This is a genomic window from Colwellia sp. MB02u-6, assembly GCF_014077095.1.
GTDB lineage: Bacteria > Pseudomonadota > Gammaproteobacteria > Enterobacterales > Alteromonadaceae > Cognaticolwellia.
In genome coordinates this window covers 288,357-346,027 of the sequence record NZ_JACGVG010000035.1, presented here as the reverse complement: position 1 = coordinate 346,027, position 57,671 = coordinate 288,357, and the positions used below count along the sequence as shown (strand labels likewise).

Genomic DNA, 57,671 nt, shown 5'->3' with positions numbered 1-57,671 from the left:
TGCTTCTGCCAATGCGGTTAAATGATCACTGACTTTGGTAATTGGTAAAATATCCGTAATATCCGCAGCGGCGATACGTAATTGTTTAGCTTGTTTAAACTCACGTAAGGTGATCATTTGCGCTTCTTGATCGTCTTCAGGTACCCGTAACATGGTTTCACGGAGTTCCGCGACATAAGAAGATAACAATGGTGGCTGATGAAATAGTTTAGGGTCAATCAGTTCATCAAGTAATATGGGGAATTTAGCAATGTGCTCTGCCACCCAACTACTGTTGCGACACAGATGAATTAATTGCTTTAACGCCCCTTCATTCTCAAATAATAATTCCAGATAGGCAGTACGTGTTGCCACAGTTTTTAGCACCCCTAATACTCGTGCTAATGTCTGATCGGTTAGTCTTAAATCAGCAAGGTGCCACAGCAAGGTTGGGATCAATTTATCTAGCACTTGGCGGCCACGGCTGCCCATGCTGCGTTTGATCATTTCGGCACGAAAATCTCTCAGCGCCTGCCATATAGTTTCACTGTGAGAAAACTCAACACCAGCTTTTGCCTCTAGCAATTGCGGAGACTGATCAATCCAAGCAATAGCCTCCTCATCGCTCCATTCACTATCCCAAAGGGTGGTCCAATATTGATCAAGCGCCTGACGATTTGGACTTTCCTCACCAATAAGTTCACCAAATTGTTGATGAACGCCCTGCATATGGGTAGCAAGCTGTGCCAGAAAAGATGGCCAGTTTGTACACTTTTCGTCAGCAAGAATGTTGACTAAGCGCTGCCGGTCTAATTCATTGTCAGGTAAAGTTTGAGTTTGTTGATCATTTAACGCTTGAATAATATTTTCAACCCGACGTAAAAATCGATAACTAGCCGTTAGCACTTTTGCACTCGGTGGTGTAAGCACATCGTGTGTTACCAATAAAGGCAGTACGGTGAGTAAGTTACGATGCTGTAAATCACTAACACGGCCACCTCGGATCATTTGAAAAACTTGCACAATAAATTCAACTTCGCGAATACCACCCGCGCCCAGCTTGATATTATTATCGAGTTGCTTGCGCCTAACCTCTTGGGCAATCATAGCTTTCATACGTCGCAGGCTGTCGATAACGCTAAAATCAATGTAGCGTCGATAAACAAAAGGTCGCAACATGTTAGACAATTGGTCATGATACTTACCTTCTCCAACCAAGCGCGCCTTTAACATTGCATAACGCTCCCAATCACGCCCTTGATCTTGATAATAATCTTCCATGGCATTAAACGATAAAACTAATGGCCCACTTTCTCCAAAGGGGCGTAAACGCATATCAACACGATAAACAAAACCATCAGCGGTATGTTGATTTAACGCGGTAATTAATTTTTGCCCTAAGCGAGTAAAAAATAATTGATTGTCGATACTTCGCCTAAGCCCTTGCGTTACTCCCGCTTCAGGGTAGACAAAAATTAAATCAATATCAGAAGAAAAGTTAAGCTCTTGACCACCTAATTTCCCCATGCCATATACCAGTAAATTTTGGGCTTCATTAGCACTGTTGACCGGTACACCCCATTTGCTTTCACAAAACTTTGTTAACCAAGCATTAGCCGCAATAATCAAACTATCAGCTAATGAAGACAGTCGTTTTAACGATTCATCAAGCGTTATATCCAACAAAAAATCACCAACAGCAATATGTACCATTTGCTTTAAACGAAACAATCGTAGGCACTTTTGCAGTTGTTCTTCTGTGGAGCATTTATTAAGACTGTCAGCGAGCATCACGCTATATTGCGGTGTTTCACTCGACAATAACTGCTCGCTATTAAAAAGCTCAGTGAGCAACTCGGGGGCTTGTATGGCACTACGCAAAATAAAATCACTTAACGCTAATGCCCTTTTAAACAGCGCTAAACGCTCTGGTGATAAACTATCGGTAACATTTGGATATTGTTGAGAAAACTCTAGCCAACTATCAGCTTGTTGGCTGGCAAGTAATGGCGAAAATGGCAAAGACGATGAATTAAACACGTTATCCTCGATAAAAGCTAAAATGAAAAAGAGCAAGGTAAGTAACAATAAGTAACAACCAATAACAAATTAATTTCACTGATATACTTAAAAAAATAGACATAATATGTCAGAAGTGATACTAATGAGCGATAACCATAGCATTTTTGAGGACACTATGGCAGGAATGCAGCCGCTAAAATCAATGATACTCTTGCTAACGTTATTGCTCTCCGCTTGTGGAGATCCAATGAAAGGGCAAATCACTCAACAAATCCCACTCACTGAACAACGTATTGAATTACTTGCTCAAGCACTTGCTAACGGGCAAGTTCGTAATGCTAATTTAATTACCCAATACGGGGAGAGATTACTACAAAGTAAGCCAGATTATAAACCCTTAATTGACGAGTTTTTAAAAGATACCGGCACAAAAGGCCCGATGTTTGTTGCCTTAGTTGACCGACTAAATACGGTAAAAAAACAACCACAAATGTTTGAGAGTTCTCAAGCTATTTATGGTGAGTTATTAAACCTTTATCAAGCAGCCGATCCCGTTCTATATTCTGATGCATTAAGCGATCCGCTTAATGTCTTGGCTGATATGTCTGATGGCACTTTACCGCGCGTTAATGCGATGTCAAAAGAGCAAAGCCTAGCAGCCAATAAAGCACAAGACTTTGGCACAGGTGAACAGCTTATTGGCAATCCGTCTTATGGTAACTGGACTACTGGTTCTAATGGTATGTCGTTTTGGGCTTGGTACGGTATGTACTCAATGATGGGTGATGTATTTGGCTCTCGCCGAACGAGTTATAATGATTGGGGCCGTAACCGAAATTATAGTTATTACAATGATTATGGCCGCAAGCGCTACAGTTCGCCAAATCAACTACGTAAACAAACTGATTTAGATACTCGCACCAAAAAATCATTTCAAAGCCGTGGCCAAAAATACACCAGTACTTACAGCAAAAATAGAACTGGCGCGTCAAGTATTTCTAGCCAGAGCAAAAGCGCACAAACCAGTGCCAATCGATTTGCTAGCAAAACAGCCAATAAAAGCACTTATGCGAGATCAAGCACAAGTGGAAAAAATGCTAGCTTTAGAAACAGTAAGAGTACAACGTCACGAAGTTTTAGACGTGGAAAGTAGGGATAAGTATGAATACATTTATTGAAATAACGGGTCTAAATATAGAGTTATTAATTTTCTTAGCTATCGATATAACGATTGCCATTATATTACTTTGCGCCATGCGCTTTATTAGTGGTTTATCTGCAAAAGTTAACTCTACCGACGAACTTGCCAAAGAAGATAACTTTGCCTTTGGTATCAGTGTTGCCGGTAGTGTTGCTGCCTTGGGTATCGTACTAACGGGTGCCATTACCGGTGAAAATGCCGAAAGTTATTTAATGGAAGTTGTTGGCATGGCAAGCTATGGCATTTTAGGTTTGATTTTAATTAAAGTAGGCCGGGTTTTTCATGACCGTTTTGCTTTAAACCAAATAGATAAAAATGCGCAAATTAAAGCCCATAATATATCAGTTGGTATTGTCGATGCTTCAGGTGCTATTGCCACCGCCATTATTATTCGCGCGGTATTACTGTGGGTTTACGGTTTAGATATCAATACCTTTATCGCTATTATCGCTGGCTTTATAGTCTCACAAGCCATGTTAGTGTTAGTTACCCGTATTAAAGAACGCCAGTACGCTAAAAACAATCAAAATAGCTGCATGCAAAATGCCTTTGCTGAAGGCCAAGTTGCTCTCGCCATTCGTTATGCTGGTCAAGTTATTAGCACGGCCCTAGCGGTAACAGCTGCCAGCCACTTTTTAACTTATAGTCCAGAGACCTTATTAGCTAATATAGTTGGCTGGTTTATCTTTGGTATGATTATGACCATATTAGTCGCTATTCTTACGTCTATTGCTAAACGCCTAGTGCTGATGGGTATCAACTTAGTTGAGGAAGTAGACCATCAACACAATATTGGTGTCGCCAGTGTTGAGATGGCGATTAGCATTTCAATTGCGCTTATTTTAACGGCGTTAATGTCATAGTTTTATCAAAATTTTGCTATTAAAATAACCAAGAGTAAATTATTACGCTTGGTTATTTTCCCCCTTTCATTAAACACTCATTTAACTCAAGCTAGGAATAACCATGACAAGCAGTAGAAATAGGCTATGGGATGATGTGCTCCTGATTTTAACTATGGCTGTTTTAGCGGGTTGTGGCCTGATATATGAATACCTATTGTCACATTACGCCGGTCGTGTACTTGGTGTTATGGAAAGTACTATTTACGCCATGATTGGCCTGATGATTGTCGCTATGGGTTTAGGTGCTTTTGCGGCACGAAAAATTCAATGTGCCTTTAATGGCTTTGTTTGGTTAGAGCTAATGATTGCTTTTCTGGGTAGTAGCTCAATACTCATTATTGGCGGACTGATCGCCATCACTCAGACTTTTCCTGACATATTAGGATCGATGTTTAACTTGCCCCCTGATGCTTACCCGCGAGGCGGTTTATTTAAACAACTGAGCTTTATTGCCTTTAATAGTCCCTATTTTTTCGGGCTAATTCTGGGCTTTTTTATTGGTATGGAAATACCCCTTATTGCACGCATACGCGAAGAAATACATCAAAAGCATCTTAAAAATAATCTTGGCACCATTTATGGTGCTGATTATATTGGTGCCGGTATTGGTGCCGGTATCTGGGTAATATTTCTCTTATCTATAGACATCAGCAAAGCGAGTGCATTAACTGCCGCTTTAAATCTAACTGCTGGCATTATATTTATCTTATATTATTGGCAAAAATTGACCTGGCGAAAAACCTTAATAACAGCTCATGGTATTTTATTAGTAATGATTATGGCAATTTACCAATTTGGTAATGGCTGGTTAAGTCAAATGAGTAATTTACTTTATCTTGACAAGGTTGTTTATAGTGACAAAACACGTTTTCAACAACTGACTTTTACCAAAAGAAATATGGGCCCTAGCGAAGGCAATATTATTAACTTTTATTTAAATGGCCGCTTACAGTTTTCATCCTCAGATGAGTTTATTTACCACAGTTATCTTGTTAGCCCAGTGTTAGCGGGCTCAGCACGCTATGAAAACATTCTAATTATTGGTGGCGGTGATGGCCTAGCATTAAGAGATGTTTTACAGTGGCAACCTAAAAAGGTCACCTTAGTGGATTTAGATAAGCAACTCATTGAATTATTTAAAAATCCACATGAGAAATTACCACTGAGGCTAGCTAATGCCATCGAAGATTTAAACGCGGCAAGTTTGCGCGATGAGCGTGTTGAAATTATTGCCGCTGATGCATTTATCGCTATCGACCAACTATTGCAAAGCCATCAAACCTTTGACGCCATTATTGTTGACCTACCCGACCCTAGCCATCCAGATTTGAATAAACTTTATTCAGTTCACTTTTATGCCAGATTAAAACAACTACTGGCGGGCGATGGCTTAATTGGCATTCAATCGGCCAGTCCTTATCATGCTAAAGACGCCTTTATTGCTATTGGTAAAACGGTGCAAGCTGCTGGATATTCAACTGTTCAGCAATATCATGACAACGTACCTAGTTTCGGCGAATGGGGTTGGACTATTGCCAGTAAAATGGGCGCAGCGCCTTTAACAAGATTAAAACGCTTACCTCAATTGCCTGTTGCTCACCATTGGCTAACCTTACCTATGGTCACTAATGCCTTTGAATTTTCTCGAGATTTTTATCAAGACAGTGAAACCGTACCGATTAATTATCTTGGCAGTCATGCAATTTATCAATTACATCAAAAAGCATGGCAAGATCAACAAGGCTTGAACAATGCTCATTTACAGTGAGCACATTGAATGCAGGTAAACTGCAACTACATTATTGATCATTTAGTTAGCACAAAAACGTTTAATATAGCTTAAGCTAACTTAAGATAAAATAAGAAAGATGAAATAAGCACTTGACATAATATGTCATGATGCTAAATTAAACCAATACGACATATTATGTCGTTAAGTAAAACAGTATCACTGATTTTACGCTACTTATTCGAGCATGAGGAATAACATGAATATTCATAAAATAGCTGACTACCTAAATACCTTGGCTGATGATTCAGATACTGGGATGGTGTTTGATTGCCAACCCATATCAGGTGAAGTCGATGTATTACAAATTTCGGTATTCGGCCGTGAAGAGTTACCTATTTTTGTGTCGGTAACGGATGATCAAATTCTTTGTATCACCTACCTCTGGGGTGAAGAAGAAGTTAAATTAAACAAGATAAATGAGATGCATGTCAGTATGTTAGAAATGAACATACCTATGCCATTATCTTCATTTTCGAAAATTGGTGATAAATATGTCATTTTTGGTGCGCTAGCGATTAGCTCAACATTTGATGATATCGAACACGAACTAGCGGTATTGAGCAATAATGCGCTAGAAATTATTGATGACATGAGTGATTACTTAATTTAAGCAACCACCTTAGGAGTATTATGATGAGTATTTTTAAAAAAATTATGACCGCTATTCGCGGTGGCGCAACTGAAGTCGGTGAAACCATTATTGACTCAAATGCCACACGTATTTTTGAACAAGAAATTCGTGACGCAGAAAATCACCTCACTAAAGCTAAACGTGACCTAACTGGTGTTATGGCACAACAAATGTCCTCTAGCCGTGACGTTGAGCGCATTAAGCGTGAAGTTACTGAGCATGAAGGTTATGCCGTTCAAGCCCTAGAAAAAGGTGACGACGAACTTGCTTTAGCGGTTGCTGAAAAGATATCAACACTTGAAAATGAACTCGCCACGCAGCAGCAATCGCTTGATAGCTTTCAAGGTAGTGCTGAACGCTTAAAAGAGTTAGTGAAAAAGAGTGAACGTCACGTAGCTGAATACAAACGTCAATTGTCTATGGTGAAAACCACAGAAAGTGTGCAAAAAGCAACCTCAGCAATTACCGATAACTTCTCATCAAGTAACTCTAAGCTATTAAGTGCCAAAGACTCATTAGAACGCATTAAAGCTAAGCAACAAAAATTTGATGATCGCATGAAAGCTGCTGAAGTACTTGAGTCAGAAAACTCAGATAACTCACTTGAAGCTAAGCTTAAAGAAGCCGGCATTGGCGCTAGTGACAACAACGCAAATTCAGTATTAGAGCGTTTAAAAGCTAAAAAGAAGTAACTCACAAGTTACTATCGCCGCTTTGTATCCATGATGCAAAGCGGCTTTTTAGTTTAATTAAATGCCAGTTTAGCCATTGATATTCGGAGCAAATAGTGAGCTTTTTTAAAAATATATTTAAGAAACCAACACCAGAACGTAAACTCAATAATGTTAAAGAACTCACCCTAGGTGACATCATTGTGCTATCAGACAGTTTTGGTTTGCCCGCAGCACTAAGAGCGCAAGAATTTCAAGTAACAGCCGTGAACAGCTATGAATTTGAAAATAAAACTCAAGCAGAATGGGTTTTGCAGGGTGGTGACAATACAGAGTTGTATTTAACTTTGGACGTTGATGATAAAACCTATCTAAAATTTTCCCTGAAAATATTGCATCAAGATGTTGAAACACTGTTTGATCTTGAGCAATTTGCTGAAGTTTTTGATGAGCCGGGTCAAGCGCAATTAGAGCGCATAGCTGACAGTAGTAACACGTCAGGCTGGAGCAGCGAAATATATCAACAAAGCAGTTATGCCCAAGTAGGTTACTTTCATCGCAAAGATTATCGAAAAGATGAACTCTCAGCTTACCAAGGCAAAGACAGTGGTGAGCAATTTGAGCTTTATTCGCTATTTGATGAAGATCAAGATAAAGGCATCGATATTGAAGTATGGCAAGACGGCGATACTGAAGTATTTTTAACCTTATTTAAACCCACCACCGATATTGTTGATATGTATCCAGGGAGTTAATTGTGTCACGAAAAATTCCTGACAAATGGCAATCATCCGTAAAAGCAGTCAAAGCAGTGCAAGTTGCTTTTGATATGGATGAGAAAATTCAACTCGCGATTAGAAAGCAAGCGTTAGAGGCTGGTATCAGCCCGTCAGAGCAAATTCGAGACATTCTTGGTTTACCGATAAATAAGCGCCCTAAACGTCCAAGATTAACCGTAAGCTTGTCAGCTGACGATTATGCCTTACTGGCTGAAAAATATGCGTTATCATCAGAGCAGCAACTTGAAATTAAGAAAAAATTAATGGATGACTTGATTAATTATGTCGATAATAGTCTTATTGACTAAAGCCGAGCTAAGCTTACCCCGATTAACTCGTTCATAAAAGCCCATAGATAATGTAAGAGATTAAAATGATAGTCGTTCAAAAAGCAATGGAAAAAACTAATTTATACCGTGTCGATGACTTCGGCATAAAAAATTACAACTATGGCTTTATTGGCATTGCATCTTTCCTATTATTTTTAACCTTAAACTTATCCTTGGGCTATATTACCTATCAAGCTGAATATGGGCTTGAAGCCTCAAACATAAAAAGCTATAGCGATGCTATTTGGCTAATGGTAATGTCTTCTACCACGATTGGTTTTGGTGACGTCTACCCCATCACTTTTATTGGTCGAGCGTCTGTTTTTATTATGTTTATACTCGGCGTAGGTATACTTGGTGCTATGGGGGCGATGTTTATCAACAAAATATTTGGTTTTGCCGATACCAACATTAAAAATAGAGAGTTGAGAATGCAAAACGCCCAAATTATTACTCAAAATACCGCCATTACTGAAAAGCTAACGCAATTAGAGGATAAACTTGAGTTATTAGCCAAAAAGCTTAGATAATTTACGCTGAGTTTAAGGTTAAAGCCTTTAAAAATCTCACTACCGCTATGACTTTCGCGTATCCACAGTTTAATCATCACCATAAAAAAGTTGATTAGACAAACGTTAAGCTAAAATAATAGCCATAAATATATGCTTAACCTTTGGCTGATAGATTAATTTGTCAACAGCTTCCCGCTTACCTACTCTCCACTTTATTTTTAGGGCTAATGCCCCTTAAACTTGATATCGAACATTATAGACTTAAAAAACTTAGCATCGCATAGTCCCTTGCCAGCTGCCACTCAAAAAAAACATGATTAAAAACACCTTTCACTAAACAATAAAACGACCATGATAATATTAATCCATTATTTTATAAGAGCTTATAAGCTTATACATCCTATTAATCATTACGTCGAAGTTTTATCTTAGACATGCTAATCAAGATTTTAACCATTAAATTAATTCGATAAAAAAATTTGATTAATAACCGCAAAATAATTCACTTTCCAATTTTAAATTATCGGCCCATTATCACTTTGAAAACACAAATATGATTTTTTATAAGGTAAAGAAATGAACATTGATACATATGCAGATACTGATACTGATACTGATATTGATGATGAGCCAAATTTTGATACGGGTAGTGCTAGTTTTGAAATTGACTCTGGCTCAACCAATAAAAAAGCAATTAAAAAAACAGCGAAACAAAATTATCAAATCAGACAAAGGTTAGATTCATTAAATGAAAAAAGATTTCTTGATAGAGAGCTTAATTCTTTAAGTGACTATTGGGACATGTAATGAAACATCAAGAGATTCAATATGAAAAAATTAATTTTAGCATTAACTGTACTGGCATTAACGTCAACTGCAGCATTTTGCCAAGAAGATGAAGCCGAATTAATGGCAGCCTCTTCAGAATATATCGTCAGCCTTTTAGCACAATGTAAAAATGATGCTGTAGAAGATGAAATTACCACATCAGAAATGAACAGTTACTTATTAAACTGTATCAATGATGAGCTAGAAGCCAGCTATTATATGGCGATTAAAGTTTTACCTGAAGAGAACTAAAATTTATAGTCATTAACGTTAAGTCACTCAAATTACTTAGGCCATTTAATATAGTGGATTGGTTAATTTGAGTGCGCTTATTTACTGATGGCATTACTTAATTAAGAACTTAACTAATAATTAAATGATTCACTTCAGCGCTCATTTAAACATACCCGGTTATTCTCCAATTTGGTAAAAATCTGCTCATTTAATGCAACTTAGAGCAATTTTATTAAATTATTGCTCGCTTGTGTGGGATAAAATACAGCACGCTTGCTGTGCTCTCAAGCAACTTGCCATACACCTCAATAGCCTTTGTTAATATCTGACTCATTAAAGTCAGAATAATATCGAATTAACTTTAAATACGTTGCTAAAATAGAGTGATTCAATTAAATTTACTAAGATACAATTGATCAGCACTAATTGTTGTTAACCTCATGAATAGGGACTAAATTAGCATGCTAGATAAAAATAATGTACTTATTAGAAATAATGTTAAATTAATTGGCCAAGGCAGTAACACCCTGTTTCTTGCACATGGATTTGGCTGCGATCAAAATATGTGGCGCTTTTTAACGCCAGAACTGTCCAAGCACTTCACTATTGTGTTGTTTGACTATGTTGGCTCAGGTGCTTCTGATATATCTCAATACAGTAAAAAACGTTACAGTGAACTTGAAGGATATGCTGAAGATATCATTGAGATCTGTGATGTTTTAGAGCTATCTGACGCCACTTTCATCGGCCACTCAGTCAGTTGTATGATTGGTGCGATTGTTGCTATTCAAAAACCTGCATTATTTTCTAAGCTAATAATGATTTGCCCTTCACCCTGTTATTTAAACCTTCCTCCTGAGTATTTTGGTGGTTTTGACAAAGAAGATCTAAAAGAATTACTTAACCTTATGGATAAAAACTATATCGGCTGGGCTAATTATTTGGCGCCATTAGTGATAGGCATAATTAATTCAGATAATCTTATTGGCGAGCTATCTAGCAGCTTTTGTTCTACCGATCATGTTATTGCCAGAAATTTTGCTGAAGTAACATTTTTCTCTGATAGTCGTTACCTTTTAAAAGATATTAAACAGCCATCATTAATTTTACAAAGTGAAAATGACGCACTGGCTGCAATCTCTATTGGTGAGTTCATGGCTCATGAAATGCCTGATAGTAACCTTAAAGTAATAGCCGCTGATGGCCATTGCCTACATATGACTCATCCTGAAGCTATTATGAATTCAATAATAGAATATGCGAAGTAATCAAGATGACAAAATATCACATTGAGAATAACAAGGTAGTAAATTACTCTCTTGATAGCTTTCCGTGTGGTGCTTTAGTTACTAATTCCGCAAGAGTTATTATCTATATCAATTCATACTTTACCAAGCAACTTTTGTGGAAGCCTAATGATCTTATTGGTAAAAGTGTGGATGTTCTCTTTACTCAATCCTCAAGAATATTTTATCAAAGTTATTTAATTCCTACACTTTTACAAGAAAAAATATGTGAGGAAATGCAGCTCATTATATTTCATTCAGATGGAAGACGTATTCCTATAACCGTGAATGCTAGTTTGAGTGCTAATGGTTGTATTTATTGGAGTTTATTCAATGCTTCTAAACGAGATAAACTCTATGAGGAGCTGATAAAAAACAGAGAGACACTTGAGATACAAGCTGAGACATTGAAATTACTGGCCTCAACTGATGAGTTAACCGGGTTATTAAATAGAAGAGAAATGAAATACCGGAGTGATTTAATGCTGGGACAAGCAATAAGATCTCATTACTCAGTAAGTTTATTAATGCTAGATGTCGATAATTTTAAAAAAATAAATGACACTATGGGCCATTTAGAAGGCGACCGAGTACTGAAAAAACTCGGGCAGTTATTAAAGAAGTTTGGCCGAAGAACAGATCTTATCTCTCGTTTTGGCGGAGAAGAGTTTTTGATCATGTTACCCGATACCAACAAAAGTGATACCTTATTACTATGCCTTAGACTACATAAGTTAATCGCTGAAATTAAAGTGGGCGACAGTTCGCTAACCGTAAGTATTGGCGTGAGTATTTGTGATGAGCAAATATCATTTATTGATTTATTTACTCAAGCAGATAATGCGGTATATAAAGCGAAAGCGCGGGGGAAAAATAGAACCGAAGTTTATCTGAACAATAGTTAAAGACATCAATGCTTGAGCTAAATATCAAATACCTGAGATCAATAATATAATAACAAGTATTTACAATACGCCACTGCCCTATCTAAACACTCGCTGCCTTTGTCACTTTTACGCAATAATAACCACCACAATGCACATGAGTTGTTACGCTGAGGTCTGAGTTATTTAAACCAAACTTTACCACCAATAAATTTATAAGCAGGTAAACCGCGGATCAAAGTATCTCGGGCAAAAGGTTTAGAGCATTTTGGGCAAAGACAAGGTTCAACCGTATAATCTTGGCTGATCCGTTCTTTAAAGCTTTTTACTAAGGCTCCTTTGCCACCCTTTCGGTATTTAAATAACAAGGTATTGCAGCCCATACAAAAAATATCTATGGTTTTTGTTGGGCCTTTTTTATTTGGTTTTGCCATAAATCATGTCAGCGTACTTAGTCATTTTTAGTCTGTAAATCACATGAATATCTTATGCTAATGTTTATATTGTAAACAATTAAAAGCATCTATCTCAACTTAATAAGCTAGTGAGTTCACCATAACAGAAATGAGCCTGTTTTATACCTGCGCCACATAATTACCTAATAGCCTTTTGTATCAAGCGACTTACAGATAAATAGCAGATGTCAAGTCAATGCCCTTTTATTCCGATCAATCAGCGTTAACTTAAGCTAGCTCAATTGAACCAGAGTACAAAAGTACAACCTTCGCTTTCTATCGTTAGCGGTTGGTAGGTTAACTCCAAAATAAATCCTCATTATTGGCACCTACCCTCAAGGCTAAATAACCTCAAATACTAAACCAAAACTGCGCAATGGCTTTTATCAGTAAGCGCTTGCTCATTAAGAAAATAAACGCTAGCGTAAAGTATTAATATTATTTTACCCTTTAATATAACTTTCCAACCTAGATAGCATTTTTATACTGGGTTATAGACAGGAATAAGACATGAATATCAGTAAAAGAACTTTTTTAAAAGCCAGTGGTGCAAGCATTGCCACCCTCTCTATTGCTGGACAAACCCTGACGTCATCTGCCCTTGCCGCTAGCGTAAGTAACCAACCTGATAACAAAGGTCAAAGGAAAGGCCAAAGAGCAGCACTTAAGTCGATTACAGGTACGGTGACCGGCATTAATCCAGCCGAGCGATTAGAGCGTATAGCCAAAGCACAAAAATTAATGCAACAACTTGAAATATCGGCCTTGATCCTTGAACCCGGCGCCGCAATGGATTATTTCTCAGGTATACAATGGCGGCGCAGTGAACGCTTAACGGCGGTTATTATCCCACGTGAAGGTAAAATTTCTGTTATTTGTCCTTTTTTTGAAGCGCCAAGTGTGCGCGAGATTTTAACGGTGGGTGATGACATTCGTGTTTGGCAAGAGCATGAAAGTCCATTCGTTTTAATTAAACAAATATTAACAGACTCAGGCTTAAATAAAGGCAAAGTTGCCTTTGAAAATTCAGTGCGTTATTTTGTTATGAGTGGCGTTATGGCGCAACTTTCTACTATGCAGCATGTCAGTGCCGAGCCAGTAACGCTGGGTTGTCGTATGTATAAAAGCCAACATGAGCTTGAGTTAATGCACAAAGCTAATGAAGTGACTTTACTTGCCTACGCTCATGTTTTCGCTCAGTTAAAAATAGGCATGAGCCAAAGCGATGTAAAATCATTAATGCACACAGCCCAAGGGCAATTAGGCGGCAAAGGCGCATGGAATATGGCGCTATTTAATCAAGCCAGTGCTTACCCGCATGGCACTAAACAAAAGCAAATACTAACTGAAGGTTCAGTGGTGTTAATGGATTGCGGCTGCAATGTTCATGGTTATCAATCTGATATCAGTCGTACTTTTGTTTTCGGTGAAGCAAGTAAGCGCCAGCGTGAGGTTTGGCAAACGGTGAGACAAGGTCAAGAAATTGCCTTTGAGCAAGCAAAAATTGGTACACAAGCAGGCTTAGTTGACGATGCCGTGCGTAAATTTTATCAAAGCAAAGGTTTTGGTCCTGGCTACAAATTGCCCGGATTGTCGCACAGAACTGGCCACGGTATCGGCATGGAAGGACATGAAAGTGTTAACTTTGTTCATGGCGAAACTGAACGTTTAAAACCAGGTATGTGTTTTTCTAATGAGCCAGGTATTTATATTCAAGGTGAATTTGGTGTGCGACTTGAAGACTGTATTTACCTGACCAAAAATGGTCCACAATGGTTTACTATGCCGCCAGCATCGTTGGACCATCCGATTGGAAAGTTAATTCAGCTGCAAACGCTTTAGCTTTTACTATACCAATATGGCTAGCAACAATGGCAATACATGGCTTTCACACGTTATCTTTGCAACCGACCTGTCGGTCGGTTAAACTAAGGCTATTATGTTGTAAGATATTTTAAGGTAAGCCCATGAGAGACCCAGAGCAAACCCGGCAAAAAATATTAGAAGTTAGCGCTGATGAAATTCACCGAAAGGGTTTCAACGCCACTAGCTTGTCTTGTATTTTAGCACGCTGTGAAATATCTAAAGGGGCGTTATATCATCATTTCGCCAATAAAATGGAACTGGGTTATGCGGTATTTGAGGAAGTTTATGCCCCCGCTTTTATTGCGCTTTGGCAACCGCCCGTAGAGGCTGAAGATCCCATTCAAGGCTTATCTGATTTTTTCAGTTCAATGTCTAAAGAGATGAGTTGTGATGAACTAGTCTGTGGATGCCCTTTAAACAACCTCTGTCAGGAAATGTCAGGTGTGGATGAAGGCTTTCGTATTCGCATACTGGCGATGCAACAACAATTAAACTTATTAATTGCTACGAACCTATCGCGGGTTAGCAGCCAGTTACAAACAGACCTTGATTTTAGCCAGGTCGCTTACTTTATTGTCTCAACCTTTCATGGCTCTTCAAGTTTAAGTAAAAGCTCATTAAACAAAGAGCTGTTCGACAAAGTCATCAAAGAGCTTTGCCGATACATGGGCCAATTAAAACGTTAAGGCTAAATTAACACCCCACTGAGTTAACACTTCTTAACACTTTATCTTCTATCTTAAGCCTAAACAGCATTTACATACCGCGCGGTCGGTATGTATAATAACTGCAATTAAAATCAACTATCCCTTACAAGGCTCATCATGAAAAAGCTCTTAATGCTGTTGGTGTTATTCACTATTTTTGTCCAAAACAGTATGGCAGCTGAGGCTACGCCATCAGTTTCTCCATATCAAGTTATCGCTGTAACAGGTAATAACCTATTTACTAAAATTGCGAGCAATCAAGATGCTTTGAAAAAATTTCCGGATCTAATGCGAGATATTGTTGAAGAAGAATTAATGCCATCAATTGATTATCAATATGCGGCGTTTAAAATTTTAGGTAAACATTTGCGACAAACAACATCAGAGCAAAGGATAAAGTTTATTACTGCCATGCGCGCTTATTTGGTTCGTACTTATGCCAACGCTCTAACACAATACAGTAATCAAAAAGTGTTATTTGAACCAGAAAGTCAACTAAGGGCGAATGTGAAATCAGCTTCTGTTGATGTCAAAATTATCGACACGGGCAAGCCTGATATAAATATTACCTTTCAAATGCGCAAAGACACCAAGTCGCAAGAATGGAAAGCCTACGATATGATTGTTGAAGGTATATCGTTAATTAGTAGCAAACAATCTGAAATTAATCGTAAAATATCAGATTTAGGTTTGGATCAAGTGACCTTAGAGCTTGCTTCAATCACCAGCTAACTTTGATAACTGATCCTATTAGCGCGAATAAAAAGCCAGCATCACCTTTAAGGTTACTGCTAGCTTTTTTGTTTATAACGCGCTAAATATTTACTCTAAAATAGAACTAATCGTCATTTCAGAGACTTTATTAGCTTCAATATCTGCTTGGGTAAAGCGCAAAGGTCTAAGTTGTGGTTGTTGTGAATAGAGCAAGGTTTGGTCTATGCTCTGATCGCTGCCATATTCATGAGATTGAGAGTAACTCAACAAACCTCTAGCAACTGGGCCATCATCGGTAAAGTTCACTACTGTCATCCAGCTGCTACCATAATTAATATGATAACCACCACCTTCAGCACTCAGAGTAGAATCGCTATTTTGTGCCAGGTAAACATGGCGAGGTAACAATGAACCGTCATTACCTGTGCGCGTATCAAAGACATTAAAGCCACCTTCTATATTGTGAGAGCCTGCCCAAGGTATTTTGAGACCTGAGGCGCTGCCATCAGCTAAACTGCGCTCAACAAACTGCACTAAACCTAATGTGGCATCTAATGCTAACCCCGCTGATTCAACATTAAGCTGAGCTTGGGCAAACTGTTCCAGTGTGGTGGCATTATTTATTAAACCACTAGGTGTGGTCAGCACATTATCTGCAGAAAAACTTTGTTGCCACTGCGGTTTTTTATCAAATAAAAAGGCAAACTCTCGAAATAAATGTGCCGCACTACTATTTTTATTAAAAGTACCATCCCAAAGCGCTAATGCCGCACAACCGTCACTGATATCAACGTTCTGTGTTTCAAGGCTAACCACTGTACTGCCTTGTGCTTGGCAAATGCTTAATAGCTCAGTCAGTATATTTTCAGCCAAATAGCTTCGATTACTCAACAAGGCTTGTTCGACCTCTGCCGGATTAAATAAACCATCACTGCCGGCACTATCTACCAATAACTTCTGTGCCAAGCGAGAACGTAGAGACTGTTGATTATCTACCGCACCATATAAAGGTGAAACACCTGTTATAGGCGCATTAATATTGGTAAGCCAATAGCTGTCATTTGAATTTTGCACAGAGTCGGTGCCAGAATATTGGGGTGCATTTTCATAGGGTACAGCGCGGTCAAAATCAAATGCGGATAAAAATCCCGGTAAAATAGTAAAGCCCGCGGCTTGCTTAGCACCAACAAGCAATGGATTTGTGGTCATTTCATTAATGGCGGTAGCGGTTAAATTGGGCACCGTTGAGTCATCAATATAGAAAACATTGCCGTCACTGTCTGCTGACATAGTATTGTTAAAAATCACCCCATCATAATCAACAAAGGCTTGTTTAAATTCAGCGATATTACCCGCTAAATTCATCGCTAACCAGTGGTCGATAATATCAACATTACCCAAGTTAGCATCTTTAATTGCAAAGGCATTACCACCAGGACCCCATGCAAAATCTCCTGGAACAACCACCATAGGGCCATGATGAGTTGAGTAAGTCATTTTCGCGAGTTTAATCGTTTGGCCTAGCCCCACAGCAACATCAATGGCGATTTCTTTACCTGTGATTAAACGGTTTACTCCGTCAATTACTTGCGACATTTGTGCAGGATCGCTTGGATTCAATGTCAACTGATAAACCACGAAGTGCTCAGCCGATGAAAAAGTATGGGTCCAAGCGACATTTTCATTAAAGCCAATATTTACTACCCCTGGCATGCCGGTAAGTGAACTACCCATGACATTCAAATGCTCAGGAATCGTGATATGGAATTGCCAAAAGCGTAAATTTCCCGTATGTGGAAAGTGCGGATTAGCTAACACCATACCTTTACCGTTTTCAGTTTTATCTTTACCTAAACCCCAACCGTTTGATCCCAAACCACCTAGGTTCTTTTTAGGGATTGTAACAACCGGATTTGAATTAACTTTATAGCGATTAACATCAGCACTTTGTGGGTAAGGTGCGAAACTTTCTCCTGGAGGAGCAGCTAAGAACATCGGCCCAAGAAAATTTGCAGCTCCTGGTAACAAAGCAATACCAAGTGTGTAAGTCAGCATATCAATATCACTAATCGGCTGTACCCAAGGCATGTTGGCACATGAGCCGTCAATATTAGCAACACCCGTATCCGCTAGGTATTTATTATAACCTTCTGCATAGCCTGACAATAAAGCTTGGCTATTGCTTGAAAGTGACTTTATATTTTGTGTTGCATGCGCTCTAATACCTAAAGTTAAAAAACCAAAGTCATTAATTAAATGTGCTGAGTCTCCTGAGGTAGGCACGATATCAGGGCCATAATACTTTGCGCGTTGTGAGTTATATTTTAGGATTTGATCGGCAAGCATACAGATATTATCTTTAGCGAACGCATAACCAACACCATACGACATGCTCTCTAAGTTGTCGGCGGTAATGTGCGGTACACCATAATCTGTCCAACGAATATTTGCTGATAATACGCCATCGCCATCAAATGAAGGTACAGGTGTAACAATAACTGGCGTCGTAATCAGCTTAGGTTTTTCAGGTTCTGGTGTGCCTACGTAGGTGTAATCACCGCCCCCACATGCTGATAATATTGAAAATAATCCTATGATTGACATAGGCTTTATTATATTTTTAGTTGAATAATTCAAAACAAACTCCTTTTTAGTTCTATTATTTTTATCATACGTAAACTATTCTTACCCTGTCATATTTGCACAATAAACAACCAACCTCAAACCCTTATTAGCGGAATCGCTGTAGTGAAATACTAAAAAATTCCTTTTTATTAATTTCAGCCAATAAGAAGTAAAAGCATATGGCATTCATTAAATTATGCTTCTAATGGTGATGATTTTTTGGCTATTAGCTTTAATGATCTATTATCGCTCGTCACCACTTAACAATATCGTTGAACCTTAAAATCTTGATTTTTATAATATAACTATTTACGACATAGGATTTTTGAATAACTTCTTACCTTCGGTTAATAAATGTTGCACCGCTGGATGTTTTACTTTTCGTTCAGGGGATATTAAGTAGTAATGCTCAATAATATCGTTAGTTCTCCCAATAATTTCAACATCAAACTGCTCGACAACATGATTTTCAATCATAGTGGGCGCACAAAAAATACCGTATCCCGCTTGGCCAAAATATTTAGTTAACACTGAATCATCAAACTCGCCAATTATCTTGGGTGAAATATCTAATTCATTAAACCAAGACAAGACATTTAAATGTTGATTTGAGCCTTCGCCAGCGGTAAAAAAAGGCCTTCCATCAAGTGACATTGGAAAGTCGCCTTTTAATGATTGCGCTAATTTTTTGTCAGCAAAAAAGCTTAAGCCACATTTACCTATCAAGTGACTATAGGCTTTTAATGGTGAACCTGTAGGCAGTGAAGTATCACTTAACACCGCGTCAAGTTTATTCATTGCAAGCTCTCCAAGTAAAACGTCTAAGCTAGTTTCTTTACACACCAACTTGATAGAATTGTCCATGGCATAGACAGATTTCAATAAATTAAATGAAAAAACTTTCGCGATAACATCAGTAACACCGATGGAAAAACGAAAAGAAAAGTCTGTTGAATGATTTTTTAATGAATGCAGCAGTTCATCGCCTAAACTAAATATCTCCTGGGTATAACTAAAAGAAATACGTCCCATGTCATTAAGGACCAAACGCTTACCTTTGCGTTCAAATAAGCTATAGCCTAATTGTTCTTCTAATAAATTGAGTTGAGCACTCAGAGTTTGTGGTGTGATATGCATAACCTTTGCCGCCTGAGCAATACTGCCATATGTTGCTATTGCATGAAAATACTGTAGGTGATGATAATTAAGCTTAGCCATATAACCTCTTTAATCTCCCTGTGACTGTTTAGCCTTCTAGCACTAAACCTTAGCAACTTTTTGTTGATAAAAACACAGCTACAATCGACTTTCATTGCTTTTAATTATTAGCTATAAATTGATTATACAAGTTTCATTCATTTGCGAGTCTACATTTCAGCTAGGGGAAATGACCAAATACAAGGCATATATTTTAATAACTCGTTGTTCAGGGCAATAGGCTCCTGCATGGTCTAATAAGCTGCATACATGCAGTAATAATAATTAAATCAATAACGCAGTAGTGGCTTGCTTTACCAGGTGAAATGAGCAGAAAATTAGTGACATTGGTGTGAGCTAGATAAAAGGAGGTTTCATGTCAGAAAATATTATTGTGCTACGTTGGAAACAGTTTATCCAAACTGATGCGAGTTCTGGCATTATTTTAGTCTTAGCCGCAGTACTGGCATTAATAATGGCCAACAGTTTTTTTAGTCAGAGTTACCATGAATTCCTTGAGTTCCCCGTTAGCATTACCTTAGGCACTTTTGCTATTAGTAAACCCTTAGTATTGTGGGTCAACGATGGTTTAATGGCGTTATTTTTCTTTGTTGTTGGTTTAGAAATTAAGCGTGAATTATTTTACGGTCAGTTGTCACGTCCTGATCAGGTGGTATTACCTGTTTTGGCCGCTATTGCCGGTATTATTTTCCCAGCATTAATCTATGTGGGTTTTAATTATCAAGATGCGGTTGCTATGAATGGTTGGGCGATTCCTTCCGCAACAGATATCGCTTTTGCCTTAGGCATTTTTATTTTATTTGGTAAATACTTACCACCTAGTTTAAAGCTGTTTCTATTATCTGTAGCTATTATTGACGATATTGGTGCCGTTATTATCATCGCCATATTTTACTCACAAGAGCTAGCAACCAACTCGCTTATTATCGCAGGTATAGGTTTAGTAACACTATTTATTTTTAATCGACTTAAACTTGAGAACAAGACGCCTTTTATCTTGCTGTCAATTATCGTTTGGGCTGCGGTGTTAAAATCAGGTGTACATGCCACTTTAGCCGGTTTTGCCGTTGCTTGGTTTATTCCTATCGCCCGTGAAAATTCACAGTCTATGTCATATCAAATTGAACATGGCTTACATCCATGGATAGCGTTTTTTGTGCTACCACTTTTTGCCTTTGCCAATGCGGGTGTGAGCTTAACAGGGGTTTCGGTTAATGAACTTTTCACACCAATATCCATAGGTATTATTGGTGGATTATTCATTGGTAAACAATTAGGTATATTCGCGGCTTGTGTTATTGCCGTGAAACTAAAACTATGTCGCTTGCCCAAAGACGCAACTTGGACACAATTATACGGCGTATGTTTACTTTGTGGCGTAGGCTTTACTATGAGTTTATTTATTGGCTCACTCGCCTTTGAAGAGCAGGGTTTGGCTTATCAAACCCAAGTAAAAGTTGGCGTGTTAGTTGGATCATTAATATCCGCCGTTGCTGGTGCTTGGTTAATAAGTCAATCTTCAAAAAAATTAATCGTAACTAAAGGACAAAAAAATGAAAAATTTAAAACTTCTAATACTTAATATGGCCACAATTGGGCTATTGGCTATGTCTACAGCAGTAAAGGCTGACTTTAAGTCTGACATTATCAGCTCTTGTAAGGCTTACCAACAAGGTGAGGAAAAAAGTGAAATAAATGCCTGTAAGCTATATATAGATGGCTTTATTGACTCGTCATTACTCACCGAAGATGGTGTGGTAAAACCCAAGGCAATGATTGAGCGTACAGCTCATCAACAAAGCGATTTTTTAAAGCGCGCTTATCGAACACGTGTGTTAACAACGTCTTCCATGTTGAGTAATGAAGATGCGCATCAATTTTGTATTCCACGTGAGTATGACAGAAGAGAAATTGCTTCATCGATTGCTAAATCTATGGATATTAGTCAATTAGCTCATAAGCAACTCAAACAGGTGTTATTTGAAACTCTGATTGCTGATTTTCCTTGCTAGCACTCTTGATATGCTTTAATCCAACAGCAAATCTTGTTTACAACACCTTGTTATGAACAAGATAAATTTCGATACTTTTCAAGGAGACATAAGTTAAGCTTGCTATCTATACTCCAAATGGTAGAAGGCTTTACGGACCACTTGAAGAACTTTGTCAAGTTGAAAAGTCTAAATTTGTCAACCATAGGTGAAAAAAACATGAGGTTGATAATACCTCACCCTTCGCTGAGAAATATTATCCATTGCAGCTTAAAGTAATCCATGATTATAGAGAGGCCATCAATCAACCTAAAATATGCGGCTTAATTCTTTATACCCATCAAGTTATGACGACTCACGTACAGGTAATAGCCGTCGACCCACCTTTATCAGCATGGGGTTAGTTGATACACCACAAGCCCAGCAATGATTAAACTATAAAATTAGCCCATTGCTTTACATGAGTTATCTTTAATTACTCCGATATAAATGCTCAAAATGTGGAATATTACTTTCCCAAATAGGTGTATTTTTACCAATATATTCTCGAACCGCATCAAAGAATAGTCGCGTTCTAACTGGCAAATCTCGATGAGGATATATCGCATAAATGGCGCTATAATCTGACAATTTTATATCTGTCAGCAGGGGGACTAACTGTCCATCAGCCACTTCATTGCCAACGGTCAACGCTGGCACCACCACAAATGCAGTGCCAGAAAGCGCTTTTAATAACAATACCTCGGCATCATTCGCTCGAAAGATACTTTTTATCGATTTTTCAATCTTATCGCCATGTTGATCAATGGTGCTAATACTCGTTACTCTTAGCGAATTACTGGTATAGCTTGCTGCCGGCAATAGTGAGAGTTCATCGATAGTTTTCGGCATGCCATAGGTCTGGATAAATTCGGGTGACGCCAAAATAATCATGCGGTTACGGGCCAGTTTTCGGGCAATCAAGGTCGAGTCTTTAGGTTCGCCAATACGAAAAGCCAAGTCAAAACCTTCTGCAACAATATCCATCACACGATCGTCTAAACGTAGCTCAACTTCAACTTGCGGAAAACGTTTTTGAAAATCATTGATCACAGGTTGTAAGTATCGCTTAGCTATGATGGTTGGCGAGGTGATTTTTAATACTCCTCGTGGTTCTTGATGATAATTTTCCGCCAACCTAACGGTTTGTCCCAGTAACTCACGCAGCTCCCGAGATTTTTTTATCATTTCAGCACCCGCAGCAGTCAGTGAAAAAGACCGGGTTGTTCTATTTAATAGCCTGACACCCAAATCATCTTCAAGTCGGCTAATTTGTTTTGAAATAACCGAGCGGTCAATGTTCCTGCTTTGCGCTGCGCTGGTAAATGAGCCCAATTCAACCACATCTAGCAACATTAATAACCGGCTTGTTGTATCCATTATTTATTCCGTACCACACACATTGGTGCAATTTTGGCACTAATGTATTTAAAAATCTATACTTTTTGTCCACACATTAGTTACGTATCATGCACGCCATTATCCTAGAGTATTATTTTGAGCAAAACGAGAATCATGATGAGTAAAAATATTTTTATTGCCGCTATCCTCACCCTCAGCTTAGCAATAACCGGCTGTGCAGAAGAGCCAGAGCAACAAAAAGCAGTACAATCTTTGCAAGCTATTGATGTTGCTGAGGTGTTGGTTAAACCTGTACAAAATTGGTATATATATACTAGCCGTTTAGAATCTCCCCAAGAAGTCGCTTTAATGCCACGAGTTTCAGGTGTTATTAACCACATCGCTTTTAAAGAAGGCGATGATGTAAAAGAAGGCGACTTATTATTTCAACTTGACGATCGCCCTTTTGCCGCCGTTGTTGCTAGTTTGGAGGCACAAATTCTCAGTGCAAAGGCCGCATTAGGTCAAGCGAAAAGTGAAGCCAAACGTGCAATACGCTTAACAGCACAAAAAGCTATCTCTGAAGAGCAAGCTGAATCTCGCACCTCGATTTTACACCAACGTGAAGCACAGCTAGCCGCATTGCAAGCACAACTCACTTCCGCAGAACTTGATTTAGCGTTTACCGCCATTCGCTCACCTATTAATGGTGTAATTTCACGCGCGAATATCACCCGTGGTAATAACGTACTTGCCGGCCAAAGTGTCCTCACGTCAATCGTATCTAATCATGAAATGTATGCTTATTTTGATATTGATGAACGCACTTGGAATCGTTCATTTGCTGATATCACTGCAGCAAGTAAACAACAAGTGGTGATGCAAAAAATCGGACAGAAACACTTTAGCCATGAGGGTTACATTAATTTTATTGATAATCGCATTAATCCATCAACGGGTACATTAAGAGTGCGCGCCATATTTGAAGGTAAACACAACCAAGTAAACGATCAATTACGTGCTGGATCTTTTGCCCGCATTAAGCTCGCAGCTAATGCCATCACTAAGCAAATTATTATACCTGAACGTGCCATAGGTACAGATTTGAAAAATCGTTTTGTGCTTACGGTAGATAAAAACAACGTTCTAGAATACAAATTAGTTGAAATTGGTGAACGTTACGGAAAGTTACGTGCAATTACCGCGGGTTTGAGCAAAGGGGATATTATCGCAGTTAACGGCCCAGCCCGTGTTGGACCTGGTATGCCAATCAAGCCGAGAACTGTTGCCATTGATACGACCGATATCGTATTTACCTTGTCTGCAATGGGCGATGTCAGCCTTATTGCTAAATATTAAGAGCTTTTGATGAATTTTTCTCACTTTTTTATTCAACGGCCTATCTTCGCGGCCGTATTGTCACTTATTATTTTGATCGGTGGCGGTATATCATTATTTCAATTACCAATCAGTGAATACCCTGAAGTTGTACCACCAACCGTTGTTGTCACCGCTAATTACCCTGGTGCTAACCCAACCGTTATTGCACAAACAGTAGCAACACCGCTTGAGCAAGAAATAAATGGTACTGAAAACATGTTGTATATGTTTTCTCAAGCTACTAGTGATGGTCGTATGACATTAACTGTTACTTTTGCCTTGGGTACCGATTTAGATCGCGCACAAGTACAAGTTCAAAACCGTGTTAACAGTGCTTTGCCACGTTTACCAGAAGAAGTACAACGCCTTGGCGTAGTGGCAGAAAAGTCATCACCTGATCTGACCATGGTGGTGCATCTTTATTCGCCCAAAAAAACGCATGATACGACTTATTTATCTAACTATGCTGATTTGTATGTTAAAGACGAAATTGCTCGCTTAGCCGGTGTCGGTGATGTGAAATTATTTGGCGGCGGTCAATATGCGATGCGAGTGTGGTTAAATCCAGATGCATTAGCTGCCCGTAAATTAACCGCAATGGATGTGATAAGCGCATTACGTTCGCAAAACCAACAAGTTGCCGCCGGTAGCTTAGGTGCACAACCCGCTGCTAACGATAGCCAATTTCAAATTCTACTCAATGTTAAAGGTCGTTTAAATAGTGTCGAAGAGTTTGACCAAGTCATTATTAAAGTGGGCGAGCAAGGTCAGTTGATCCGCCTTAAAGACGTTGCTCGCTTAGAGCTAGGTCAAAATAATTATGCCTTAAGAGCCCTGCTAGATGGTCAACCTGCACTGGCTATGCCTATTTTTCAACGCCCAGGTTCAAATGCCATTGAGTTATCCGATCAAGTACGCGCAACCATGGTACGGTTATCAGAGAAATTTCCTGCTGGGGTTGAGTATGACATTGTTTATGACCCCACCGTTTTTGTTCGTGACTCTATTGATGCGGTAATTACCACCTTATTAGAAGCTATTGCCCTGGTCGTGATTGTTGTGGTGGTATTTTTACAAACTTGGCGTGCCTCAATTATTCCATTAATTGCCGTCCCAGTATCATTAATCGGTACTTTTGCTGTTATGCAATGGCTAGGAATTTCAATCAATACCTTGTCTTTATTTGGTCTGGTATTAGCCATAGGTATCGTAGTTGACGATGCCATTGTGGTGGTAGAAAATGTTGAACGTAATATCGAGAAAGGTTTATCGCCTTTAGAAGCCACCCGCGTTGCCATGACTGAGGTTACTGGCCCTATTATTGCCATTGCCTTAGTATTATTAGCGGTATTTATTCCTACGGCCTTTATCTCTGGTTTATCGGGCCAGTTTTATAAACAATTTGCTTTAACGATTACTATTTCAACCGTGATTTCAGCCTTTAACTCACTGACATTATCGCCCGCATTAGCCGCGCTATTATTGAAATCGCATGACAGTAAACCCGACGCCTTAACACGCTTTTTAAATGCTATTTTTGGCCGCTGGTTGTTTAAACCTTTTAATCGCTTGTTTGACCGTGGCGCAAAAGGTTACCAAAAATTAGTGCAAAAGCTAATACGTATGAGCATAGTTGTGCTCGTCGCTTATGTCGCTTTATTAGGTGGCACAGTCACCTTATTTGATGCTGTACCTGGCGGCTTTATTCCTGCGCAAGATAAAAAATATTTAGTGGCTATCGCTCAATTACCCGATGCGGCGAGTCTTGATCGTACCCAAGATGTTGTACAAGAAATGGAAGCCATTGCCCATACCATTGATGGCGTTGCCCATACGGTAGCATTTCCTGGTTTATCAGTGAATGGTTTTACTAACAGCCCTAATAGCGCAATTGTTTTTGTCACCTTAGACGCTTTTGAAAAACGTCAAGATGTTAGCTTGTCGGCTATGGCTATTGCCGGACAACTTAATCAACGATTTAGCGTGATTGATGCGGCCTATGTTGCTGTATTTCCACCACCGCCTATTCAAGGCTTAGGGACAACCGGTGGTTTTAAACTGCAAATTGAAGACCGAGATAACAAAGGCTTTGAGGCGCTATTTAATAGCTTGCAAAAAGTCATTGTAAAAGCACAACAAGATCCTGCCCTCGTTGGCTTGTATTCAAGTTTTCGTATTCAAACACCACAAATGGATATTGATATTGACCGTGAACAAGCCTTGATACAAGGCATTGCATTAGATGAAGTATTCAACGCCTTGCAGATTTACTTAGGGTCAGTTTATGTCAATGATTTCAATTTATTTGGTCGTACTTATCAAGTTAAAGCACAAGCAGATGCTGAATTTCGCAAAGATCCTGAACAAATATTGAATCTAAAAGTACGTAATAACTTAGGTAATATGGTGCCACTAGGTTCAGTATTAATGGTTACACCGACCACAGGCCCTGATCGCGTAATGCATTACAATGGCTACCCAAGTGCCGAGCTCAATGGCAGTCCTGCGCCCGGTTATAGCTCGGATCAGGCTCAGCAAGCCATTGAGCTAATACTGGCCAATACGCTACCTCAAGGCATTGCTTATGAATGGACCGATGTGACCTTCCAGCAAATTATTGCTGGCAATACCATGGTATATATATTCCCCTTAGTCGTATTGTTAGTTTTTATGGTACTTGCTGCACAATATGAAAGCTTACGCTTACCTTTGGCTATTATTCTGATTGTGCCCATGACCATATTTTCAGCATTATTAGGGGTTTGGTATGTCGGTTCAGACAACAATATTTTCACTCAAATTGCCTTAATAGTGTTGGTCGCCTTAGCCTCGAAAAATGCGATTTTAATGGTGGAGTTTGCCAAAGATCAAAACCAACACGGCATGTCTCACCTTGACGCTATTATGGCCGCATGTCGTATGCGACTTAGGCCAATTTTAATGACCTCAATTGCTTTTACTGCAGGCGTAATACCCTTAGTATTAGCCACAGGTGCTGGGGCAGAAATGCGCCATGCCATGGGTAATGCGGTATTTTCTGGCATGGTAGGCGTTACTTTCTTTGGCCTATTGTTTACGCCAGTGTTTTATATTTTAGTGACTAAAGGCAGTAACGAGAAAAAAGTGCCGACATTAAAATAATATCAGCGCAGTATTATGCTGGCTAGAACCTTAAGGTAGCCTTTGAAACATCCTGGCGATTACGCACAAAGCAAGGTAGCTAAGAACACTGCGCTAAAGCGCATTATTCATCGGTTATCAATAGTTTTTGCCAGTAGCTGCCATAGAGCAAATAGGCCAAAGGCTTTACTTGGCGTTGTTAGATACACGACAGAATGCTTTAATAGTCCAAGAGAAAACTGTAGACGCAGTCATTGCGTCATTGCTGGCAAAAGTTAATTTCTATCATGGCTTTAATACTTGCTGGAGTGATGCTTTAACCCGCTTTTAATGATTGAGTTTACCTATGTTTGATACTGAATTTTCACCACAAAAAGATATTTCAAAAACAATGAAAGCCATTGTTTTACGCGAAGCTAGCGAAGAAATTCGCTTGGAGAATATTGAACTTAGTGTGCCTAAATGCAACGATAACGAACTCTTAATAAAAGTAGAATATGTTGGCCTGAATCCCTTAGATGCAGAATATGCCAAAACAGGGTTTTGTCATTGGCAGTACCCGCATATACTGGGTTTAGATGCGGTAGGCATAGTCGTTAAAGCGCCAAAAGGAGTTTATCCCAATATAGGCGCACGTGTTATGTGGCATGCCAGTATGGGCGCACAAGGCGCACTCAGTGAGTACGCCAAAGTAGCAAACTATGCGGTTTCTGTTGTACCTGAAAGCGTCAGTCCCGAACAAGCGGCCACACTGCCTTGTGCGGGTATGACAGCGTTAATTGCACTCGACCGATTACAACTTGTTGAGGGTGATACTTTATTGATTGAAGCGGGCGCAGGTGCCGTTGGTCAAATGGCGATTCAATTTGCTAAACAACGCGGCGTAGCTGTATTTACCACCGCAGCAAAACATAATCATAAATTAGTCAAATCGTTAGGGGCTGATGCAGTATTTGATTATCAGGATAAAAAACTTTGTGAGAAAATTCGCCATGAATTAGGTCCGCAAGGTTTTGACGCGGTATTTGACTCCATTGGCGATGATGTCACAGTGCGCAATATTGAATTAATGCGCTTTTGTGGTCGTATTGCATGTTTAAAACCATTACCGACCTTTGAGCAAGAGCTGCTATTTAGAAAGGCACCTAACATTAGTATTGTATCGCTTGCGGGTGCTTGGCTAGCTAATAGTTTGTGTGCGCAGCAACACATGAGTTTTATGAGTAACTTATTGCTTGATAGCGTAGCAAAAGGTGATTTAATCGTACCGAAAGTTAACCTAATTAAATTTAGCGCAGCGAATGTTTCTACCGCGCTAAAAAAACAGCTAGCCGGCGGTTTTACTGGTAAACAAGTAGTGAAACTTAATACTGCTTAAAGCTATTACTTAAAGGTATTGCTTAAAAATATTGCTAGTCTAGCTCAATACTTACCTAGCGTTAACTTAAGTTAGCTGTATCGGCATTAAGCGATTTAAAGTTAATTTTCCCTGTTTAAAAGAAAACGTTTAAAGTCAGTATCGAGTAGCGGTTTTGCGATATAATAGCCTTGCCCTAAATCACAGCCAATGTCTTTAAGCTTTTTATATTGCTCTGCTGTTTCAATACCTTCAGCTGTGGTTTTTATCTTTAACGCTTTAGCTAAATTAACCACGGCGTCTAATATCAGGACCTTACTGTTCACTTCATTTAAATCATCAACAAAGCTTTTATCTATTTTCAAATAATCTAAAGAAAATTGATGTAAATAACTCAGCGATGAAAAACCCGTACCAAAATCATCTAATGCTACTGGAATATTAAGACGTTTCAAAATATCTAAATGTTTATTCACGGCATCAACGTTAAGAATTAAACTTTCTTCAGTAATTTCTATGCATAATCGCTCGGTGATCTCTGCACATTCTAAATGCTGTGTTTGCATATAGTTAATGAAGTCTTGCGACGCAAAGCCTGATGTTGATACATTAACATTTAGCTTAAATTTTTCTGGCAGCCAGTCTGCCCAAAGCTTGAGGTTGTTCACCGCCAACTTCAGCATATAAAGATCAAGCTGTACTATTTGCCCTGATCTTTCTAAAATAGGAATAAAAACATCTGGAAACAACAGTCCTAATTTAGGGTGCTGCCATCGTACCAACACCTCAGCACTAATAACATCACCGGTATCAAAATCGATTAGCGGTTGATAATTGCTGATAAACTCAAAGTTTTTAACTGCATGATCGAAATCATACTCGACTTTAACATTAGTTGATTTATTTTGTTCTTCAAGCCCTTCAAAAACGACATACTGATTACGTCCTTTGAGCTTCGCTTGGTACATAGCATGATCAGCATCAATCAATAATTGATCAGCACTCTCACTCGCATCACTGTAAGTTGCGATACCAATACTGACACTACTACAAATATTCAAACCATCGATATTGAAAGCCCCTGATGTCGCCTCGATAATACCTTCAGTTATCCGACAAATGGTCTCATAATCAATCTTACCATCAAGCAGTATGGCAAATTCATCACCACCTAAACGTGCCAATGTATCTGTGCTCCTCAAGATCGCAGAAATCAAGTTTGCAATGTAAATCAGCAATTTATCACCAACATGGTGACCATAATTGTCGTTAACTTGCTTAAATCTATCTACATCAATAAATAGTATGGCTAAATTGTCTTGGCGATTATTCTGACAATGTAAAAACGCATGTTGAATTCTATCTTTAAAAAGCGATCTATTAGGTAAGTCTGTCAAAGGATCATGTAATGCTAAGAACTGAAGCTTCTGCTTAGCTGCCATTCTATCAATGGCATTATTGATATGTTTCGCGACAAAAGATAACAGTTGTTTATCTTTTTCTTGGAATAAAAAATCAGTATTATAACTTTGTACAACGACAATACCTTTATTATGACCACGACCAAAAGGCACGCCTAACCAAACTTTTGGTATGCTCCCTAGAATATAGAGTTCCTTGTTATCAAGCATTTTTTGAATATCTTTTTCATATAGTAGAAAAGGTTTATCTTTTGACAGGGCATAGCCTGTAATACTTAAATGTTCCGGATTAATGGCCACTTGTTCGAATATCTTTCCTTGATCTAACTCGTCAACAATATCTTGGTCAAATTCATCTACCGCATAAGGAAATTCAATTATTTTTCCATCATCTTTCAGTAAGGCAACAAAAAAGTTTTTTGCAAAAGTAATACGTCCAATACATTGATGTAAACTCCGATAAAATCCCTCCATAGTTTTAGTTGTAAAGGTAAGCTCAGCAATCTCAAATAAGGCATCTTGAATTTTATTGGCATATTCTAAATTCTCAATCACCTCTTCCAAGCCATCTACTTTGATGATTTGAGATATTTTCATTGCAGCAAGAGAAGCTAATGCGGTCAGTGTTCTCAGGTGATATTCAGTGTAAAAATTAACTCGTGCATGTTCAGAGTCAATAACACCTAATAATTGCTCTTTAAATAAAATAGGCACGGCTAACTCTGATAGTGTGGTTTCATCTTCAACAATATAACCTTCAAATTCTCGAATATCTTTGACTAATAGCGCTTGCTTGGTTGCCGCAACTTTACCGATAACACCTTCATTAAAAGGAATAACTATCGAGTTAGACGAAGTATTTCTTATTTCAATGTTACTGCTTTTATCATGGTTGAAGGAGGTTGTCTTTTCAAAGCCCGACATACGACTTAAGGTTTCCCCCCCGGCATCTAAAGTATAAATAACGGCATCATCAAAACCGAGCTTTTCAACAATATTTTGTGCTAAATACTGCCAAACCTCATTTGGGGTATTTAATAGCAAAATATCAGTAGCAAACTGATTAGTGATGATTAAACTTTTTATAGTTTGTGATTTAGATAGTACTGACAAATTTATGATGCCTAGGAGTTATTTAACAACGATATAACGGTTTATTAAGTGATTTCAACAAGAAAAACCTCCATTAATTAGAGCAAATTTTTAATGAAGTGTCTATTTATCTAAGTAATAAAAATTTTACCAGCCGATTTGCTATCAAAATAAAAAATCAAACAAAGGTCGCGGTCTATTCAATAACATTAGTTGTACAATATGGTTCCAATGGCTGATTAATGCGATCAAAAAAGGGTAATAACCGCATGGTTATTACCCTTAAATATTTATAAATCGAATTATTTAGTGAGTTTCAGATACCATATTGACGGTATACTTAGGAATTTCTACCACTAAATCTTCATTGCCCACTAATGCTTGGCAACCTAGACGTGATTCAGGCTCTAAACCCCAAGCTTTATCTAACATATCTTCTTCGAGTTCATCGCCCTCTTTGATAGAGTCAAAACCTTCACGGATAATCATATGACATGTAGTACAAGCGCACACTTTCTCACATGCATGCTCAACACCAATATCGTTTCTTAGTGCTACGTCTAATACACTCTCGCCTTTTTCGGCTTCTACTACTGCGCCTTCTGGGCAAAGATCTGCGTTGGGTAAAAATATAATTTGTGGCATTTGACTAAACCTCGTCTACTGAATGGCCAGATAATGCTGTTCTTATAGATGAATCCATCCTACGTTCAGCAAATGTGGCGGTGCTATTATTTAATGTCGCTATTGCCGTTTCAACTTCATCGGCATTACCTGTTTGGCTTATTTGTTTCAGCGCAGAAATAGCGCTATCTATTTTGCTGATTTCCGCTGTATTTAATAAAGCGCTATCGGCAAGAAGCGCCGCTTGAATCGACTCAATCACTTGGGACGCTTCAACTTGCTGCTCTTTCAACATTCTTACTTGCATATCTTGCTCAGCATTTTCCATGGAGTCTTTTAGCATGTTAGTGATTTCATCTGCTTCTAAACCAAAACTTGGTTTGACAGTAATACTCGACTCAACACCGGTTGATTTTTCCATCGCTGATACTTCTAACAAACCGTCTGCATCTACTTTAAAAGTGACACGGATATGTGCAGCACCAGCGGTCATTGCCGGAATGCCATGAAGTTCAAATCGTGCTAATGAACGACAATCATCAACTAACTCACGTTCGCCTTGTAATACATGTAAAGCCATCGCCGTTTGACCATCTTTGAAGGTGGTAAATTCTTGCGCTTTAGCCACTGGAATGGTGGTGTTGCGAGTAATGACCTTCTCAACTAGCCCACCCATGGTTTCTAAACCTAATGATAAAGGAATAACATCAAGTAGCAAGATATCGCTCTCTGGCTTATTACCCGCCAAAATATCAGCTTGAATGGCCGCACCTAAAGCCACGACTTTATCAGGGTCAATTGAGGTTAAAGGTTGGCGTTTGAAAAAACCTTCAACCTCTTGACGCACTAAAGGTACACGGGTAGAACCACCAACCATCACCACCTCAATAATATCATTAATGTCGAGCTCTGCGTCTTTAACAGCTCGACGACATGCTCGCAGTGTTTTCTTTACTAATGGCGCGATCAACTGCTCAAACTCAACTCGGGTAAAAATATTGGTCCAAGTTTTATCATTGGCAAGTGTTAGTGATATTTCAACACTGTCACTGTCTGACAATTGTTCTTTAGCAAAACAAGCTTGCTGGGTTAATTGTCGTTCCATTGAAGTAGACAAAGGGCGAACTAAGCCCACTTTATTGATCAGATATTCAACCAGCATGCCATCAAAATCGTCACCACCAAGCGCAGAATCACCGCCGGTAGCTAACACTTCAAATACACCTTTATTGAGACGTAATATGGAAATATCAAAGGTGCCGCCGCCTAAATCATAAACCGCAACAACGCCTTCTTGTTTTCCTTGATGTTCGGTGTCTAGACCATAAGCAACTGCAGCAGCTGTAGGTTCGTTAAGTAAACGTAAGACATTGACACCGGCTAATTTTGCCGCGTCTTTCGTACTATGGCGTTGTGCATCATCAAAATAAGCTGGCACGGTAATAACTACACCCGTTAGTTCACCACCTAGCGATAATTCAGCTCGTTTCACTAAAGTTTTAAGTATTTCGGCCGACACTTGTACCGGATTCACTTCGCCTGTGCGAGTTGCTATTAAGGGATGGTTTTCATCACCAGAAAAAGCATACGGCAGTGATGCATATTTTGTCGTTATATCAGCTTTAGAGCGGCCAATTAGGCGCTTTGCTGACACGATAGTATTTTCAGGGTCACTCACAGCTAACGCTTTTGCGTCATGACCGACGAGAATACTATTGCTTTGATAACTGACCACTGACGGTAAAATGTCAGCCCCATTATCATCAACAATAGTTTCAGCTAGGCCACTTTTTACGCTAGCAATTAAAGAATTTGTCGTACCAAGATCAATACCCGCCGCAAGGCGATGGGCATGAGGAACTGTACTTTGCCCTGGTTCAGCGATTTGTAATAATGCCATTGTAAAAGCTCGTTAGGTGATGGTTTTACGGATTTTTTATTAACAACTACATTTTGATAGAAAAAGTAACTACAGTTATTAACATATTAATTTTATAGTTTAGTCTTCTAGCAATAACTCTTCGAGCTTATCTAGCTCAACATGAAGCTTTTGATAAAACTTAAGTTTTCTTAAAACATCGCAAGCTAAGCTATTGGATTCTGGCGTATCTTCTGCCAGTTGACTTTGCAGCTGATTAAAGAGTTGCTGGAATTCTGCTTCAAACACTTGTGAAGCGTCAAACACAGCTGCATCGACATCATCAGCATGCTTGACTTCGTCTAGCATTTCTCGCAGTTCCATTTGATGCATTAAAAAACTCACGTCACCAAAAGAAGCCTGCTCGTTAGGCATGCTAATACCGCGCAATTCTAAAAGATATTGCGCGCGATTTAGTGGTTTTTTTAGTGTTTGGTAGGCATCGTTAATCAAGGTTGATTTTTTAACGGATAGCATTTGCTCTTGGCTTGAACCATGAGCAAAGCGATCAGGATGTACTTTTTTTTGTAATGTTTGGTAAATTGTTGAAAGCTTAGCCAAGTCAATAGTAAACTGAATTTCTAAACCAAATAACTGAAAATAATTCACAACAACTCCAGTGAAATTAATCGATCACTAAACATTAAAACTTTCACCACAACCACATGCGCCTTTGGCATTTGGGTTGGTGAATTTAAAGCCTTCGTTCAAACCTTCTTTAATAAAATCAAGTTCGATACCATCAAGATAAACCAGGCTTTTACCATCAATAATGATATTGACATCATTAATGGAAAACATTGAATCGTCATCATTTAGATCATCTACAAATTCAAGTACATAAGCTAAACCAGAACAACCCGTTGTTTTAATACCTAATCGTAGACCGAGGCCCTTGCCCCGGTTTTCGATAAACGATTTTATCCTGTCAGATGCAGCAGGTGTCATCGTTACACTCATATTGCGTCTCCAGCTTAACCTTTATGCTTACTACGGTAATCTTCGATTGCCGCTTTAATTGCGTCTTCCGCTAAGATTGAACAGTGAATTTTCACTGGCGGTAATGCAAGTTCTTCAGCAATCGCCGTATTTTTGATTTGGCCGGCTTCATCAATTGACTTACCTTTAACCCATTCTGTTACCAATGAGCTTGAGGCAATCGCAGAGCCACAGCCGTAAGTTTTAAATTTCGCGTCTTCAATAATGCCGTCCGCTGAAATTTTAAGTTGTAACTTCATTACGTCACCACATGCAGGTGCGCCAACCATACCCGTAGCAACTTGTGTGTCATTCTTATCAAAAGAACCAACGTTGCGTGGATTTTCATAATGATCAATTACTTTTTCGCTATAAGCCATAATATTTCTCCTAGCGCTCTAGTGAGCAGCCCATTCTATTGAGTCTAAATCGATACCGTCTTTGAACATTTCCCAAAGCGGTGACATGTCACGTAAATGGCCAATTGCCTTTTTAATCAGGTCAATGGCATAATCTATTTCTTCTTCTGTAGTAAAACGACCGAAACTAAAACGAATTGAGCTGTGCGCCATTTCATCATTTAACCCTAAAGCTCGAAGTACGTACGATGGCTCTAAACTTGCTGAAGTACAGGCTGAACCTGAAGATACTGCTAAGTCTTTTAACGCCATGATAAGCGATTCACCTTCAACAAAATTGAAACTGACATTTAAGTTACCTGGATAACGTTGGTCAAAATCGCCGTTAACAAAAACTTGTTCCATGTCGTTTAAACCAGCCCATAAACGATCACGCATTTTAGTCACGTGTATTGCGTCTTGTACTAGTTCTTCTTTTCCAATTCTAAATGCTTCACCCATACCAACAATTTGGTGAGTTGCTAGTGTACCTGAACGCATACCACGTTCATGGCCACCACCGTGCATTTGTGATTCAAGACGAACACGAGGTTTACGACTAACATAGAGTGCACCTATGCCTTTTGGACCATAAATTTTATGGGCAGAAAATGACATTAAATCCACTTTTAAAACTTGTAAATCAATTTCAATTTTACCGGCACTTTGCGCAGCATCAACATGAAAAATAATTTTACGTTCGCGACACATTTCGCCAATGGCCGCAATATCTTGAATTACACCAATTTCGTTATTAAGGTGCATGATACTAACGAGAACAGTATCTTCACGCATGGCGTCTTTTAATTTTTCTAAATCAATTAAACCATTGCTTTCAGGATCAAGGTAAGTTACTTCAAAGCCTTGACGCTCTAACTCGCGACAAGTATCTAGTACGGCTTTATGTTCTGTTTTACAGGTAATAATATGCTTACCTTTTTTACTGTAAAACTTAGCTGCACCTTTAATACCTAAGTTATTAGACTCTGTTGCACCTGAGGTAATAACAATTTCGCGTGGGTCGGCGTTAATCAAATCAGCAACTTGATTACGAGCGATATCAACCGCTTCTTCCGCTTGCCAACCAAATTTGTGTGAACGTGATGCCGGGTTTCCAAAAAAACCATCAGTAGTCATATATTGCATCATTTTTTCAGCAACACGTTTGTCTACCGGTGTTGTCGATGAATAATCAAAATAAATGGGAAGCTTCATTAATTAATAATCTCCAGTTGAACCAGCTATTAATGCCAGTCATTCATAATATTGCGAGTAGTAATTAAGGTCTCTAACGAAGGGGATTTGCGAGCTTTCGCTGTAGCTTCATCTTGTCGTTGTGACACTATTTTTACATTTCGTTGCTCGACGAGCTCGGCAAGTGAAATGCCTTTTAAAAAGTCTTCAATTCTGTCGCTTAAATCAGTCCATAAATAATGCGTTAAGCATTGCTGACCATCTTGACAATTACCTGTGCCACCACATTTAGTGGCATTGATACTTTCGTCAACAGCATTGATAACATCAGCAATGGTAATTTTCGCTGAACATTGTCCTAACCGGTAACCGCCACCTGGCCCACGAACACTATTGACGAGTCCGTATTTTCTAAGCCGTGAAAAAAGTTGCTCTAGATATGATAATGAGATACCTTGGCGCTCAGAAATATCAGCCAGTGGAACAGGTCCTGTTATCGCATGAATAGCTACATCGAGCATTGCTGTTACAGCGTATCGGCCTTTAGACGTCAATTTCATATATTACCCCTATCAATTGGTTGGCAATTTTACATCTCCCTACAAATTAGTCAACTAAATACCCGACTGATTTACTCAAGTATTTTACGCGCCTTTAATTTTTAATCAATACGAAAGAAGAAACATTAAAGTTTACATCGCTCTAATGTTTAATAACCTCTGAGTGAAAGTAAGGCTAGACTGGAAATTTAGTATCGATAACTAGGCTAAATGCTTGTTTACAGCAAAATAACCTCTAGCTACAAATAAAAGGGAACTAAATTGCTGGATCAAAAGATTCTTTTGCGCTTTCTCGACGTTTTGCTGCCGCTTTCTCATCTTCGTCAAACTCACCCACCCTTAATTCAGGTAGCGCTTCTTGACAAACATGACCACCAAGCTGATTAACTTCTCGACATAAATCAGAAACTTTATTTTCCATTAAATGTATATGGTCAAGTAAACGACCTATCGCTTTAGCGACTGGATCTGGATTATCAGTAGCCACCGCATAAGCATCAAAGCCATATTTCTTTGCCACTTTCTCACGTTTTTCAGCGGCACTATCATCCTTTTTAGCGTTAATAATGCGAGCGGGAATGCCAACAGCTGTGCCGTTTTCAGGCACATCTTTTACCACAACGGAGTTCGAACCTACCTTGCCATTCTTACCAATGGTAATTGGACCTAAAATTTTAGCTCCGGCACCAATAACAACATTATTCATTAAGGTTGGATGGCGTTTGCCTTCTTTCCAACTTGTGCCGCCTAGCGTAACCCCTTGGTATAAAGTGACATCATCACCTATTTCAGCAGTACCACCGATGACAACACCCATACCATGATCAATAAAAAATCGCCGACCAATAGTCGCACCTGGGTGGATCTCAATACCCGTTAACCAACGAGAAAATGTTGAGAGTGATCGCGCTAACCATTTACAATTAAATTTCCACAAACGATGACTTAAACGGTGAAACCACACGGCATGCAGGCCAGGATAATTTGTTAAAACTTCAAAAACATTACGTGCGGCAGGATCTCGGTCAAATACACTATTAATATCTTCTTTCATGCGGTTAAACATACCACGTTCCTTAATTCTCTATGCTGTAATCAGAGTTAGTCACTCAGTTAAGTGACTAACTAACGCTATAATTAATCTTTGTTTTTTTCAGTATTAGAGGCTTTTGCAGCGCGTTCAACTGAGGCTAAAATACCACGCATCATTTTCAATTCTTTTACATCGGGCCGTGCACGGTTAAACAAACGGCGCAGCTTAGTCATCACTAAACCTGGGTGACTTGGCATAATAAAGCCCGTTGCTTTTAGTACATTTTCAAAATGTTGATAAAAGCGTTCTGTTTCCTCAGCAAGCGGATATTCTTCATTTTCACTCATAGTGAAGGCTTGTTGTTGATGGATTAGGAAACTTGTACGCACTTCATAACTTAAGGTTTGTACTGCCATAGCCAAATTCAATGAACTATATTCTGGATTTGCTGGAATTTGCACATGAAAGTTACATAACTGGAGCTCTTCATTCGTTAAGCCACTACTCTCACGGCCAAATACTAATGCCACAGGGTATTCTTGTGCTTCTGTGATCAGTTTTTCGCCACAACCTCTAGGCTCTAGCATGGGCCAAGGTAACGTGCGCGACCGAGCACTTGTGCCAACCACTAAACCACAATCTTTAATGGCTTCTTCGAGTGTTGCCACTACTCTGGCATTTTTTAAAACATCAGTTGCGCCAGCAGCTAAAGCTTGTGCTTGACCATTAGGCATTTCAATGGGATCAACTAAAATGAGCTCAGTTAAACCCATTGTTTTCATGGCGCGAGCGGCTGAGCCGATATTACGACAATCTGAGGTATTAACAAGAACGATACGAACCTTACTTAATAAAGAATCTGACATTATCTACACTTACTTAATTCGAGGGTAATAATTAGTTAACATGACTGTAATTAGCTAACAACATTACCTATCTAGACGGCTAAAATTATCGATAATGTTAACACAGAACATTATCCTTGTACTGAGAAAAAACCACGGCTTTTATATTAGTTTTATAGTGTTTATCAATATGGCCTAGCTCTTTTGTCTATAAGTTAAAGAAATTAGGGTAAGTTTTATCTTATTCGTTATAACTTTATCTAACCTAACTAATATCAGTTCATTAATGATAAATAAGAGTGTCGCAAAGCAACAATTAGTTTGCTATAATTCGCGCGCTTAATTTTGGGGCTTTATTACAGTATGGCTTTCAACATTAACCTCGTTCTTTTACATAGCTGTTTATGACATTTTACAACAAATAGGGTAGTCGATAATGCATCCGATGCTAAATATTGCCGTGCGCTCTGCACGTGCGGCGGGCAAAGTAATTTTGCGCGCTTTTGAACAAGTAGATAAGATTGAAATTGAATCTAAGGGTACGAACGATATCGTTACTAATGTTGATATAAGTGCTGAACTAGCTATTGTTGAAACAATTCAAAAATCTTACCCTAATCACACTATTATTGGTGAAGAGTGTGGTTTAATTGAAGGTAAAGACAACGACTATCAGTGGATTATTGACCCGCTTGATGGCACCCCAAACTTTGTTAAAGGTATTCCACACTTTGCTGTGTCAATTGCTTTAAAAGTTAAAGGGAAATTAGATCAATCAGTTATCTATGATCCAATCCGTGGTGAGCTATTTACCGCAAGTCGCGGTAAAGGTGCACAATTAAACGGTTTCAGAATCCGCGTAAAGCAATCTAAAGAACTTAATGGTTCTATTTTAGCGACCGGCTTCCCTTTTAAACATAAGCAACACACAGATGCTTATTTACAAATGTTTAAAACACTCTTTGGTAAAACATCTGATATGCGTCATGCTGGCTGTGTCGCTCTAGATTTAGCTTACGTGGCTGCTGGTCGTGTTGACGGTTACTTTGAAATTGGTTTAAAACCTTGGAATAGTGCCGCGGGTGAATTAATGGTCATTGAAGCAGGTGGTTTAGTAACTGACTTTGTTGGTGGCCACAATCACGGTAACTCAGGTAATATTGTCGCAAGTAGTCCACGCTTGGCAAAAGAAATTTTAAAAGATATTCGACCTCATTTAGGTGATGCTCTAAGCAAGTAAATACTTGCATTAGACATGATGATCAAAAGCGCCTTCTGGCGCTTTTTTTTTACCTGCAAAATATAACTTACCTCATGCATACATCGAGCTCTACAATTTCAGTTATATGATTTTACTGACATCGACACCATAGCTAGGTCATTTGTGCTGTCCTGAAAATCATGACTCCTTCATATCAACACCTACCTCCATAGACAAATAAAGCTCATTAGTATAATGCGGGAGCCATTGTCGAGAGACATAGTATCATATGACATCGATGGCTAAAAACAGCTATTTAACTATGATATTGCCAACACGGATGTTGGTACTTAGCTTATGTCAGAACATAAAAAAGCCAGCAAATGCTGGCTTTTTAGATAAATTATAGCGCTATAAGTTAGCTTAAAGCACGCCACGTTCTATCTGGTTAAGTTCGATTGACTTGAATAAAGCAGTGAAGTTACCTTCGCCAAAACCTTGGTCATCAACACGTTGGATCATTTCAATAAAAATAGGTCCAAAAATATTCTTAGTGAATATCTGTAACAAGTATGAATTTTCGTTTTGGCTATCGACTAATACTTGATGATCACGAATGCGCTGGTGATCTTCTTTTACCCAAGGAATACGATCAAACACATCATCATAATATTCAGGTACGATATTTAAGGTATCAATGATGTTTTTATCTAATTGATCTAAAGAGCCCAATAAATCATCTGAAATAAAAGCTAAGTGTTGTACTCCTGGACCATTATACTCATTTAAATATTCGTCTATTTGGTTATTGCTGGTACCTTTCCCTTCATTAATAGGAATACAAAAAGTACCACAAGGCGATTGTAAAGCGTATGAAACCAACGCTGATTTTGCCCCTTTAATATCAAAGTAACGAATATCAGTAAAACCAAAGATATTTTTATAAAAATTAGCCCAATGCTCCATTGTGCCTTGGTAAACGTTATTAGTTAAATGATCAACGGCTTTAAAGCCTTTATCTTTTACTAATACAGGTTCAGCAATATCTTCGAAATCATCTTCATATATTGAGCCTTTAGCACCAAATTTCTCAATGAAGTAAATTAAGCTGTCACCAATACCAAAAATAGCGGGATAAGGTAGTTTATTATCAACTTCTTGTGCTGACTTTGCACCACGAACAACGGCTTGCTCAAAGGCAAACTCGGCATCTTCTACTCGCCAACCCATGGAACAAATTGCTGGGCCGTGGCTTTTAGCAAACTCTTTAGAAAAACCCGCTTGTTCATGATTTAATAAAAAATGAATATCGTTCTGATTAAAATAATCGATATCGCGACCTGTGAATTTTTTTGTTTTTGAAAAGCCAAAACCATAAAACGCATTTTCCATAAAGTCAGAGTCAGGCGATGCATATTCAATAAATTCGATACCACGTAAATTAAGTGGGTTTGTTAATTCTGTCTTTGTTAATTCTGTCATAGTTGTTTCTCTCATTGTAGCAATGAGGCGATTATCACCGTGAATTCACCGCAGAGGAAGTGAATGAAAAAACTGACATTTTTTGAGGCGTAAATCTATTTTTACGTGTAAAGCGGATGAATTGTTAATGATGGGGATCTAAGCTATAGCTAGCAACACCCACAGATGTAACCATATATTTACAGTAAGTTTAAGGCTCAACAATTCGTTCAGTTAACCGTCAAAAAATCTTAAAGAAATTAAGATACTAATTATTCCAATCTCACTAATTTTCTGGTCATATCACCTGGTTAAAACAACGCAGTACTGAGGTGTTGCACCTGCCTATAAAGTAGACCCGATAATTAATGAAACTGGTATTAAAAAACCTGTGCTTGAGCTCCATTCTATAGGCGAAAAAAAACGCCAATTCTAGTGAAGAATTAGCGTTTTCGGTATTCTATTTGTACTAGTGATTAGCTAGTGTGTTGCTCTTTACGTGGACGCTCAGACGATGCTGCTGGTGTCTGAGTATCAGAAACCGTAATCTCTAATGCTTGACGACGAACACGAACACGCTTTAATTGCGTAAATGACTTGTCAGGCATACCTTTAGGTAATTGCACAAAACTATGTTTGTCATGTAAGTTAATCGCGCCAATGTAGCTGCTGTCTAATGAAATTTCATTAGCGATAGCGCCAACGATGTCACCAGGACGTGCACCATGCTCTTTGCCTACTTCTAGGCGGTAAGTCTGCCAATCGACATCTGAACGTGCAACTTTCGCTTTACGAGGAGCGCGCTCTGGACGGTTCTCATTACGACTATCACCACGAGCTTCACTGCGACCGCCACGGGCTTCATTACGACCGCCACGGCTGTCATTACGAGCACCACGACTTTCACCACCTTTGCTGTCACGATCATTTCTTTCACGTGCATCACGACGAGGCTTTGGATCTTCTTTCGGTTGTAGAGGCTGCTTTAACTGTTTTTGATAAAGTAACGCTGCCGCTAAATCTGTCATTGAAAGTTCTGACTCACTGGCCATTGTTTCAATAATTTCACGCATTGCCGTTAACTCTTTATCAGCAACAATACTAGCTAACTCATTACCAGTACGCTCAATACGTGCTTTACCTATTTCTTGAATATTAGGTAAGTCGTACATAGCAATCGTACCAGACGTTAAACGTTCATAATGACGTAAAGAGTACATTTCACGTGGACGAACAAATGAAATAGCTGTACCACTACGTCCTGCACGGCCGGTACGGCCAATACGGTGAACATAAGCTTCGTTGTCACCTGGTAAGTCATAGTTGATAACTAATGAAAGACGCGGAATATCAAGACCACGAGCAACAACATCGGTTGCAACAAGAATTGATGACACACCTGATTTAAGTTGGTCAACAGTACGTTCACGCTGTGCTTGGTTCATGTCACCGTTTAAAGCAACAGAAGCATAACCTGCACGTTCTAATTTTTCAGCAACGTCAATGGTATCATTACGAGTACGTACAAAAATTAGCATCGCATCGTAGTCAACAGTCTCAGCAATACGCTCTAAAGCTGTCATTTTGTTAATGCCGCTAACTTTCCATGCATATTGAGTAATATTAGCTTTTTCTTTTTTCACTGCCGCAATTTTAATGTGCTCAGGATCTTTCAAAAAGCGATTCGCTACTTTGCGAATTTGTGCTGGCATAGTGGCAGAAAACAATGCCATTTGTGTTTCTTTTGGTAAGTGCTCAAGGATCCACTCAATGTCTTCTAAAAAGCCCATGTTTAACATTTCATCAGCTTCATCAAGCACACAAAATGATAGGTTATCTAGTTTAAGGCTCTTACGACGTAAATGATCCATCAAACGACCAGGAGTACCAACAACAACTTGTGCACCACGTTCGAGTTGTTGAAATTGTGGTTGGTACGATTGACCACCATATAAAGTAGCAACACGTAAACCTTTCATGTGTTGTGCAAAGGTTTCAATTGCTTCTGCTACTTGAATGGCTAGCTCACGCGTTGGCGCTAAGACCATTAATTGTGGTTTACGAATAGTGACATCAATTTTTGCTAATGCAGGCAAACCAAATGCAGCCGTTTTACCGGTACCAGTTTGCGCTTCACCAAGGACATCTTTACCAGCAAGTAAAGGGGGAATTGTTTGCGCTTGAATTGCAGTAGATGATTCAAAACCTAGTGCTTTTACAGCAGATACTAAGTTTTCAGGCAAACCAAGGGCGTCAAAGCCTACAGAGGCGTTGTTAAGATCAGTCATATAATTTTTGTCTTCTCATGGTAGAAACTGGCTATGCGCCAAAATTCCTACGTACATATACGAGGAAACCACCAGGAAGACTTAAGGCACATTCTTACGTTAACGTTGAAAGGTTAACTGGGCAAGTCTATGGGCGGATATACCCCACTCATTTTAAGTTTCTGTAATTCGCTAAGTTTCACTTGGAAACTATTTTTATTGACGATTACAGAGGCGCGCATTATACAGATTCAGTTAATTTATACAAGCTACAATGTGTATTAAACGCTATTAAACAGTAAAAAAAGCATAAAAACATAAAAACAGCCCTTTAAGCTATGCTGAGCATTCTACGATAATTAAAACGAATTTTACTTAACTGTCGGTTTCATAGCCGGCTTTTAGCTTTTTAACCCATAAACCACCTGAGCAACTTGCTAGGGTTTTTAATCCGGCCAATTTTCTCTATCTTTATTTCGAGATCACCAGAGCCATCGTCAATAGTGATCTCGCCGTCTACTTTTTTGACCGTTAAATGACCTGAACCATCTTGAAAAATGCCTTGTCTGATATACCTATTACAGAAATGTCGCCTGAACTATCGTCAATATCAAGATTTCCATCAAGGTCATTAATCTCTATTTCTTGTGAGCCATTAATAATAGATATACAGATTTAATATTTTTTCTGAAAGTAACAATTAATTAGCGAGTTTGCTAACGGAAGCGATAAGTTGATTAATTACTTCCGGTAAAATACCAAAGACCAAGCCAAATACAATAAAACTATACACTAATACTTGCTCAATAATATGTCCTTCAAGCGCTTTGACTTTGCCGTTCATTTTTTGCGTATCGAATAGCCTATCAGATGGCGCATCAGCAAAAATTTTAAATATCATCGGTAAATAATAAGCTAAACTGATACCACTAGCGATAATAAGCGTGGCAATTAACCACCAAGCATGAGCAATAGTTGCCTGACTTAAGATATAGAATTTACCAATAAAACCCATGGTTAAAGGAATGCCCGCTAAACTCAGCAAACCAAGTAACATCAACAAACCATAACTCGGTACGCGCCAAAATAAACCTTGTAAGTCTGCTAATAAAATATCTTCTTGAAAAACTACGCGGGAATTTTGCTGCTGAATTAACGCAATAACGATAAAAATTGATAGGTTAGCAAGGGTATAGGCTGCTAAATAAAATAACGCACTTTGCCAAGTAAACGCCAAACTTTGCGCTGAAGTAACAATGATCACAATGAGTAAGTAGCCCATATGGGCAATCGATGAATAAGCCAATAAGCGTTTTAAATGTTGCTGTTTAAGTGCCATCACATTACCCAACAACATAGAAATCACCGCAAATGACATCAAAAACAATTGAAAATTGTCGTGTAACCAATAGCGCTGAGCGATAATGCACTTAAGCAAAACAACGAACATAGCAACTTTTGATATCGTGGCCATCAACATAGTTACTGGTGTTGGTGCTCCTTGATAAACATCCGGTGTCCAGAAATGAAACGGCGCAATTGATAATTTAAAGGCGATGCCAGAAACGAATAACAACAGTCCTAGCTGATAAAACAGCGCTAAACCTTGCTGATGGTGTATCGCAGAAACTGTCGTGGCGTTAAAGCTCATATCACCGGTAACGCTATAAATAAAGGCAATACCCAAGAGCATAAAACTCGATGCAGTGGCGCTTAATACCAAATATTTAAAAGCACTTTCAACACTGTAATTACTCTCTCGATGATAACCCACTAGCCCTACCAAACTTAGGCTTAGCAGCTCAAAGCCTAAAAATAAACTGGCAAAATGGTCGCTAGTAACCAAAACACCCGCCCCAAGTACTAGTAGCAATAACAATAAATAATACTCATCATGCACTTCTATATGCGCTTTAAGAAAACTATGGCTCATACGTAAAGCCACCAAGGCTGAAATTAGTATCAAACTAAAAGCAAAACGGCTGTAACCATCAACTTTTAACAACTGCGTCACTTGGGTTGTTGGCATGGCTAGTAAGCTAACATTGGCTAACAAGGCGGTAAAAAGTATCAAAGAGGAGAATACGGCGATGGTGCGTTGTGATCTTTTCCAAGCCACCAGCAACAACGCTAAGGTTATACCAAAAGCGATAATGAGTTGTGGCAAAATTGCGCTGGCTATTGTCATGGTAAGTAAAGGTGCTGAGTTACTCGTTATAGACATCATCACTTAGGCTCCAAATGAGAATTTAAGCAATAGCATTGGATATAAACCAATGGCTAATAGCATCAATAATAATGAGCCACAAATAATCAGCTCCCTAGGCTGTAGATCAATAATGTCTTGTGTTGGCGTACCTTGAAAACTTGATTGAAACAGCACCATGCCATAAATAGCTGATCCAATAAGCCCTAGGGCAGCAATAACGGCAAATTCAGGCAACACTTGAAAAACACCTACTAGACTCAAAAATTCACCGATAAAATTAGCTAAACCCGGTAAACCAAACGCAGCACCAGCAAAGGCCAAAGCAAATCCCCCCATACGGGGTGCACTTTGCCAAAATCCACCCATATCGGCCAAATTTCTACTATGAATACGTTGATAAATCATGCCTGCGAGCGAGAATAAAGCAGCGCTACTAAGACCATGTGCCACCATAGTCACAATAGCCCCTTGATAAGCCATACTATTAAAAGCAAAAAGTGCCAACATGACAAAGCCCATATGGCTAATGCTGCTATAAGCTACTAAACGTTTAAAATCTTGCTGGGCAAAGGCCATTTTCGCACCATAAATAATACTTACCACTGCCAATGTTGCCGCAATAGGTGCGAATTGCGTACTGGCCTGTGGGAACAAAAAAATAACAAAACGAATTAAACCATAGGCGCCAGTTTTCAATAATACCCCGGCAAGTAATACACTACCCGCTGTTGGCGCCTGGGTATGCGCGTCAGGTAGCCAACTGTGCAACGGCACAGAAGGTAACTTAACCGCAAAAGCAATAAAAAAACCCAACATTAAATATTGACTCATTGACAGCGGTATATCCAACATCAACCAGTCTAGGTAATAAAAACTTAACTGCCCAGTTTGTAATAAATGAAAATAGCCTGTGGCAATAATAGCCACTAGCATCAGTAAACTACTTACTTGGGTGAAAATGAAAAATTTTAACGCAGCAAAGTGTTTTTTTTCATGGCCCCAAATAGCAATAATAGCGGTCATCGGCAATAACATGACTTCCCAAAAGAAGAAGAAAAGAAACATATCAACGGCCACAAAAACCCCAATAATGCCAGCAATAGTTAACAATAAATTAAAATAGTAAAAACCAACATGGCGCTTAATTTCATGCCAAGAAACTAACGCACAAATAATGGCTAACAGCCAGGTCAAGGCTATTAATACAATACTCAACTGATCAAGCGCTATACTATATTGAATATTAAAAGTTTTAATCCAATTTACTCGGCTCAATACCTGTAACTGCGCAAAGTCATTATTGTGGTTAATAGCGTAGTCGATAACAAAAACCGCAAAAACTGTTGCTAATAACGCTAAGCTAATTAACGCTAGCCATTTAGCACTACCTTGCCAGTATGTTTCAGCTCGCCAAGCCAGTGCACCCGCAATAACTAATGCCAGCATAATTAAAGTTACTGTCATAAAAAGCTCACTCCTAACAGCAAGATTATCGCTAGTCCAAAAGCAGCTAAATACCAGCGTAAACTACCATTTTGCACCAAAATCAAGCTATCGTGCCATAACCCAACATACCAAGCATTGAGCATAATGATTTGGTCAAAGATATCGCGTTTATTTACTTGGGCAAGCCACTGATAAGGCTTAACTAGCAGTGCATTATAGAACACATCAAAACCTAATCCTTGACGGCAGAACAGCACAATTTTACCTTCACTCGCCTCAATATTATACTTAGTACCTTTAAGCGGCGAAAGACGATAATTTTGGAAATAAAACCAAGAAAACAGCATACCGATAAATGGCGTTATTATGGCAACGCTATGTAACCAAGTAGGCTCAATCAGCTGCACTAAAGGTGTTTGAATAGCTGCTGAAAAAACCAATGTAAGATCAAGCGGAATAAGTCCACCAAATAAAGATAACAAGGCCAAAATAATCAATGCACTGCGCAACAATAGACTCTTTTCAGCCTGGGGGTTTTCAGTGCAGCGTGCCGTACCAAGAAAGGCGAGAAAAAATAACCGACAACTATAAATACTGGTTAATAATGCCCCTAGAATAGCGCACCACCATAACATCGGCCCAGCCGTATTGGACGACCAAAGCTGGGCAATAATCGCTTCTTTAGAGAAAAAACCAGAAGTACCAGGTAGCGCCATCAGACAAATTAAACCTACCAAAAATAAACTCGTTTCAAAGGGGAGCTTCTTCAATAAACCACCCATTTTGAAAAGATTTTGTTGATGATGTAGCGCATAAATCACCGCACCTGCCGTTAAGAACAACAGCGCTTTAAAAAAAGCATGGGTCATCAAATGAAAAACGCCAGCAGACCACGCACCCGCTCCAAGCGCTAGCATCATGTAACCAATTTGGCTCATAGTTGAATAGGCCAAAACTCGTTTAATATCAGTCTGCGCTAGTGCAGCAACACTGGCGAGTAATAAGGTCAGTGCACCCAACCAAGCGACATAATTCATTACTTCAGGTGCTAATAAAAAAATGCCATGCATACGGGCAATTAAATACACCCCTGCCGTGACCATAGTCGCGGCATGTATCAGAGCACTCACCGGGGTCGGCCCTGCCATGGCATCAGGTAACCAAGTTTGCAGTGGCAATTGCGCTGATTTACCCACAGCGCCACCAAGCAATAATAAGGCAATCCAATAAATGTTGTTGGCTTGTTCTGAACTAGAAAAAGAGCTGGGACCAGCAGCAATATTGGCTTGTTGGGCAAGTGTTGTTACCGCGGCTATATTTAATTCACCAAAGGTATTAAACATTAACAGCAAGCCTATCGCCATCGATGTATCACCGATACGGGTAACAATAAAAGCTTTACGCGCAGCTAAAACATTGCTCTTTTCTTGGTACCAAAAGCCAATCAATAAAAAGCTACATAAACCCACACCTTCCCAGCCTAAATAAAGCAGCACTAAATTATCTGCTAAGACCAATATCAACATAGCGACAATAAATAGGTTCATATACGCCATAAAACGCGAGAAATTCGTATCAGCTTTCATGTAAATCGCGGCAAATAAATGAATAAGAAAACCAACGCCGCTAACAACACTAATCATAACAGCAGATAAGCCATCAAGGTAAAAACGCACATTTACTACACCCGTCCCCATTTGATTAGATAAATCAAACCAATGCCAGAGATTGACGCTTAGCACTTGGTTCTGGCTAGTTGACAACTCAAACAATAATATCGCGCTAACTAATACCGTTAGTGCCATGCTACTGACACTAATGATAGCCGCAAGCCGCCATGACAGTCTTTTGCCAAAGGCAATTAACACTAAGAAGCTCACTAAGGGATAAAAAGGTAAACTCGCTAATAGCACTATCATTACCCCTTCATCTGATTTAACAAATCAATATCTAAAGAGTGATGTTTTTTTTGCATACGGATTAGTAACGCTAACCCTACGGCGACTTCGGCAGCGGCAAGTGTTAAAATTAAAATAAACATCACCTGCCCATCCGCTTGTTGCCAAACACTGCCTGCACCGATAAAAGCAACGCCAACAGCATTTAGCATAATTTCTAAACTCATCAACATAAATAACGTGTTTTTCCTTGCCACCACACCAAAAAAGCCAATGACAAATAATAGACTTGATAAAATAAGCACATGAAACAAGGGAATAGTGGTCATAGTGGCCTCCCAGTAACATCGGGTTTTGCATAGTGATAACCGGCGAGTAAACCTGATAAAAGCAGGAAGGAAGCAATTTCAACGGCAAGCAAATAGGGGCCATACAGCATAATACCCACGTCTTTTGGGCTAATAACGCTCGCTTGTAATTTTTGTTGCATATCAGCATTATTAATAATCACAACAATTTCCACTAGCAGCGCAAATGCCAACAACATCGCTCCCAGCATATTAGCTAAACCTGTATGCTTAGGTGCGTTTGTTGTTTCATCTTTACCTAAGCCAAACATCAGTACAGCAAAAACAAACAACACTAAAATTGCACCTGCATAAACAATCACTTCTAACCCAGCAGCAAAGGGTGCTCCCATTAAATAAAAGCAAACCGCAACAGCTAATAACGACACCACTAAATACAACAAAGCGTGTACGGTATTATGGCCAGTAACCACCTTTAAACTAGCAATGAACGCAACCAAACCAGCAAGATAAAATAAGCTTTCAATTGAGGTTAAATTAACTAACATTTTCTCTCTCCTTGCTACTGTTTTTAGCTTTATATAACATAAATAATTCGCGATTCATGGCATTAATCCTTTAATATCAATGGGTGGTCTTTCCTGCTCCGCTTGTCCCTTACCTTTACCCAAAATCGCAATGCCTGACTGTTGATAAAAGCTATAATCTGGATATTTACCTGGGCCATTAATGAGTAGGTGCTGTTTTTCATAAACTAAGTTTTGCCTATCGTATTCTGCCAATTCCACATCCGGGGTTAACTGAATGGCATAGGTAGGACAAGCTTCTTCACAAAATCCACATAAAATACAACGTGAAAAGTTAATACGAAAAAAATCAGCACGTTTACGGCCATCGTCATCAACTACTTGTTGCAAGGCAATACAGTCAACCGGACAAGCAACCGCGCAAAGATTACAAGCGACACAGCGCTCTTCGCCATCAGGGTCTCGTGTCAACACAATGCGACCTCGGTACCTTGGCGATAAATAAGGTTTTTCTTCTGGATACTGTACCGTATCAGCTTTGGTAAACGTGTGTTTGAGCACTAACCACAGGGTTCGAAGTTGACTAAACATTACTACCCCCATTTACCTTAAAAGTAACCACATAAGTTTGCCTATAATTAATCATAGTTATATCACTCCTGTTAAGCGCAATACTGCAGTGACTAAAAGGTTTAATAACGCTAAAGGTAACATCACTACCCAGCCAAACTTAAGTAGTTGATCAAAACGTGGCCGTGGTAATGATGTTCTCAAAAGAATAAAAAACATTACAAAAAACATGACTTTAATAATAAACCACAGCAGTGGAGGCAACAATGAAGCAAGCGGCTCTGGCATTAACCAACCGCCAAAAAAAAGTACCACTGACATGGCTGATATTAAGGTGACGCTTAAATACTCACCGAGAAAAAATAAGGCAAATTTCAGCCCAGAATATTCGGTATGAAAACCCGCCGTGAGTTCAGTTTCAGCTTCCGGCAAATCAAAAGGCAGTCGGTGGCTTTCAGCAATACCAGCGACTAAAAAAATAAAAAAACCAACAAATTGCGATTGAATAAGCCAGCCATCAGTCTGCGCTAAGACAATTTCACGTAAGTTAAAGCTACCAGTGAGTAACACCACCCCCATCACAGACAAGCCCATAAATACTTCATAACTAACAGTTTGAGCCGCTGCTCTCATGCCCCCTAACAGCGCATACTTAGAGTTTGACGCCCAACCTGCTAACACCACGCTATAAACAGCGAGCGAGGCCATAGCGAGAAAAAACAATAAACCAATATTTAAGTCTGAAACGCCAATACTTGGAGAAAACGGGACTACTGCAAAACTCATTAAGACGCACATCGCACCAATAACTGGTGCTAGCACAAACACTAAACAATCACTAAAAGGTGGGATCCAATCTTCTTTACCAAGAATTTTCAATAAATCTGCCAATGATTGTAAAACACCAAATGGCCCAACGCGATTTGGACCACAACGGTCTTGCCATATACCTATCATTCGACGCTCAACCCATACCAACATCGCGGCTATAGGGATAAGCAAAGCGATAATAGTGGTTATTTCAAATAGTTTCCAAAGCGTGTCAGCCATCATTCAACCCTCCTGAAAACAGTCGAATAGGAATGGTTTGATCCTTTATCTTCAAGCTCTCAAGTATATTTTCTTTACTTTTTTTCGCCGCTATCAACCCATCATTAAATTGAGCAAGATAATCAGCAATTTCTTGCTCACACGCTAAGGATATTGTCATTTCTAGTTGATGGTGCAGCGACTGACAGAGGGCGAAATTGCCAAACACTAAAGTGTCAGGCAAATCATTAACAATAAAGATTTGACTGATGACAGTTTGACTAACCAATAGCATTTTTTCGTTTGTAGCTGAAAAAATAATTTTACCCCACTGGCCTTTTGTAACCTCAGCTTGCTGAGCTGTCTTAGCATTAATATAGATTCGATTACTTTGTCGCAGCATTTGAAATTCAGCAGTGAGCGATGCTTGCCACTCACTGAAATAAATATTTTTTTGTTGAACATAAGTTAAGTGATTCGCCGTATTTTTTTTAGCTAGAGTATTGTCAGCAGACTCACTTTCAAAAGTACTCTTTTTAATACTCTTAGTTAATCGCCAGCAAGGGTTATTGAATAATGCGCTTGATAATGGGATAAATGCTGCGGCTCTTGCCTTCAATAATTGACCATTAATTTCTGTTTGAAATTGGCCAATCGCTTGATTTGAATTCCACCCTGGTGACCAAGTAAAAGGCATATCGCTACTTTGCCCAACAGTTCGTCCTTCCATTGAAAAAGTAAAATTATCATCATTTTTTTTGGTAGTTTTTGCTTCATGTACCGTAATATTAGCCATTTGAGCTGTACGGCCACTGGCTCGGTGACTCATTCTCGCAATAGCTTTTTGCTGGGTCATATCACGCTTTGTTTCGTCTTCCTCTTTTGTTATTAACTTTACCCATTGAGCATAAGTGTCGATAAAAAATTGATGTAACTGAGTCAGTGATTTATATGAAGTTTTTTTAGTGACGACTTGAGTGTAGTAATTTGGCTCAAGTTCACTTGCCTCTGAGGCTTTACTGATTACTTTTATACCAATAATATCGGCAATATTATCTAACCAACGCCAGCTTTCTTGTATGGGCAAAACAGGAGGATGCACTTGAAAAAACTGTTGTGCTCGGCCTTGGTAATTTACATAATGACCATCTCCTTCGCTAACCGCCGCAACCGGTAGAACAATATCGGCAAGATTTGAAAGTCGGTGCGCTGAGTGATCTAACACAATCAAGGTTTGCGCTGATTTTCGTAGCTGCGTGATTTGAACCGCCGAGAGATTTGCCAGTTCTTGCTCGAGTAAGATCAGTCCTTGATAGCTTTTATCTGGGTTATTAAGCTCTGCTAAGACTTGCTCAATAGATAACGATTTTTCATCTAAAATCGATAATAACCCAACACTGTTACTGCACGGAGGTACAATAATTAACGCTGGTACCCTTAGGTTATTTTGCGCTTTAAACACCGACATTAAGTTGGCAATATTACTCAGTACTTTGGCACAAACACCACTAGTACCTGAAATAAATAACGGCTTATTGGCTTTACGTAAGGCTTTATAAATAGAGACAATAAAGCCTTGTTCAGTCGCGCTCAACTGATCTTGCTCAGCTAAGTGCTTAACGGTTTGTGCTAGGGTTTGGTCATTATTAATAGTTTGAACATTGGCAAGTTCTAAAAGCTTTTCCAGTATCGCTAAACATTTTGATATTTGCTTTACAGGTAAAAGTAACGCTTGCTCACAAACATCATCGAGTCTAGTACTGGTACTTTGCAGGGAAAATAACGGTGACAGTAATCTACCACCAATGGTTCGCACCGCGCTGTCTTGCCATGACGCAATGCCTATTTTTTCAGCTTTAGCTTTAGCGGCATTGTGCAATGCTTGGCGCACCGACAAAGCCATTCTCGGCGCGGTTTGGCTAATATCTTCAGCAATAACAAAAATAAAGTCACTGCGTTCAATATCAGCAAGGCTGGGTGCTTTGTTTGAAGCCAGTAATTGTCCATGTTGCGCCACCACTTTCATCTCTGCATCGTTATATCCCGGGCTAAAATGCTCAGCGCCAACAATATTTTTTAAATAGAAATTAGCTTCTAATGAAGCACGAGCAGAGCCAATACCAATAAATTGTTTTTTTCTAAAATGCGACAAGGCTTTTGCAACATCTAATGTAGTTAAGGCTACAGGTGACTGTTGCGAAATACCTTTAGTTTGCCTAATACGCTGCTCGCCATTAACAAAGCCAATACCATAACGACCACGATCACAGATAAAATAGCCATTAATATCAGCATTGTAGCGATTCATCACCCGACGCACCGAACCATAGCGTTCACCAATACTCAGGTTGCAACCCACAGAGCAATGGCTACAAATCGACGGTGCAGATTGTAGATCCCATTTGCGGGTATAGTGCGATGAGAAAACTTTATTGGTGAACACGCCAGTTGGGCAAACTTCCACTAAGTTACCGCTAAATTCACTTTCCAAAGCACCATCAGACTGGCGACCAAAGTACACTTGGTTTTTTGAACCATAAACACCAAAGTCCTTGCCGCCAGCATAGTCATTATAAAAACGCGTACAGCGATAACAGGTAATACAACGGTTCATTTCGTGGCCAACCAATTCACCTAAATATTGATTAGTGAAGGTGCGTTTTGTGCCTTGATATTCCCGTACGCTGTGGCCGGTCATTACCGTCATATCTTGTAAATGGCATTCGCCCCCCTCAGCACAAACTGGGCAATCGTGGGGATGATTAGTCATCATTGCGGCGATCACTTGTTCGCGAAACTCACTAGCCGCTTTATTTTTAATACTAATGCGCATACCGTCAGTAACTGGGGTAATACAAGCCATAATAATGCGGCCACGTTGATCTTGTTTATCTTGGAACTGCGTAACAGCGCACTGACGACAAGCACCAACCGATCCCATAGCAGGATGCCAGCAGAAATAGGGCAAGTTTAATTTTTGTGATAACACCCCAGCCAGCAAATTATCTTCTTTGCTGAGGCGATAAGGCACGTCATCAATGAAAATAGTTACTTTATTTTCATTCATATTATTGCCCTGCCTTTGGTGATTGAGGTGAATAGCTTGCTTGAGTCGAATTAGCGGATATAACTTGCTCGGCTTCACTTTGTGTTAATTGAGCTTGCGATACTTTAGTGCGTTTAGCTGTCATTGACGGATTATAATGACAACATCCATGCTCAATATGTTGCAAAAAATCATCATGAAAATATTTTAAAGCACTTCTTAACGGCTCTACTGCTCCCGGAGCCAATGCGCAATGGGTTTTACCTATCCACATAAAATCACAGAGTTTAGCTAAGGTCTCTAAATCTTTTATTTTTCCTTGGCCATGCTCAATACGCGTTAGTACTTCAACAGCCCAAGGCGTGCCATCTCGACAAGGCGTGCACCAACCACAAGACTCTTGGGCAAAAAAGCGCATCAAATTTAATACCATAGCCACAGGACAATTTTTATCATCTAAAACAATCAAGCCTCCAGTGCCTAAACGACTACCCACTTTAGCGATAGAGTCAAAATCCATTTTCGTATCTAAATGCTCTGCCACTAGAAAGTCAGTCGATGCACCACCCGGTAGTAAACCTCTAAATTTCAAGCCATCTTGCATACCACCTGCATAGTCATATAACACCTCCCCCAAGGTTGGCCCCATAGGAAGCTCCCACAAGCCTGGATTTTTCACCCGCCCACAAGCACTGTAAATTTTACTACCAGCATCACTGTTAGGAGAAATAGCCTGAAACCATGCGATACCATTTTTTAAAATGTGCGGTAAATTACATAAGGTCTCAACATTGTTCACTATGGTAGGTTTGCCAAATAAACCACTGACTTGCGGAAATGGTGGCTTGGCTCTGGGGATGGCTCGCTTACCTTCCAGCGCATTTATCAAGGCGGTTTCTTCGCCACAAATATATCGACCGGCACTACAATGGATGTATAAATCCATTGAATATGAACTGCCTTGAATTTTTTCACCAAGCCAATTATTTTGGTACGCTTGGTCAATCGCATCTTGTAAGCGCTTTGCCGCTAAATAATATTCACCACGCAGAAAAATATAAGCTTTGTTCGCGCCAATGGTGTAAGCCGCGATAATTATAGCTTCAACCAACTGATGCGGCACACCTTCAAGTAAAAACCTATCTTTAAATGTCCCGGGCTCCATTTCATCGGCATTGGCGACTAAATATTTATTATCCAACACCTCTTCATCACCATCAGTAAACATAGGCACAAAACTCCATTTCATACCAGTTGGAAAACCTGCACCACCCCGCCCTTTTAGGCCTGAATTTTTAACAATTTCAAGGACTTCATTTGGCGAATATTGCAGCGCAACTTTTGATCCTTGATAACCGCCAGCTTGGCAATAATCGTCAAATGACAACGGCTGTTGCAAATTCACCCATTGGGTTAACGGCTTCAAGGGATGATTTGAGCTATGTTCAGCCATTAACTTCTCCCTTAGCCGCAAGCTGTTGTAAAATATCAACAGCGCTTTCTGGGCTTAAGTGCTGATAATGCTCGATGCCAATCATCATCACGGGCGCTTTATCACAGCCACCTAAACAAGCATTCGAAAGTAGCGTGAATTTTCCATCGGTTGTTGTTTGGCCATAGTCGATGTTTAAGTACTGTTTAATCGCGACAAACACTGAGTCTGCGCCAGTTAAATGACAAGCGATGCTGTCACACAAGTGGATAACGTATTGACCAACAGGTTGTCGGTAAATTAAATTATAGAAGGTAGCTACCCCTTCAAGTTGCGCAATGGGAACCGATAACAAGTCACTGATCGCAAAAAGGCTTTCATCACTGATCCAACCACGATGTGCTTGCACCACTTTAAGTGCTTCAATACCAGCAGCTTCACGCGTTTCCATAATACTGGCCTCATGCTCAATAGCAGCAATTTCAGGTGCCGTTAAATAATGCTGATAATCAATTACTGTGGTGTTGATTTTTTCCATCACTATCTCTTTATTAACAAGTATTTGTTGTCAAAAAAATCTGAAAATCTTGGTATTACTCACTTAACTATATTTTTCAATATTGACCTTACTGCTATTAAAAAACCTTAAAAATTTATCGGTCAACATCTGCCATCACATAATCAACACTACCCAGTGTCGCAATAAGATCAGCTACCATTTGTCCCTTGCTAATTAATGGCAACATTTGTAGGTGGGGGAAGCTAGGCGTGCGAATACGGGTGCGATAACTCATAGTGCTACCATCGCTAATGAGGTGATAGGCCATAATACCTTTCGTTGCTTCAACGCTGATAGACACTTCTCCTACAGGGATCACAGGCCCCCATGAAACATTAAGAAAATGTGGTATTAAGGTGTCAATATCACGCATGGTGCGATCTTTTAATGGCGGCGTAGTTTGCGGATGATCAGCTTTGTACGGCCCTTCAGGCATATTGTTAAGGCACTGTTTAATAATGCGAATACTCTGGCGCATTTCCTCTATACGCACCCGACAACGATCATAGCAATCACCCTTGTGGCCCAGCGGTACTTCAAAATCAAATTGATCATAACCACCATACGGCCGTTGCTTGCGTAGATCCCATGAAAAACCAGTTGCCCTTAATCCTGGACCCGTTACGCCCCAGTCGATTGCTTCTTGTGTAGAATAAGCACCAATACCGACAGTACGTTGCTTTAAAATTGAATTTTGCATGACCATTTTTTCATATTCATCAAGCCGCTTAGGTAAGTAGTTAACATAATCACGCACTAACCCCTCCCAGCCTATTGGCAAGTCTTGTG

Annotated in this window: 49 protein-coding genes (2 of these 49 cut by a window edge); 21 read left to right on the top strand and 28 right to left on the bottom strand. The window is 39.3% G+C overall.

What is annotated here, in order from left to right; genetic code table 11:
* Positions 1–2,019, bottom strand: the 5' portion of a protein-coding gene (gene glnE / locus H4J46_RS11055) for a bifunctional [glutamate--ammonia ligase]-adenylyl-L-tyrosine phosphorylase/[glutamate--ammonia-ligase] adenylyltransferase (protein ID WP_182233543.1). It extends 879 nt beyond the left edge of the window; the window shows 2,019 of its 2,898 coding nt (coding positions 1–2,019); it begins with the start codon at positions 2,017–2,019; its stop codon lies off the left edge, out of view.
* A gap of 124 nt (positions 2,020–2,143) precedes the next feature.
* Between glnE and H4J46_RS11050 the strand changes: the two genes are divergently transcribed.
* The 12 genes from H4J46_RS11050 to H4J46_RS10995 all read left to right on the top strand — a co-directional run bounded on the left by H4J46_RS11050 (position 2,144) and on the right by H4J46_RS10995 (position 12,074).
* A complete protein-coding gene (locus H4J46_RS11050) occupies positions 2,144–3,154 on the top strand; it encodes a hypothetical protein (RefSeq protein ID WP_404851784.1) in 1,011 nt (336 codons plus the stop codon).
* 8 nt (positions 3,155–3,162) lie between these two features.
* A complete protein-coding gene (locus H4J46_RS11045) occupies positions 3,163–4,065 on the top strand; it encodes a DUF350 domain-containing protein (protein ID WP_182233542.1) in 903 nt (300 codons plus the stop codon).
* Between the two features lie 103 nt (positions 4,066–4,168).
* Complete coding sequence (locus tag H4J46_RS11040) at positions 4,169–5,875, top strand: polyamine aminopropyltransferase (RefSeq protein WP_182233541.1); 1,707 nt, start codon at positions 4,169–4,171, stop codon at positions 5,873–5,875.
* Positions 5,876–6,095: 220 nt separating this feature from the next.
* Positions 6,096–6,509 (top strand): YjfI family protein, encoded by a 414-nt coding sequence (locus H4J46_RS11035; RefSeq protein WP_182233540.1) that lies wholly within the window; start codon positions 6,096–6,098, stop codon positions 6,507–6,509.
* 23 nt (positions 6,510–6,532) lie between these two features.
* On the top strand, positions 6,533–7,222 hold the full coding sequence (locus tag H4J46_RS11030; protein ID WP_182233710.1) for a PspA/IM30 family protein: 690 nt from the start codon (positions 6,533–6,535) through the stop codon (positions 7,220–7,222).
* 95 nt (positions 7,223–7,317) lie between these two features.
* Positions 7,318–7,956: a hypothetical protein gene (locus tag H4J46_RS11025; RefSeq protein ID WP_182233539.1), complete on the top strand. Its 639-nt coding sequence runs from the start codon at positions 7,318–7,320 to the stop codon at positions 7,954–7,956.
* 2 nt (positions 7,957–7,958) lie between these two features.
* Positions 7,959–8,288 carry a hypothetical protein gene (locus tag H4J46_RS11020; protein ID WP_182233538.1) on the top strand — a complete coding sequence of 110 codons (330 nt, stop codon included), beginning with the start codon at positions 7,959–7,961 and terminating at the stop codon, positions 8,286–8,288.
* Positions 8,289–8,353: 65 nt separating this feature from the next.
* Positions 8,354–8,839 carry a potassium channel family protein gene (locus tag H4J46_RS11015; protein ID WP_259365799.1) on the top strand — a complete coding sequence of 162 codons (486 nt, stop codon included), beginning with the start codon at positions 8,354–8,356 and terminating at the stop codon, positions 8,837–8,839.
* Positions 8,840–9,397: 558 nt separating this feature from the next.
* A complete protein-coding gene (locus H4J46_RS11010; protein WP_182233537.1) occupies positions 9,398–9,628 on the top strand; it encodes a hypothetical protein in 231 nt (76 codons plus the stop codon).
* 21 nt (positions 9,629–9,649) lie between these two features.
* Positions 9,650–9,901 (top strand): hypothetical protein, encoded by a 252-nt coding sequence (locus H4J46_RS11005; RefSeq protein ID WP_182233536.1) that lies wholly within the window; start codon positions 9,650–9,652, stop codon positions 9,899–9,901.
* Between the two features lie 443 nt (positions 9,902–10,344).
* Positions 10,345–11,151, top strand: coding sequence for an alpha/beta fold hydrolase (locus tag H4J46_RS11000; protein WP_182233535.1), 807 nt, complete (start codon positions 10,345–10,347; stop codon positions 11,149–11,151).
* Positions 11,152–11,156: 5 nt separating this feature from the next.
* A complete protein-coding gene (locus tag H4J46_RS10995; protein ID WP_182233534.1) occupies positions 11,157–12,074 on the top strand; it encodes a diguanylate cyclase in 918 nt (305 codons plus the stop codon).
* 161 nt (positions 12,075–12,235) lie between these two features.
* On the opposite strand, the gene H4J46_RS10990 is transcribed toward H4J46_RS10995, so the two are convergent.
* The gene (locus tag H4J46_RS10990) at positions 12,236–12,487 is read right to left on the bottom strand and encodes a hypothetical protein (protein WP_182233533.1); all 252 of its coding nucleotides are present in this window, start codon (positions 12,485–12,487) and stop codon (positions 12,236–12,238) included.
* Positions 12,488–13,018: 531 nt separating this feature from the next.
* Between H4J46_RS10990 and H4J46_RS10985 the strand changes: the two genes are divergently transcribed.
* From H4J46_RS10985 to H4J46_RS10975, 3 genes are all read left to right on the top strand, one after another.
* On the top strand, positions 13,019–14,350 hold the full coding sequence (locus H4J46_RS10985; RefSeq protein ID WP_182233532.1) for a Xaa-Pro peptidase family protein: 1,332 nt from the start codon (positions 13,019–13,021) through the stop codon (positions 14,348–14,350).
* Between the two features lie 125 nt (positions 14,351–14,475).
* Positions 14,476–15,060, top strand: coding sequence for a TetR/AcrR family transcriptional regulator (locus tag H4J46_RS10980; RefSeq protein WP_182233531.1), 585 nt, complete (start codon positions 14,476–14,478; stop codon positions 15,058–15,060).
* A 138-nt stretch (positions 15,061–15,198) separates the two neighbouring features.
* Positions 15,199–15,813 (top strand): phospholipid-binding protein MlaC, encoded by a 615-nt coding sequence (locus H4J46_RS10975; protein WP_182233530.1) that lies wholly within the window; start codon positions 15,199–15,201, stop codon positions 15,811–15,813.
* A 90-nt stretch (positions 15,814–15,903) separates the two neighbouring features.
* On the opposite strand, the gene H4J46_RS10970 is transcribed toward H4J46_RS10975, so the two are convergent.
* Positions 15,904–18,399 (bottom strand): acylase, encoded by a 2,496-nt coding sequence (locus tag H4J46_RS10970; protein ID WP_182233708.1) that lies wholly within the window; start codon positions 18,397–18,399, stop codon positions 15,904–15,906.
* Positions 18,400–18,729: 330 nt separating this feature from the next.
* Positions 18,730–19,638: a transcriptional activator NhaR gene (nhaR, locus tag H4J46_RS10965; RefSeq protein WP_182233529.1), complete on the bottom strand. Its 909-nt coding sequence runs from the start codon at positions 19,636–19,638 to the stop codon at positions 18,730–18,732.
* 355 nt (positions 19,639–19,993) lie between these two features.
* On the opposite strand from nhaR, the gene nhaA reads away from it, so the two are divergent.
* Both nhaA and H4J46_RS10955 read left to right on the top strand, forming a co-directional pair.
* On the top strand, positions 19,994–21,220 hold the full coding sequence (nhaA, locus tag H4J46_RS10960; protein ID WP_182233528.1) for a Na+/H+ antiporter NhaA: 1,227 nt from the start codon (positions 19,994–19,996) through the stop codon (positions 21,218–21,220).
* A complete protein-coding gene (locus tag H4J46_RS10955; RefSeq protein WP_182233723.1) occupies positions 21,192–21,650 on the top strand; it encodes a Rap1a/Tai family immunity protein in 459 nt (152 codons plus the stop codon). The genes nhaA and H4J46_RS10955 overlap by 29 nt, the downstream gene beginning before the upstream one ends.
* 450 nt (positions 21,651–22,100) lie before the next feature.
* Here H4J46_RS10955 and H4J46_RS10950 read toward each other — a convergent pair whose 3' ends face one another.
* Positions 22,101–23,048, bottom strand: a complete 948-nt coding sequence (locus tag H4J46_RS10950; protein ID WP_182233527.1) for a LysR family transcriptional regulator — start codon at positions 23,046–23,048, stop codon at positions 22,101–22,103.
* A 138-nt stretch (positions 23,049–23,186) separates the two neighbouring features.
* Between H4J46_RS10950 and H4J46_RS10945 the strand changes: the two genes are divergently transcribed.
* The 3 genes from H4J46_RS10945 to H4J46_RS10935 all read left to right on the top strand — a co-directional run bounded on the left by H4J46_RS10945 (position 23,187) and on the right by H4J46_RS10935 (position 28,887).
* Entirely contained in the window at positions 23,187–24,368 is a 1,182-nt protein-coding gene (locus H4J46_RS10945; RefSeq protein WP_182233707.1) for an efflux RND transporter periplasmic adaptor subunit, read from the top strand.
* Positions 24,369–24,377: 9 nt separating this feature from the next.
* Entirely contained in the window at positions 24,378–27,530 is a 3,153-nt protein-coding gene (locus H4J46_RS10940; RefSeq protein WP_182233526.1) for an efflux RND transporter permease subunit, read from the top strand.
* Positions 27,531–27,855: 325 nt separating this feature from the next.
* Positions 27,856–28,887 carry a zinc-binding dehydrogenase gene (locus tag H4J46_RS10935; RefSeq protein ID WP_182233525.1) on the top strand — a complete coding sequence of 344 codons (1,032 nt, stop codon included), beginning with the start codon at positions 27,856–27,858 and terminating at the stop codon, positions 28,885–28,887.
* Between the two features lie 101 nt (positions 28,888–28,988).
* Here the strand turns inward: H4J46_RS10935 and H4J46_RS10930 are convergent, their stop codons facing one another.
* The 10 genes from H4J46_RS10930 to trmJ form a co-directional block, all read right to left on the bottom strand.
* Positions 28,989–31,400 (bottom strand): EAL domain-containing protein, encoded by a 2,412-nt coding sequence (locus tag H4J46_RS10930; RefSeq protein ID WP_182233524.1) that lies wholly within the window; start codon positions 31,398–31,400, stop codon positions 28,989–28,991.
* A 285-nt stretch (positions 31,401–31,685) separates the two neighbouring features.
* The gene (gene fdx, locus H4J46_RS10925) at positions 31,686–32,024 is read right to left on the bottom strand and encodes an ISC system 2Fe-2S type ferredoxin (RefSeq protein ID WP_182233523.1); all 339 of its coding nucleotides are present in this window, start codon (positions 32,022–32,024) and stop codon (positions 31,686–31,688) included.
* Between the two features lie 4 nt (positions 32,025–32,028).
* The gene (gene hscA, locus H4J46_RS10920; protein ID WP_182233522.1) at positions 32,029–33,903 is read right to left on the bottom strand and encodes a Fe-S protein assembly chaperone HscA; all 1,875 of its coding nucleotides are present in this window, start codon (positions 33,901–33,903) and stop codon (positions 32,029–32,031) included.
* Positions 33,904–34,002: 99 nt separating this feature from the next.
* On the bottom strand, positions 34,003–34,530 hold the full coding sequence (gene hscB / locus H4J46_RS10915) for a co-chaperone HscB (protein WP_182233521.1): 528 nt from the start codon (positions 34,528–34,530) through the stop codon (positions 34,003–34,005).
* 27 nt (positions 34,531–34,557) lie between these two features.
* Entirely contained in the window at positions 34,558–34,881 is a 324-nt protein-coding gene (gene iscA, locus H4J46_RS10910; protein WP_182233520.1) for an iron-sulfur cluster assembly protein IscA, read from the bottom strand.
* A 14-nt stretch (positions 34,882–34,895) separates the two neighbouring features.
* Entirely contained in the window at positions 34,896–35,279 is a 384-nt protein-coding gene (iscU, locus tag H4J46_RS10905; protein ID WP_182233519.1) for a Fe-S cluster assembly scaffold IscU, read from the bottom strand.
* Between the two features lie 18 nt (positions 35,280–35,297).
* Complete coding sequence (locus tag H4J46_RS10900; protein WP_182233518.1) at positions 35,298–36,512, bottom strand: IscS subfamily cysteine desulfurase; 1,215 nt, start codon at positions 36,510–36,512, stop codon at positions 35,298–35,300.
* Positions 36,513–36,541: 29 nt separating this feature from the next.
* On the bottom strand, positions 36,542–37,051 hold the full coding sequence (gene iscR / locus H4J46_RS10895) for a Fe-S cluster assembly transcriptional regulator IscR (RefSeq protein ID WP_182233517.1): 510 nt from the start codon (positions 37,049–37,051) through the stop codon (positions 36,542–36,544).
* 256 nt (positions 37,052–37,307) lie between these two features.
* Positions 37,308–38,117, bottom strand: coding sequence for a serine O-acetyltransferase (gene cysE / locus H4J46_RS10890; RefSeq protein ID WP_182233516.1), 810 nt, complete (start codon positions 38,115–38,117; stop codon positions 37,308–37,310).
* A gap of 71 nt (positions 38,118–38,188) precedes the next feature.
* The gene (trmJ, locus tag H4J46_RS10885; RefSeq protein WP_182233515.1) at positions 38,189–38,950 is read right to left on the bottom strand and encodes a tRNA (cytosine(32)/uridine(32)-2'-O)-methyltransferase TrmJ; all 762 of its coding nucleotides are present in this window, start codon (positions 38,948–38,950) and stop codon (positions 38,189–38,191) included.
* A gap of 415 nt (positions 38,951–39,365) precedes the next feature.
* Between trmJ and suhB the strand changes: the two genes are divergently transcribed.
* The gene (gene suhB, locus H4J46_RS10880) at positions 39,366–40,169 is read left to right on the top strand and encodes an inositol-1-monophosphatase (protein WP_182233514.1); all 804 of its coding nucleotides are present in this window, start codon (positions 39,366–39,368) and stop codon (positions 40,167–40,169) included.
* Positions 40,170–40,553: 384 nt separating this feature from the next.
* Here suhB and hppD read toward each other — a convergent pair whose 3' ends face one another.
* The 13 genes from hppD to nuoC form a co-directional block, all read right to left on the bottom strand.
* A complete protein-coding gene (hppD, locus tag H4J46_RS10875; RefSeq protein WP_182233513.1) occupies positions 40,554–41,612 on the bottom strand; it encodes a 4-hydroxyphenylpyruvate dioxygenase in 1,059 nt (352 codons plus the stop codon).
* Positions 41,613–42,067: 455 nt separating this feature from the next.
* Entirely contained in the window at positions 42,068–43,879 is a 1,812-nt protein-coding gene (locus H4J46_RS10870) for a DEAD/DEAH box helicase (RefSeq protein ID WP_182233512.1), read from the bottom strand.
* A gap of 679 nt (positions 43,880–44,558) precedes the next feature.
* Complete coding sequence (locus H4J46_RS10865) at positions 44,559–46,085, bottom strand: NADH-quinone oxidoreductase subunit N (RefSeq protein ID WP_182233511.1); 1,527 nt, start codon at positions 46,083–46,085, stop codon at positions 44,559–44,561.
* A gap of 3 nt (positions 46,086–46,088) precedes the next feature.
* A complete protein-coding gene (locus H4J46_RS10860; protein WP_182233510.1) occupies positions 46,089–47,531 on the bottom strand; it encodes a NuoM family protein in 1,443 nt (480 codons plus the stop codon).
* A complete protein-coding gene (gene nuoL / locus H4J46_RS10855) occupies positions 47,528–49,432 on the bottom strand; it encodes an NADH-quinone oxidoreductase subunit L (protein WP_182233509.1) in 1,905 nt (634 codons plus the stop codon). Before nuoL ends, H4J46_RS10860 begins: the two co-directional genes overlap by 4 nt.
* A complete protein-coding gene (nuoK, locus tag H4J46_RS10850) occupies positions 49,432–49,740 on the bottom strand; it encodes an NADH-quinone oxidoreductase subunit NuoK (RefSeq protein ID WP_182233508.1) in 309 nt (102 codons plus the stop codon). Before nuoK ends, nuoL begins: the two co-directional genes overlap by 1 nt.
* On the bottom strand, positions 49,737–50,267 hold the full coding sequence (gene nuoJ, locus H4J46_RS10845) for an NADH-quinone oxidoreductase subunit J (RefSeq protein ID WP_220463000.1): 531 nt from the start codon (positions 50,265–50,267) through the stop codon (positions 49,737–49,739). The genes nuoK and nuoJ overlap by 4 nt, the downstream gene beginning before the upstream one ends.
* Positions 50,268–50,321: 54 nt before the next feature.
* The gene (gene nuoI, locus H4J46_RS10840) at positions 50,322–50,837 is read right to left on the bottom strand and encodes an NADH-quinone oxidoreductase subunit NuoI (protein WP_182233507.1); all 516 of its coding nucleotides are present in this window, start codon (positions 50,835–50,837) and stop codon (positions 50,322–50,324) included.
* A gap of 57 nt (positions 50,838–50,894) precedes the next feature.
* Positions 50,895–51,866, bottom strand: a complete 972-nt coding sequence (nuoH, locus tag H4J46_RS10835; protein ID WP_182233705.1) for an NADH-quinone oxidoreductase subunit NuoH — start codon at positions 51,864–51,866, stop codon at positions 50,895–50,897.
* Positions 51,859–54,912, bottom strand: a complete 3,054-nt coding sequence (gene nuoG, locus H4J46_RS10830) for an NADH-quinone oxidoreductase subunit NuoG (protein ID WP_182233506.1) — start codon at positions 54,910–54,912, stop codon at positions 51,859–51,861. The genes nuoH and nuoG overlap by 8 nt, the downstream gene beginning before the upstream one ends.
* Before the next feature lies 1 nt (position 54,913).
* Positions 54,914–56,344, bottom strand: a complete 1,431-nt coding sequence (gene nuoF / locus H4J46_RS10825; RefSeq protein ID WP_182233505.1) for an NADH-quinone oxidoreductase subunit NuoF — start codon at positions 56,342–56,344, stop codon at positions 54,914–54,916.
* Complete coding sequence (gene nuoE, locus H4J46_RS10820; RefSeq protein ID WP_182233504.1) at positions 56,337–56,861, bottom strand: NADH-quinone oxidoreductase subunit NuoE; 525 nt, start codon at positions 56,859–56,861, stop codon at positions 56,337–56,339. The genes nuoF and nuoE overlap by 8 nt, the downstream gene beginning before the upstream one ends.
* A gap of 115 nt (positions 56,862–56,976) precedes the next feature.
* On the bottom strand, positions 56,977–57,671 hold the 3' portion of the coding sequence (gene nuoC / locus H4J46_RS10815) for an NADH-quinone oxidoreductase subunit C/D (RefSeq protein WP_220462999.1). The gene runs 1,105 nt beyond the window's last position; 695 of the gene's 1,800 nt are visible here — the last part of the coding sequence; its start codon lies off the right edge, out of view; it ends in the stop codon at positions 56,977–56,979.

Bases quoted from the DNA above. Each gene is read 5' to 3' on its own strand.
- H4J46_RS11050 (WP_404851784.1), top strand. From the start codon at position 2,144: ATGAGCGATAACCATAGCATTTTTGAGGACACTATGGCAGGAATGCAG.
- H4J46_RS11045 (WP_182233542.1), top strand. From the start codon at position 3,163: ATGAATACATTTATTGAAATAACGGGTCTAAATATAGAGTTATTAATT.
- H4J46_RS11040 (WP_182233541.1), top strand. From the start codon at position 4,169: ATGACAAGCAGTAGAAATAGGCTATGGGATGATGTGCTCCTGATTTTA.
- H4J46_RS11035 (WP_182233540.1), top strand. From the start codon at position 6,096: ATGAATATTCATAAAATAGCTGACTACCTAAATACCTTGGCTGATGAT.
- H4J46_RS11030 (WP_182233710.1), top strand. From the start codon at position 6,533: ATGAGTATTTTTAAAAAAATTATGACCGCTATTCGCGGTGGCGCAACT.
- H4J46_RS11015 (WP_259365799.1), top strand. From the start codon at position 8,354: ATGATAGTCGTTCAAAAAGCAATGGAAAAAACTAATTTATACCGTGTC.
- H4J46_RS11010 (WP_182233537.1), top strand. From the start codon at position 9,398: ATGAACATTGATACATATGCAGATACTGATACTGATACTGATATTGAT.
- H4J46_RS11005 (WP_182233536.1), top strand. From the start codon at position 9,650: ATGAAAAAATTAATTTTAGCATTAACTGTACTGGCATTAACGTCAACT.
- H4J46_RS11000 (WP_182233535.1), top strand. From the start codon at position 10,345: ATGCTAGATAAAAATAATGTACTTATTAGAAATAATGTTAAATTAATT.
- H4J46_RS10995 (WP_182233534.1), top strand. From the start codon at position 11,157: ATGACAAAATATCACATTGAGAATAACAAGGTAGTAAATTACTCTCTT.
- H4J46_RS10990 (WP_182233533.1), bottom strand. From the start codon at position 12,487: ATGGCAAAACCAAATAAAAAAGGCCCAACAAAAACCATAGATATTTTT.
- H4J46_RS10985 (WP_182233532.1), top strand. From the start codon at position 13,019: ATGAATATCAGTAAAAGAACTTTTTTAAAAGCCAGTGGTGCAAGCATT.
- H4J46_RS10980 (WP_182233531.1), top strand. From the start codon at position 14,476: ATGAGAGACCCAGAGCAAACCCGGCAAAAAATATTAGAAGTTAGCGCT.
- H4J46_RS10975 (WP_182233530.1), top strand. From the start codon at position 15,199: ATGAAAAAGCTCTTAATGCTGTTGGTGTTATTCACTATTTTTGTCCAA.
- H4J46_RS10970 (WP_182233708.1), bottom strand. From the start codon at position 18,399: ATGTCAATCATAGGATTATTTTCAATATTATCAGCATGTGGGGGCGGT.
- nhaR (WP_182233529.1), bottom strand. From the start codon at position 19,638: ATGGCTAAGCTTAATTATCATCACCTACAGTATTTTCATGCAATAGCA.
- nhaA (WP_182233528.1), top strand. From the start codon at position 19,994: ATGTCAGAAAATATTATTGTGCTACGTTGGAAACAGTTTATCCAAACT.
- H4J46_RS10955 (WP_182233723.1), top strand. From the start codon at position 21,192: ATGAAAAATTTAAAACTTCTAATACTTAATATGGCCACAATTGGGCTA.
- H4J46_RS10950 (WP_182233527.1), bottom strand. From the start codon at position 23,048: ATGGATACAACAAGCCGGTTATTAATGTTGCTAGATGTGGTTGAATTG.
- H4J46_RS10945 (WP_182233707.1), top strand. From the start codon at position 23,187: ATGAGTAAAAATATTTTTATTGCCGCTATCCTCACCCTCAGCTTAGCA.
- H4J46_RS10940 (WP_182233526.1), top strand. From the start codon at position 24,378: ATGAATTTTTCTCACTTTTTTATTCAACGGCCTATCTTCGCGGCCGTA.
- H4J46_RS10935 (WP_182233525.1), top strand. From the start codon at position 27,856: ATGTTTGATACTGAATTTTCACCACAAAAAGATATTTCAAAAACAATG.
- fdx (WP_182233523.1), bottom strand. From the start codon at position 32,024: ATGCCACAAATTATATTTTTACCCAACGCAGATCTTTGCCCAGAAGGC.
- hscA (WP_182233522.1), bottom strand. From the start codon at position 33,903: ATGGCATTATTACAAATCGCTGAACCAGGGCAAAGTACAGTTCCTCAT.
- iscA (WP_182233520.1), bottom strand. From the start codon at position 34,881: ATGAGTGTAACGATGACACCTGCTGCATCTGACAGGATAAAATCGTTT.
- iscU (WP_182233519.1), bottom strand. From the start codon at position 35,279: ATGGCTTATAGCGAAAAAGTAATTGATCATTATGAAAATCCACGCAAC.
- H4J46_RS10900 (WP_182233518.1), bottom strand. From the start codon at position 36,512: ATGAAGCTTCCCATTTATTTTGATTATTCATCGACAACACCGGTAGAC.
- iscR (WP_182233517.1), bottom strand. From the start codon at position 37,051: ATGAAATTGACGTCTAAAGGCCGATACGCTGTAACAGCAATGCTCGAT.
- cysE (WP_182233516.1), bottom strand. From the start codon at position 38,117: ATGTTTAACCGCATGAAAGAAGATATTAATAGTGTATTTGACCGAGAT.
- trmJ (WP_182233515.1), bottom strand. From the start codon at position 38,950: ATGTCAGATTCTTTATTAAGTAAGGTTCGTATCGTTCTTGTTAATACC.
- suhB (WP_182233514.1), top strand. From the start codon at position 39,366: ATGCATCCGATGCTAAATATTGCCGTGCGCTCTGCACGTGCGGCGGGC.
- hppD (WP_182233513.1), bottom strand. From the start codon at position 41,612: ATGACAGAATTAACAAAGACAGAATTAACAAACCCACTTAATTTACGT.
- H4J46_RS10870 (WP_182233512.1), bottom strand. From the start codon at position 43,879: ATGACTGATCTTAACAACGCCTCTGTAGGCTTTGACGCCCTTGGTTTG.
- H4J46_RS10865 (WP_182233511.1), bottom strand. From the start codon at position 46,085: ATGATGTCTATAACGAGTAACTCAGCACCTTTACTTACCATGACAATA.
- H4J46_RS10860 (WP_182233510.1), bottom strand. From the start codon at position 47,531: ATGACAGTAACTTTAATTATGCTGGCATTAGTTATTGCGGGTGCACTG.
- nuoL (WP_182233509.1), bottom strand. From the start codon at position 49,432: ATGATAGTGCTATTAGCGAGTTTACCTTTTTATCCCTTAGTGAGCTTC.
- nuoK (WP_182233508.1), bottom strand. From the start codon at position 49,740: ATGACCACTATTCCCTTGTTTCATGTGCTTATTTTATCAAGTCTATTA.
- nuoJ (WP_220463000.1), bottom strand. From the start codon at position 50,267: ATGTTAGTTAATTTAACCTCAATTGAAAGCTTATTTTATCTTGCTGGT.
- nuoI (WP_182233507.1), bottom strand. From the start codon at position 50,837: ATGTTTAGTCAACTTCGAACCCTGTGGTTAGTGCTCAAACACACGTTT.
- nuoH (WP_182233705.1), bottom strand. From the start codon at position 51,866: ATGGCTGACACGCTTTGGAAACTATTTGAAATAACCACTATTATCGCT.
- nuoG (WP_182233506.1), bottom strand. From the start codon at position 54,912: ATGAATGAAAATAAAGTAACTATTTTCATTGATGACGTGCCTTATCGC.
- nuoF (WP_182233505.1), bottom strand. From the start codon at position 56,344: ATGGCTGAACATAGCTCAAATCATCCCTTGAAGCCGTTAACCCAATGG.
- nuoE (WP_182233504.1), bottom strand. From the start codon at position 56,861: ATGGAAAAAATCAACACCACAGTAATTGATTATCAGCATTATTTAACG.